The sequence below is a fragment of the Caminibacter profundus genome, from assembly GCF_054657155.1.
Genome location: NZ_BAAHXC010000003.1, coordinates 115,343 through 172,512 on the forward strand (window position 1 = coordinate 115,343; position 57,170 = coordinate 172,512).

Genomic DNA, 57,170 nt, shown 5'->3' on the forward strand with positions numbered 1-57,170 from the left:
TAGGTAAAAACTTTTGGAATTTTATAACAAAAAGAAATAATGGATATGATATTGTGTTAGATGAATATGCTAATAATTCTAAAATAATAAAATCGGCTTTAGAAAATATAAAAAGGACTTATTTAAAATGAAAGAACATTATAAACTTTATTTAGGTGATGCATTGGAAAAAATAAAAGAAATTCCTGATAATAGTGTAGATTTAATTTTAACTGACCCTCCATATAATTTAAGTGAGTATTCGACTGGAAATATGAAATTTTCTTGGAGAAGTGAGATAAATAATGATGTTGCTGAGTGGGATAAAGGATTTGACCCGGCTATTTATAAAGATGAATTTTTAAGAGTTCTTAAACCTAAGGGTAATATTTTTGCATTTTGTTCTTATAATTTAATAGGTAGATGGCATGAAATATTTGATCCTATTTTTGATACTTTTCAATTTTTTGTATGGCACAAAACAAATCCAACTCCTAAATTTAGAAAAGCAGGGTTTTTAAATAGTTGTGAGTTAATAGTATGTATGTGGAATAAAGGACATACTTGGAACTTTTTATCTCAAAAAGAGATGCATAATTTTTTTGAAAGTCCAATTTGTATGGGAAAAGAGAGAGTAAAAAATCCAAAACATCCAACTCAAAAACCCCTTAAATTATTAAAGCATATTATAAAAATAGCAAGTAATGAAGGAGATGTTGTTTTTGACCCTTTTATGGGAGTTGGTTCAACTGGAGTTGCAGCACTTGAAATGAATCGAAAGTTTATAGGTATAGAAATTAATGAAGAGTATTTTGAAGCTGCTAAAAAAAGAATAGAAAAATTTCAACCAGTATTATTATAAGGAATATAATGAAACTAGATTTAAGTGTAGAAAATATAAAAATATTGAATGATAAATGCCAGGCTCAAGATAAACATCTATATGAATTTTTAAAAGAGGAGTATCCCAAGCTTTCTACAGAAGATAGATTGAAGTATTTAGCAACTGTTTTAAATGATTATTTTGAAGATTATTATTTTGATGAAAAAGCTGAGAGGTATAGAGAAGATGGATATTCAATTGTAAAATTTTGGCCAAAAGGAAAAAAATGAGAAAATTATTATTAAGTGCTGTTTTTGCAGTTTCTTTAATGGCAGGAGAGTTTGATTTTGGAAATGGAACTTTGAAGATAAAAGGTGGTTTTTTAGGTCTTGATAGTGAAAAAAGTGCAAATGTTGTTTCTTATTCTTTAAGTGAACAACACAAAAATTTTTTTTCTACAAATTGGTTTTATAAATATAATATTACATGGTTTCAATCAAAAGATGTCGTAAATGCTCAACAAAGTGTTAATGTAAATTTAAATGGTTCACAAACTAATTTAATTTTACCTATGACTGATTATAAATATGAAGGACTTGATGCTAATTTTGTTTTAGGAAAAGATATATATAAACAAAAAGATTCTCATTTAGGTATTGGTTTGTTGCTAGGAATATCACTACCATGGATAGAAAGTAAAAAAGATAGTGATAATAATGATGATACAAGTTCATATATATTAAATTCAATGAAAAAGAGTAAAACAGAAATAAAAACTTTTAAAATAGGACTTAATGTTAATGTAAATAAGGATTTTAATAGATTTTTTGCATTATATGCTAGTGGAAGTTATGCATATCAGACAGGAAATGTAAAAAATGATTATGCAAATGTTGATTCAAATTCAGAAGGTAACTTTAAAGCATTTGAAGCAGGTTTGAGATTTACTCCATTTTCATATAAGAAAAAAATAGGAATGATTACACTTACACCAAAATTATATTTTACATTAGGTTATAGATACTCTTATTGGAAACTAAAAGATATTGCTATTGATATTACAGGTAATAATATTTTATTTGGTAAGAATAGTTTAGAAATTAAAACATCTATTGGATATGTAGGAGTAGGATATAGTTTTTAGGATATACGACTTAATTGTCGTATACTCCTTTTTTTGCAAGCCATCCTAGATAAACTAAGACAATTCCATCCATTAAAAAACTAACACCTACTATAATACCAACAGTAAATGGCGCACTAAATGGCCAATTCATTAGCATAATAATTCCAAGAATAAAACTAAAAACGCCATTTATAATGGGCATCCACCATCCCTTAAGAGGTTTTAAGTCAAATGCCATTTGAAATGAAGCAAATGCATCAATAAAAAAGTACGCTGCAAAAATAATTGCAACTGCAGCAATCCCACTTGCAGGCCAAATTAAGAGTAAAATACCTGTAATTAAAAGCATTAATACTTTAAACCATGCACCTGCACTTTTATTGTGAGCTTTAAAAGTAATATAAGCTTGTACTATACTACTACTAATAAACAATGCACCTAGAAAAATGATAAAAGCTATACTACCAGCTACTGGATTAATAATAGCGAGCATTCCAGCAATTGCAGTGATAATACCAGCAATAATTGATGGAGTACTAAACTCTTTTAATTTTTCTTTGTCAATATTGTTTGTGATAAACATTTCACCCCTCCTTAAAAATTTAATACCATTCATAAAATTAAATATTGCACCGTTTATCCAATTTATCCTATCTATTAAAGTGATAAAAGGATATATGATAAATGTAACTTTGTTTATGGTAATAGGTATTATAACTCTTTTTATATGAGTGTGTCAAGTAGATTGAGTGGATGGGGCAAAAGAAAAGTGAAGGTCTTATATTAGTCGTCTATTGGAAGACCAACTGTAGGAAGTTCTTCAATAAACCATGGAAGACCGTGTTTATTGAGTGCATACATAAATGGACGAGCTGGAAATTCTTCCATATTTTTAACTCCACTCTCAAACCAAGTTTTAGTAGCTATCATTTTAGCACCAATCATAGCCGGAACTCCTGTTGTATAGCTTACACATTGAGCTCCAACTTCTTTGTATGCACATTGATGGTCACAAATATTGTAAATGTAATATCTTTTTTTCTTTCCGTTTTTATATCCTGTTACTACTACACCTATATGTGTTTGCCCTTTTGTTCTTGGACCTAAGCTTGCTGGGTCAGGTAATACTTTTTTTAAGAATTCCATAGGAGAAATTTTGCAACCTTCACAAATTTCAATTGGTTCAATACTAGTCATTCCTACATTCTGTAAAGCACGTAAGTGCCACAAGTATTTATCAGAAAATGTCATAAAAAATCTAGCTCTTTTGATTGAAGGGAAATTTTTAGTGAGGCTCTCAAGTTCTTCATGATAAAGCAAGTAGCTAGGATATTTTCCAACTTTTGGATATTCCCAATCAAACTTAATACTCATTGGTTCAATTTCTTTCCATTCACCATTTTCCCAGTATTTACCTTTTTGAGTAATTTCACGAATATTTATTTCTGGATTAAAGTTTGTAGCAAATGGATATCCATGATCACCTGCATTACAGTCTAAAATATCTAAATACTCTATTTCATCTAAGAGTTCTTGTGCTGCAAAAGCAGTAAATACATTTGTAACTCCTGGGTCAAATCCACTACCAAGCAAAGCCATAAGTCCTTTTTCTTTGAATGCTTCATCTTTTTCCCATTGAAGTTTATACTCAAACTTTGCCTCATCTGGATGTTCATAATTTGCTGTATCTACATAATGAGCTCCAGCTTCAAGACATGCATCCATAATAGCTAAATCTTGATAGGGAAGTGCAACATTTAAAACAATTTCACTTTTTGTATCATTGATAAGCTTAGCAGTTGCATCTACATCCATTGCGTCAATTTCAGCTGTTTTAATAACAACTCCAAGCTTTTCTTTAATATCTTTTGCTATATCGTCACATTTACTTTTTGTTCTACTTGCAAGTACAATATTTTCAAAAATATCGTTATTCATAGCTGCTTTAAATGTAGCAACTCTTCCAACCCCTCCTGCACCTATTATTAATAAATTGCTCATAATAACTCCTTATTTGCTAATTTTTGCCCTTCATCATCCCAAAAAAACACTATCCATTCTTTTGCTTCTTTTATAGTGAAGTTTGGCATAATTTTAGTATGTTTTTTATAAAAAATTGTAGCAGTTTTTATTTCTAATTTAGGATACTTTTCTTCTAAAACTTTTATAACTTCTTCTAAAGTTTCACCACTATCACTAATATCATCAATAAGCAAAACTCTTTTTTTGTTACTAAGATCTGGAATATTAAAAATTTTTGGTTTTCCTATTTTTTTATCATTTTCATACGAGATTGCATTTAGAGTATAAATTTCTCTTGTATTAAGCCTTTCAGCTAAAAAATGTCCTATCGTCATACCTCCTCTTGCTATAGCTAGTAGGCAATCAGGGGCAAAAGAAGAAATGTCTTTAGTTAGTTTATCTAAATCTTTTATGAATTCTTCGAAAGAGTAAAATTTTTTCATTTTTTTTCTACCACTTTTATAGGAAGCCCCTGTTTTTCCATCTCTTCAAAAAACGGCTTTGCGTCGAATTCTTCTACATTTTTAACACCTATATCCCACCAAATTTTTTTAGCCATTAATTTACATCCAATAATTGCTGGTACTCCTGTTGTGTAGCTTACACAATGTGCCCCGCTCTCTAATATAGCCTTTTCGTGATTACAAATATTGTAAATATAAAACTCTTTATTAGTTCCGTCTTTTTTACCTCTAACGATTACACCGATATTTGTTTTTCCTTTATAGTTTTTAACTAAATCTTGTGGGTCTGGTAAAACTTTTGCAAGGAATTGAAGAGGAGATATTTTGCATCCATCACAAATTTCAATAGGCTCAATACTGAACATTCCTACATTTTTTAATGCATTGAAATGATATAAGTATTGGTCGCTAAAGCACATATAAAATTTTGCACTTTTTAAACTTGGGAAGTGCTTTACAATACTTTCAAGTTCTTCATGCCAAATTAAAATGCTTGTAGCTTCTCCACACTCTGGATAAGGATGTTTTACTTGAATTTCAAAAGGCTTTGTAGTTTTCCATTCACCATTCTCCCAATATTTACCAGGTAAGTTAAGTTCTCTTAGATTAATTTCGGGGTCAAAATTTGTAGCAAATGCACGTCCATGATTTCCAAAATTACAATCATAAATTTCAACTTCTTCTATTTTCTCTAATAGATAATCAGCTGCATATTTAACCATTATAGATGTAACTCCTGGGTCAAATCCACACCCAAGAAGTGCCACTGTATTTGCTTTTTTAAAATCGCTATCAAGTGCCCATTGTAAGTCATAATAAGTATCTGGGTTGTCTTCGGTTTCAGCTAGAGCTGTATCTAAATAAGCTGTGCTAGTTTCAATACAAGCATGCATTATTGGTAAGTTTTGATAAGGGAGTGCTACATTACATACAATATCTATATTTTCTTTTTTAATTAAATCTACTACATTTTCTTTTTTATTTGCATCAATTGCATATGTTTTAATATCAACGCCTAATTTTTCTTTAATATCTTTAGCAATGTCGTCGCATTTACTTTTTGTGCGGCTAGCGAGTACTATTTTATCAAAAGTATCTAGATTTTTTGCTGCTTTAAAAGCACTAACTCTTCCAACGCCACCAGCACCAATTATTAATAAGTTTGCCATATCACTCCTTTTTAGAAAATTATAACATTTTTTGTGATATAATCACTAAAAAAAGGTTGTTTATGAAAGTTTCTTTAATTCAGCAAGAGTTCAAAGGCAGTAAAGAAAAAACAGTGGCTCATACTCTTGAGATGATAAAAAAGTCTAGTGGAGAGCTTGTGATTTTAGAGGAACTTCATCAAAGTGAGTATTTTTGTAAATGTGAAGATACAAAATTTTTTGATTATGCAGAGAGCTTTGAAAAAGATGTAGAGTTTTGGAAGAATGTAAGTAAAGAACAAGATATAGTACTTGTTACATCTCTTTTTGAAAAAGTAATGGATGGAATTTATTATAATACCGCAGTTGTTTTTGATAGAGGCAAACTAGTTGGAACTTATAGAAAAACCCATATTCCTGATGATCCTGGATTTTATGAAAAATTTTATTTTACTCCCGGCGATAAAATAGAACCTATTTATACTAGTGTAGGAAAACTTGGGGTCCTTGTGTGTTGGGATCAGTGGTATCCTGAACCAGCTCGTATTATGGCTTTAAAAGGAGCTGAGGTTTTAATTTATCCAACTGCTATTGGATGGCTTATGTGTCCTGAAGATAGAAGGGATGAGTTGTGTGAAAAAGAAAATACATTAGAAGAAAAAGAAAAAATGCTAAATGCTTGGACTTCTGTACAAAGGGGTCATGCAGTAGCAAATGGAGTATATGTAATTGCTGTTAATAGAGTAGGAAAAGAGAAGGATCCTTCAAATGTGCTTGGGGGAATAGAATTTTGGGGGAGAAGTTTTATATATGGGCCTCAGGGTGAGATTATAAAAATGGCAGGCGATAAAGAAGAGATTATTGAAGCTGATATAGATTTAAAAAAAGCTAGCGAAGTTAGGAAAATTTGGCCATTTTTTAGAGATAGAAGGATAGAACTTTATGAATGTATTAATAGGCGTTATTGTTAGTTTTGTTTTTTTAGATGCTTTTAATTTATATGTGCCAAAAGAATTTAGAGATATAAATATATCAAATGCAAATATTAGACTTTTAAAAAATGTAAATAAAATTAATTTTAATAATTCATTAGCATTGCTAAGTTATAAATATTTACCATTTATTTTGGAAAAAAATTTAACAATGATTACTCAAATTGGTGAAATTGATAAATATATTTTAACTCATAAAAAGTCATTAAGTGAGCTAAAAACAGTAGCAAATTTAGATTATGCTAGTAAAATTTTGCTTGATAGTGTAAATGATAATTACAAAAGTGTAAAAGGAAATTTAAAAGATTTTTTAAATAATAAATTTGATGCGATTGTTTTTAATAAAAATATAGAAAAAGAAGGTATTTTTAATTTTAGATTAAAAGATTATGATATTGAAATGAATAAATATTTTTTAGTTGGTTCAAGAGATTTTATACAAAAAATAGAAAAATAATAAAAAAAATTAATATTTATTTTGAAACTAATTTTAATGTTAGAAAAGACTTAGTTTATAAATCATTGATTATAAGTAGTTTATATTAAATAAAAAAATTAACTTTAATAAAATATTATTTGAAAATTTTCATTTAAAAAGAGAGATGAAAGAAGATCCTTTAATTGTAGAGGTTACTTCAAACTTGCCCCCTTTTGCGATATATGAATAATGGTTATTTATATGGAATAGGTGTTGATTTTTGGAAGTTAATAGCAAAAAAGGCAAAATTAAAGTATAAGTTAAAATTAGTTTCTTCTTGGTCAAAAGTTTTGGAAGATATAAAAGAAAAAAAGGCGGATTTAGCTATTAATACTACTTCTATGTTTGATAAAGAAAAATATATTCTGTTTTCTAAGCCATATGTGTCTTTTCCTCTGGCAATAATTTGTAAAGATAATGAAAATTTTAATTCTATTGAAGATATAAAATCAATTTCAGTTGTTAAAAATTTAACAGTTGACAAAGTTATGAAAGAACATTACCCAAATATAAATTATATAGAAACAAAAACAACTTTTGATGCTTTAAAATTAGTAGAAAACAAAAAAGCTCAATGTGCTGTTGATATATTGCCTAGTATTTTATGGGTTATAGACAAAAATCATTTAATGAATTTACAAATTGCATTTAAAACACATTTTAAGTTACATCTCCAAATTATGATAAGAAATGATAGACCTGATATTCTTCATCGAATTAATTCAGCAATTTCCCAAATATCACCAAGTGAAAAGCAAAAAATTGTAGATAAATATATTGGCTCAATTGTAGTTGAGAAAAAAAATTTTGATATAAAATATCTAATTATTATATTAGCTATACTTATAATAATATTTTATATTTTTATAAGTAAATACAAAAAAATAAAAAAGGAATTAGAAGTTGATAAACTTATTAAATAGAAAAGGAGTTAAGAATAAATTAAAAGAAATAAAAAAAGGAAGTATATTATTTTTTGATGTTGATTTTTTTAAAAAAGTAAATGATAATTATGGTCACGAATTTGGGGATTTTGTTTTGAGTGAAATAGGAAAGACTTTAAAAAATATATTTAGAAAAAGTGATATTGTAGGAAGATGGGGAGGGGAAGAGTTTATTGTAGTGTTACCTGAAACTAGCTTTGAAGATGCAAAAAAAGTTGCTAAAAAATTAAGAAAAACTATTGAAAATTATGATTTTAAAGGCAAAAAATTTACTATTTCAGTTGGTGTTAGTGAATATAATGGAAATTTAGAAGAATCGTTAAAAAAAGCAGATATTGCATTATATCAAGCAAAAAAATCTGGAAGAAATCAAGTGAAAGGAAGAAAATGAAAATAGCTCCAAGTATTTTAAGTGCAGATTTCGGTAATTTAGCAGAAGATGTTAAAAATGTATGTATTGCAGGTGCGGATTTTATTCATGTTGATGTAATGGATGGCCATTTTGTACCAAATATGACAATGGGACCTATGATAGTAGAAGCAGTAAGTAAAGCTAGCACGGCCCCTCTTGATATTCATTTTATGGTTGAAAATATTCCATTTTTTATAGATATGTATAAGCATTTAAAACCTGAGTTTATAAGCTTTCATATTGAAGAAGAAAAACATATAAATCGTGTAATTCAAAAAATAAGAAATGAAAATATACGCCCAGCAGTTGTTTTAAATCCAGCAACACCTGTAAGTTTACTTGAATATATCGTAGCTGATGTTGATATGGTTTTATTAATGAGTGTAAACCCAGGGTTTGGTGGGCAAAAATTTATTCCAAGTGTTATTGATAAAATAAAAGAGTTAAGGGAACTCTCTGATAGGAAAAATCCAAGTCTTTTGATAGAAGTTGATGGAGGAGTAAATGATAAAAATACCCCTTTACTTAAAGAGGCTGGAGCTGATATATTGGTTGCTGGTAGTTTTATATTTAAAAGTAATGATTATAAAAAAGCGATTGAAAGTTTAAGATGCGAGTAAAAATCTGCGGTATTACAAATTATGAAGACGCAAAAATTTCTTGCGATGCTGGTGCGGATGCTTTAGGGTTTGTTACATATGAAAAATCTCCACGGTTTATTAAAGTTGATGAGATAAAAAAAATAATAGAGAAACTTCCTCCTTTTGTAGTGAAAGCAGTACTATTTGTAAACTCAAGTGCTGAATATGTAAATGAGGTAATGAAATATACAAAAGCTGATGTTGCTCAAATTCATTTTGAAGTTGATGATGATTTTTATGAGAAGTTAACTTGCAAATATATAAAAGTTATTAGAGCAAAAGAAAAAGAAGATATTAAAAAGTTAGAGAGTGAATATAAAATAGTTGATGCATATGTACCTGAGTATGGTGGAAGTGGGAAGAGAGTTGCACTTGAATGGTTTGAAAATCGTGATAACTCAAAAATTATTCTAGCAGGTGGTCTTACACCTGAAAATGTATTTGAAATAGGAAGATTTGGGTTTTATGGAGTTGATGTAAGCAGTGGAGTAGAAAAAGCTCCAGGAATTAAAGATAAAAGAAAAGTGAGACGTTTTGTAGAAATGGCAAAATATGGACTTAGATGTGGGTAAATTAAGTAGTTAAGTTCCAAGTGCCAGGTTCTGAGTTTATAAATTAAGGAAGTAAATGAAAGCGTTTGTTTTAAAGAAAATAGCTGAAAAACTAAAAAATTATAAGTTTATAAGAAAAGCATTTAGAGTTGATGAAAATTTAGTTTTTATGCAGTTTGATAAGGATAAATATTATTTTGATTTAACCAAAGGCAAAGGGGATATTTATATTAATATTGATTATCCACTTGTAAAAAAATTTAGAGCCCCTTTTGATATAGCAATAGAGAGAAAATTTACAAAATCACAAATTATTGATGTTAAAGTGAAAGAAAGAATTCTTACAATACTAGTTAAAAATCATAACAAGTTCAAAGAAGAAGTAGTAAAAATTAGATTTGAGTTTACAGGACGTTATACAAATGCAATAATTTTAGACGAAGAAGATATTATAATTGAATCATTAAGACATATAAGTGAGAATGTCTCAAGCCGTGTTGTAAAACCTGGAATTAAATTAAAAGAGCTTCCTTCTATTGATATTAAAGAAAAAGTATTTGAAATCCAAGATTTAGAGGAGTATACAAAAGAAGTTTTTAATAAAAAATATCAAGAAAGATTACATCAAAAAAAAGAGACAATTTTAAACAGGATTAATAAAAAAATAAAAGAAATTGAAAATAAAATAAAAAAACTTCAAAATAAAGATGAACTTTTAAAACAGGCTGAAATTTACAAAAAATATGCCGATATTGCCATGGTGAATTTATATCATATAAAGCCTTATCAAAAAGAATTTAAAACAGTTGATTTTGAAGGAAATGAAATAACTATACCTTTACCTGAACTAAAAAATATAAATGAAATTGGAAACTATTATTATAAACTATCAAAGAAAGCTAAAAAAAAGGCAGAAAATCTACATATAGAAAAAGAACATTTAAAAACTCAGATTGAGTTTTTAAAAAATTATAAAAAATTAGTTGAAAATGCTAAAAATTTAAGTGATCTTAAAACTTATGAAACGCCTAGGAAAGAAAAAAAAGAAGATGAAAATATTGCTAAGTTTTATTTTGATGATTATTTAATAATGGTCGGAAAAAATGAAAAAGGAAATATAAAATTATTAAAACAAGCAAATGCAAATGATTTATGGCTTCATATAAAAAATCATCCAGGTGCTCATGTAATTGTAAAAAATAATAAACTTTCACTAAATGATGATATAATTAAAAAAGCAGCTGAGTTTGCAGTAGCATTTAGTGGAAAAAGTGAAGGAGAAGTTGATTATACAAAGAGAAAGTTTGTAAAAATTAAAGATGGTGCAAATGTTGAATATGGAAAATATAGTACCACAAAGGTGAAATTATGATGATTCATAATATAACTTTTATAAATCAAAACTCTCATGTGCCTTCAGTGGTAATGTCAGACTATGTTGCAAGAGAAGTAGTTAGTAAAGAAGTTCAAAAGGTAATTGAAGAGGATAAAGAATTAAAAGTAAAAGAGATAAGGCCAATAGAAAAGATTGAAAAGATTTTACCGGAAGACTCTTCAAAAGAAGATATTAAAAGAGAAGCAAAACACATTAATTTAAAGGCATAAAATGAAAGAAAGAGTTATTACAGGAGTTATTTTAGTAGGGCTTTTATTAGTAGTTGGATTAATTAATAATCCTTATTTAGTCAAGTTTGTAATTGTTTTAATTGCTATAGCTTCAATGTATGAAGCAAGAAAACTTTTTGGAATAGAAAAAGATGTTTTTTACTTTTTAGGAGTTTTAAGTTTTTTTAGTATATTTATTAATCCTTTGTTTATTGGTATTGTAGGTGTTTTAAGTATTGCAGGGTTTATTGCTTTTTATCAAAAAGATATAACTTTAATAAGTCTTGCATTTTATCCATTTTTACCTTTAATGATTTTGAGTGAGCTTTATGTTAAAACAGGGGTAGGAGTGATAGGTTGGCTTATTTTGATAATTGCTTTGACTGATTCATTTGCTTATTTTATAGGTAAAAATTTTGCTAAAAAATTTATTCCGCAAGGTTTTTCTATTACTTCTCCAAATAAGTCATGGGAAGGTGTGATTGGAGGAGTAGTTATAGCAACTATTTTTGGAAGTATCGTAGGACTTGTATTTTTTAACTTTTTAAATAGTTTTTTAATTGTATTTGGAGTAAGTATATCTAGTGTTTTTGGAGATTTGTTTGAGAGTTTTTTAAAAAGGAGAGCTGGAGTTAAAGATAGTGGAAATATACTGCCGGGTCATGGAGGAGTTTTAGATAGAATTGATGGATATCTATTCGCAGCGCCTTTAATGTGGGCTATAATTCAAGCGATAGGTTAGAGATGGTAGTTCTTGGTTCAACTGGTAGTATTGGTGTAAATACACTTGAAATTGCAAAAAAGTATAATTTAGATATTGAAGTATTAGTAGCTGGGAATAATTATAAGTTATTAAACAAGCAAATTAAAGAGTTTAAACCAAAATATGTAGTAGTAAAAGATAAAGAAACTGCCAAGAAAATTGATTTTAAGAATGTAAATTGGGGTGAAGAAGCTATTTTAGAAGTTTTAGAACAAAGTGAAAGTAATTTAGTAGTAAATGCATTAGTTGGTGAAGCAGGGTTAAAACCAACTCTAAAAGCTCAAAGTCTTAATAAAAAAATAGCCTTAGCAAATAAAGAATCACTCGTTATTGCTGGAAAATTTATAGATACTTCTAAAATTACTCCAATTGATAGTGAGCATTTTGGATTATGGTATCTTTTAAGTTCCAAGTTCCAAGTTCCAAGTTCCAAGTTTAAAAAACTTTATATTACAGCAAGCGGTGGAGCTCTTAGGGATTGGCCTATCGAAAAATTAAATGAAGCTACTTTAGAAGATGTGTTAAATCATCCAAATTGGTCTATGGGCAAAAAAATTACTATTGACTCAGCTACAATGGTAAATAAACTGTTTGAATTACTTGAAGCTAGGTGGTTATTTAAAACTACAGAAATTGATGCTTTTATAGAAACAAAGTCTATAATTCATGCTCTTATAGAGTGGATTGATGGAAGCACAACTGCTCATATATCTAAAACAGATATGAAATTACCAATAGCCTTTGCAATTTTAGAGAAAATCAATGATGAAATTTTAGTTCCTGTTAATTTGCTTAAAGTCGGTAGTTTGGAATTTAGAGAGATTGAGCCATTACATTATCCTGTATGGAATGTTAAAGATTTACTTCTTCATAATCCAGATTTAGGAGTAGTTGTAAATACAGCAAATGAGTTTGCAATTGAAATGTTTTTAGTCAAAAGGATAGGGTTTTTAGATATAAGTACAATAATTTTAAAAAGTATAGAAAAATTTGAAAATATAAGAATAAATAGTATTGATGAGATATTTGAAATCAAAAATGAAGTAAGGAAATGGTGTGAGAGTAATTTTATTTGACCTTGATGGGACTCTTATAGATTCAACAGAAGCTATTTTAGAAAGTTTTGATGTAGCATTTACAACACTTAATAAAAAAACTCCAAGTGAAAGTGAAATTAAAAAGTTAATAGGACTGCCTCTTGATGTAATGTTTAGGAATTTAGGTATTGAAGAGGGAGTATGGGACTATGTAAAAGCTTATAAAAAACATTATAGAGAAATTTCAACTAAAAAAACTAGATTATTACCTCTTGCAAAAGAAGCTATAGATGAAGCTATTAAATTTGCAAGACTTGGAATTGTAACTACAAAAACGGCACTTTATTCAAAAGAGCTTTTAGAACATTTTGGAATAATTAAGTATTTTGAGGTATTAATTGGAAGAGAAAATGTAGAAAAGCCAAAACCTCATCCAGAACCTGTATTAAAAGCTTTGCATCAAATGAATGCACAAAAGGAAGCTACTTGGATGATAGGAGATACGTGTCTTGATATGGTGAGTGCAAAAGAGGCTGGAGTTAAGTATATTGGTGTAAGATGGGAGTATGAAAATGAACAAAATTTGAGAAAATGTACTAAGATTATAAAACCAAACGTATTTGAGGCAGTGCAATATATTAGAGAAAATTTAAGATGAAAAAATTAAAATTTTTTCCAAAAATCTTTGCTTAGAAGTATTAATACAGTATAAAACTCAAGTCTTCCGATAATCATACCAACAGCTAAAATAAATTTTTGAAAATCACTAAAAAACTCAAAATTATCAACAGGTCCCACATGACCAAATCCAAGTCCAATATTTCCTACACATGCAATTGATGCACTAAGGGCGGTTAAAGTATCATATCCACTTGCAAATAAATATAAAGCAATAGCAGTTACTGTTAGTAAGTAAAGAAAAATTAAGGCACTTACATTATTAATGATACTATGAGAAACTATTTTATTATCAATTTTTACTGAAAGTATGATATGAGGTGATAATATTTTTTTTATTTGATATTTTAGGTTTTTAAACATAACCACAAACCTAATAATTTTAATACCACCAGCTGTACTTCCTGCATTTCCACCTATTAACATTGCAATAAATATAAAAGCAATAGCATTATATCCCCATTGAGAGTAATCAACTGTAGCAAATCCTGTAGTTGTAAGTATTGAACTTATTGTAAAAAAACCATTTGTTAAGGTAAAAAATAGAGAATCATTTGAATTTAAATAATGAACTAGCGATACGCCAATAGAAAGGACTATAAAAACTATAAAATACCATTTTATTTCTTCACTTTTATATCCACTGAAATCTCCTTTTAGGAGTTTTATATGAGCTATAAAGTTTATACCTGAAATTAACATAAAAATGGTTGTAGTCCATAAAATCCAAGGATTATTAACCCAATATCCAAGAGACTCACTTTTTGTTGAAAAACCACCAGTGGAAACAGTAGCAAAAGCATGATTTATTGCATCGAAAAAATTCATCCCTTCAATATTTAAAAGAATTAAATCAAGTATAGTTAAAAATATATAAATTCCCCAAAGTTTAAGGGCAGTATGTTTTAGTTTTGGAGTTACTTTATCTGGTGTTATTCCTGTTGATTCAGATTTAAAAAGTGTCATACTACCAGTTGGATTAATAAAACTTAAAAGACCAACACCTAAAACTATAATACCCATACCGCCTACCCAGTGCATTAAACTTCTAAGAATTAATGCACTTTTTGGAAGATTAGATATATCTGAGTAAATAGTAGCTCCTGTGGTAGTAAAACCACTAATGCTTTCAAAAAAGCTATCTATAAAGTTTATATGAGTTAATATCATTAAAGGAATTGCACCTAAAATTCCCATCATAAACCAGACTAAATTTACACTTAAAATAGCATTTTTTATATTCATTTCAATTTTGTGATTACGAAGTATAAATAAAATTGTTGAAAATATAAAAGCTGTACTAATTTCAAAAATTAAAAATTTTTTTATATTTTCATTGTAGATTATTCCTGTAATTAAAGAAATAGAAAAAAATATAATAATTATAAGGCCAATGATACTTAAAAGCTTTAATATGTTTTTTATAGTTTTTCGATCCATGTTTTATTTCCTGAAAAATTAAATTCTATCACTATATCTTCTGGAAGAACTTTAAATGTATTTGTTATTTCAATGATTTTTTCATCTCTTATAATAAGTATTTTTGCATATTCTTTAGGGGGAGTTATTTCTTTTTTGTTAAATATTTTTTTTATAAAAATTTTACCTTTTGACCCTAAAAAAAATCTTTCATAAATTAATGATTGAGAATCAATATCTTCAAGTATTTCATAATATGCGGCAATTTTCGGGCCTCTTATGATTGATAGATTTAAAGAATGCATTATTGAATAATAACTTAAATTGTTATTTACTGTTATTATTTTTTTTACACCTAGTTTTTGAGCTTGTATGGATTTTATGATGTTATCTTCATCCTGTAAAGATGCTGTAATTATTACATCAGAATATTTGATTTCTTCATTATAGAAAATTTCGTCATCATCATATGAAGTATTAATAATTTCAATATTATCACTTAGTATATTTGCTGCTTTGGATGCTTTATCTGAATCTTTTTCTATTATTTTTATATTTAAATTCATCTCTTTTAATGTATTTGCTATTGTAACTCCAAGAGGAGTTGCTCCAAAAATTGTTACATTTGAAATATTATTGGGTGAAATCGTATCTATTTTTGAGGATATACTTTTTATTTCTTTTATATCTCCAAAAATATAAACTAAATCTTTGTCTTGTATTGTTGCATTTCCATTAGTAAAAGTAAAATCTTCTTTTCTTTTTATTCCAACTACTATTATATTATCTTTGTTTATTTCTTCTATAGAAATTATTTGCGGACTTTTTGCTGTAATTGATACTAATAAATAATTTATAAAAGGAAATGATTTAATATTATTTGCTTTTGGGAAATACATAAGTTTTGCAATAGATGAGGCAGTTAGAACAAAAGGAAAAATTAATCTGGAATTTAGTATTTTATAAAAAGGAGAAGAAATATAATCAATATTAGATAATCTTATAATTGAATGTTTTATTTTTATTTTATTATTCAATATAATATTTGCTACAATATTTATTTCATCAATATTAGTTACGCATATTAAATAATCATAATAATTATCTAGATATTCTGATATTAAAGGATTTCTAATATCTGAATGAATAGTCAATACATCTATATTGTTATAAATTTTTTCTAGTGCTTTTTCATTTTTATCTACTATTGTAACATTATGGATTTTGCTTAAAGACTTAGCTAAAAAGTATCCAACTTTTCCAGCACCTACTATTAATATATCCATAAAGGACCTTTAATTTTGATAGTATATTATACATTAAAAAAATATTTTTCATACAAATTCATTACAAAAAGTTACATTAAATAAATAATTTTTTACCCTTATTTATAAATGAGAGAAAAATTATGCTATATTAATAATACTTTAAGTCATTTTTAGATAAAATATGCAAAAAAAAGGATAAATATGCTACAAATAAGATGGCACTCTCGTGCAGGACAAGGTGCAGTAACTGGAGCAAAAGCACTTGCTGATGTAATGGCAAGAACAGGAAAATATGTTCAAGCTTATTCTGTTTATGGTGCGGAAAAAAGAGGTGCACCTATGACTGCTTATGATAAGATTGATGATAATCCAATTTTAGACCATTCAAAATGGATGGCACCTGATTATGTACTTGTAATTGACCCATCACTTGTATTTCAAGAAGAAATAGTTGATAATACAAATGATGATACTATTTTTATTGTTACATCTCATATGGATAAAGATGATTTAGTAAAAGTTGCTAAACATCTTGAAGGAAAAAAACTTTATGTAGTTGATGCTATTAAAATTTCACAAGAAGAAATAGGCAGAGCTATACCAAATACACCAATGCTTGGAGCATTTATAAAAATAAGCAATATTATTCCTTTTGAAGACTTTTTAGTATCAATTGAAGATATTCTTTCAAAATTCCCTCAAAAAATTATTGAAGGTAACTTAAGAGCTATTAAAAGAGCTTATGAAGAAGTAAAATAAGGAGAAATTATGGCAACACCTAAAGAAATGTTAACTACTTGGGATAATGTTCAATTTGGAGCAGTGCTTCCATCGTTTGAAGACCCAGATAAAAAAGTAAGAAGTAAATTTCATTCATATAATTATACAGTAGCTGACTGGAGAGTAGAGAAACCTGTATTTAATAGAGAATTATGTATTGATTGTGATTTTTGCTGGGTAAGCTGCCCTGATAGTTGTTTTATTGTAGAAGAAGTTGAAAATAAAAGAGGTAAAAAACAAGCAAAAATAGTTGGAATTAACTATAACCTATGTAAGGGTTGTGCGGTTTGTGTGGAAGTATGTCCTACACCTATTAAATCGCTTTTAATGTTCCCTGAATATGTAGACAATGAAGAGGCATTAAAACAATGGCCTAAAAAAGATTAAAGGAAAGAGTATGGCTGAAAGATATGAACTAAAACAAAAGGAAGTTTGGGACGGAAATATGGCGGCGGCTCACGCCCTAAGACAAGCACAAGTTGATGTAGTTGCAGCATATCCAATTACACCTTCTACTCCAATTGTTCAAAACTATTCACAGTTTCTTGCAGATGGATATGTTGATGGTGAATTTATTATGGTTGAATCAGAACATTCTGCAATGAGTGCGTGTGTTGGTGCAGCTGCTGCTGGAGGTAGAGTGGCTACTGCTACTTCATCTCAGGGTTATGCGTTAATGGTAGAGGTTTTATATCAAGCAAGTGGTATGAGACTTCCTATTGTTATGACGGTTGTAAATAGAGCACTTGCATCTCCACTTAATATTCATGGAGACCATAGTGATTTATATCTAGGACGTGATGCTGGATGGATTCATTTAATTGCAAATAATCCTCAAGAAGCTTATGATTTAACTTTATGCGCATTTAGAATTGGAGAAGATGAGAGAGTTAGACTTCCAGTTACAACTAACCAAGATGGATTTTTAGTATCACATACAGCTCAAGTGGTAGAACCACTTCAAGATGAAGATGCTTATAAATTTGTAGGTGATTATAAAGCTAAAAATCCTATGCTTGATACTAAAAATCCTGTAACATATGGTGCTCAAACAGAAGAAGAATGGCATTTTGAGCATAAAGCTAATCAACATAAAGCTTTAATGGATAGTTTTCCTGTAATTGAAGAAGTACTTAGTGATTTTGAAAAAGTTAGTGGTAGAAAATACAATATTGTAGAAACTTATAAACTTGAAGATGCTGATATAGCACTAGTTTTAATGGGAAGTGCTTATGAGACTGCAATGTTAGCAATAGATAGAGCAAGAGAAGAAGGAATTAAAGTAGGACTTTTAATGCCTAGGGTATTTAGACCATTCCCTTACAATGAAATAGCAGAAAAACTTAAAAATGTAAAAGCAATAGCAGCTCTTGATAGAAGTGCTCCAATGGGAACAACTGGTGCACTGTATAATGAAGTAGCAGGAGCTCTTGCAGCAAATGGACAAAGTGCTATTATGACAAATTATATTTATGGTCTTGGTGGAAGAGATACAACTGTAGAGCATATGCTAGAAGTGATTAAAGAAACTAATGAAAATGCAAAAGCTGGAAAAAGAGTTACTCCTCTACAAGGTTTTATTAACCTAAGAGGACCAAAACTTTCATTTAATTAAGGAGTTTTTTATGAAAAAGATAGGTAATTTAAAAGAATTTGCATGTACTCCTGATAGGTTCCAAGGTGGGCACAGGTTATGTCCCGGTTGTGCTCATTCTATGATAGTTAGAGAAGTAGTAAATGCTACTGATGATGATTTAGTTATATCTACTGCTACTGGATGTTTAGAAGTTTGTAGTGCTATTTATCCATATACTTCATGGGATGTATCTTGGATTCATATCGGATTTGAAAATGCAGCAGCTGCTATTGCTGGTGCAGAAGCTATGCATAAAGCTCTTAGCAGAAAAGGTAAACTTTATAATCCAGACAAAAGAGTAAAATTTGTAGCATTTGGTGGTGACGGTGGTACTTATGATATTGGTTTTCAGTCTCTAAGTGGTGCAGTAGAAAGAGGACATGACTTTTTATATGTATGTTTAGATAATGAGAACTATGCAAATACTGGAGGTCAAAGAAGTAGTGCAACTCCAATTGGGGCTCATACTACAACAAGTCCAAGAGGAAGAGTTTCATATGGTGAAAAGCAAAAGAAAAAAGATTTAACTATGATTATGGCAGCTCATGGTTGTCCATATGTTGCAACAGCAATTCCTAGTACAAAACATTGGAAAGATTTAGCTCAAAAAGCTGCTAAAGCAATTGAAACAGTAGGACCAACATTTATAAATGCATTAAGTCCATGTACAACTGAATGGAAATTCAAACCAGAAGAAACTACTGAAATTTCTGATTTAGCAGTTGAAACTTGTGCGTTTCCTTTATTTGAAATAGTGGATGGTTGCAAATTAACTATTACTTATAGACCAAAACAAAAGCTTCCTATTGAAGAGTATCTTGGAAGACAAGGAAGATTTTCTCATTTATTCAAACCTGAAAATAGATGGATTATTGAAGAGTGGCAAAAACAAGTTGATGAATATTGGGATTATTTGCAAAGAAGAGAAGAAGCTGGAGTTTAAGCTTCTTTTTTTGTTTTTTTGTATAAATCAATAGTAACTGATACTATTTTGATTGTAAAAGCTTCTAAATTAAAGTTTTATTACAATCTTTATTTAATCACTTGCTTAATTTTCCTCTCTATTTCAATAATTTCAATTTTTTCGTTTTATTTAGTCAGTATCTAAAATATGACAGTACACGGATTAGTGTTTTAACTGTGAGGGAGGCTATCTTATTTAGCAAAATCTGATACTTTAGCGAAAGTTAGCAATAAGCTTTATATTTGGTTTTTGAAATGAAGTTTTTAAAAGGTATGTAAAGTTATTTTTTTGTATTTTGTATAACTTTATTTTTTATTCTAGGTTTATTAAATCCACTTTTTCTTTTTAAGCCAGATAAATATACCTCCGGCTATAGAAATATTTATAACCCAAGCCATTAAATATCCATATTTCCAATCAAGTTCTGGCATATATTTAAAATTCATTCCGTAATTTCCAACAACGAATGTTAGTGGCAAAAATATAAGTGAAATAGCTGCTAAGCGTTGCATAGCTTTATTCATTTTAGTAGATAATATACCCATATGTAAGTTTAATAAATATCCAGTTCTATCAAGTAGTGTTCTTGATTCATTTACTAAATATTTTAAATGTTCATTTAAGTCAATAAATTCATATTTTAATTTTTTTCTAATAGTTGGAGAAAACTTATTATATGCTCTATTGATAACATCTTTTTCTTGGATTGTTACTTTTGAAATTCTATTTAGAGTTCTTCTTGCATAGTAGATATCTTTTTGTAACTCATCTTCTTCTATGTTCTCATGAAAAATACTGTCTTCTAAATCTTCTAATGTTTCGTCTATAACATCAACTATTAGAATAGTATTATCTATTAAGATATCGGCTATCAAATATGTCACGTATTCAAACTCTTGATTTTTATATCTTTTTTCAAACTTTTTTGCAAGTTCTGTAATGATTTCTTTTTCTTCTGCTAAAACAAAAAATTTACTTCTTGTAATAATTATAACAACATTGCTATCATCATAAAGTAAATTTTCATCTTCATCAAATCTTATATATTTTAGAATTAAGAGTTTGAAGTTTTCAGTTTCTTCATAAGTAATAGATTGGTCTTCACTTTGTATATCTTCTATAAAACTTTCATGAAATCCATTACTTTTAAGCCAGTTTATAATAATTTCATTTTTAACAGTAGAGAATATAATTTGTTTTTGATTTTCTTTAATGTTTATGTTTTGTTTTTTTTCAAGTTTATCAGTAAAGATAAACATAAAACCTCCTTTTGGAGGTTGCAGGGGCTAAAAATTTGGACAAATTTATAGCCTCTACAACCTTTTTGATAATTATAACAAAAAGAAATTGAAAATAGAGAAAAATGAAGAATTAAAAAATTTTTTAAGTTTGTTTATCCTAAAACTATAATTTCTTTGCTATCAACATCACATATATTTTTTATATTTTTAGGATCAATTGCTAAATTTTCATTTTCCATAACAACTATTTTCTGTTCAAGTATATGATTTGCTACTTTTTTAGCAGATTCAAGCGAGTGTAAGTAACAACTTCCACATTGATAAATATTTGCTTCTGGGATTTTCTCAGTATTTAAAATATTTTCCATTGACTTTTTAAAAGCTTCAATTATTTCTTTATCTTCAGGTTCGCCAATTACACTCATATAAAACCCTGTTCTACAACCCATTGGTGAAATATCTATAATTTCATAATTTAGCAGATTATCTCTCATATATCCAGCAAATAAGTGCTCAAGAGTATGCATTGCTTTTTCACTAATTATCTCTTTATTTGGTTTTGCAAACCTTAAATCATATACAGTAATGATATCGCCTTTTGGAGTTTTTACTTTTTTTGCAATTCTAATAGCAGGAGAAGGCATTTTTACATGATCTACTAAAAAACTATCAAGCATTGGCATAATAAATCCTTTATTTTTAATAGTAGGCACTGACTAAATAGACTCAACAAGAATGTAAATTTTTTAACACTACGAAAAAGCTAAAAAGTGCAAACCGCTTCTCTTTGAGTGCACTTTTTTTAACGCTTTTTCTTCGTTAAAATTTACAATTGTTTCGCTATATTTAGTCAGTGCTTTTTACTTTACATTTTTTATTGTAATTATATCTTAATTTTGATAAAATTATATTTCATTCCTCACCTCTCAATCCTTGGACGGGTTGCAGTTAAACTGTTAATGGGGAGGGAGGCTAAACCCAATCCAAGAAAAATATAATTCAAGGAGCAAAAATGGCGTGTAATGTAACAATGAAAGATTTATTAGAGTGTGGTGTACATTTTGGTCATCAAAGAAGAAGATGGAATCCAAAAATGAAAAAATACATTTTTGGTGTTAGAAAAAATATTTATATTATAGACCTTCAAAAAACATTAAGACATCTAAAATATGCATGTAATATAGTAAGAGATGCAGCAGCAGAGGGTAAAACTATTCTTTTTGTAGGTACAAAAAAACAAGCAGTAGAAGCTATTAAAGAACATGCTGAGAGAGCTGGTATGCCATATGTAAATCACAGATGGCTAGGTGGTATGCTTACAAACTTTAAAACTATTCAAAAGTCAATTAGAAAACTTGAAATTATTGAAAAAATGCAAGAAAGTGGTCAAGTAAATCTTTTAACTAAAAAAGAAAGATTAATACTTGAAAGAAGAAGAGCAAAACTTGAAAAAGTTCTTGGTGGTATTAGATATATGAAAAAACTTCCTGATATGCTTTTTATTGTTGATACTGTAAAAGAAAAAATTGCAGTTCAAGAAGCAAATAAACTTGGTATTCCAATTGTAGCACCTGTTGATACAAACTGTGATCCTGATTTAATCGATTATCCAATCCCAGGAAATGATGATGCAATTAGAAGTGTTAACCTTTTCTGTAAAACAATGGCTGATGCAATCATTGAAGGTAAAGAAATGGCAGAAAGCGTAGCTGAAGAACCAGTTAGTGAAGAAGAAATTCAAGAAGAAATTAAAGAAGTAAAAGAAGAAGCTAAAAATGAGAGCAAAAGTGAAGAAGAAATTGCAAAAGAAGTTGAAGAAATAAAAGCTAAGGAGTAAAAATGGCAAATATTACAGCAGCAATGGTAAAAGCGCTTAGAGAAAAAACTGGTGCGGGTATGATGGATTGTAAAAAGGCTCTTGTTGAAGCTGAAGGTAATGAAGAAAAAGCAATTGAAATATTAAGAAAAAAAGGTCTTGCAAAAGCTGCTAAAAAAGCAGACAGAAATGCAGCTGAGGGAAGAGTTGAAATTTATATTACTCCAGATTACAAAAAAGGAAGTATTGTAGAAGTTAACTGTGAGACAGACTTTGTGGCAAAAACTGATGAGTTTGTAGAGTTTACTGAAGAAATTGTAAAAACTGTAAACGTAAGTGATATTGCTGATGTTGACAGTCTATTAAAAGCTTCTTTTGGTGAGGGAACTTTTGAAGAAGAATTAAAAGTTAAAATTGCAAAAATTGGAGAAAATATTGTTGTTAGAAGAATTGCTACTATTAAAGCACCTGATAATGGTATAGTAAATGGATATATTCATGCAGGTGGGAAAGTTGGTGTACTTGTAGCAGCGGCTTGTGACAAACCTGAAACTTGCGAAGCAATTAAAGATACACTTAAAGATATTGCTATGCATATTGCAGCAATGAAACCTCTTTATCTAAATCCAGAAAGTGTACCAGCTGATGTGATTGAAAAAGAAAAAGAGATAGCAAAAGAACAGTTATTAAAAGAAGGTAAACCTGAAAATGTAATTGATAAGATTATTCCAGGTAAAATTAATAAATATTTTTCTGAAGTTTGCTTAACAGAACAAGAGTATGTAAAAGCTGAGAAAAAAGAAAGCGTAGCAGAAGCTTTAAGTAAAGCTGCAAAAGCTGCTGGTGGAGAAGCAAAATTAGTTGATTTTATTAGATTTGAAGTTGGTGAAGGACTAGTAAAAACTGGTTGTAATTTAGCAGATGAGGTTGCAGCAGCTTTAAAATAAGCTGCTAAATCTCTTTTTTTAATTCTTTTAAACTTTTTTCAATTACTTTTATAGAATCTTCATAATTAGTGTCTTCTTTATTTAATGCTTTTTTCATTAGTTTTGTTGAAACTTCGTAAATATCATTTATTTCTAATGCTCCAGATGAACTTTTTAAATTATGAAAAATTTCATACAGTTTTTTATAATTTTTATTTTCAATTGCAACTTTTAGTTCTTCTAAAGTATTTTGAGTATTGATTATAAAGGTATTTAGAATGTCTTTTGTTTGGTCTATTGAAAAATTAAATTTTTTAGAAATTTTAGTTTTAATTGAAGTCGATGATTTCATATATTTGTTTAGTATGTTTATTAAATTTTCCATATCTATTGGTTTTGATAAATAGTCATCAGTGTATTTTAAGAATTTTTTGACATCTTCTTCAAAAGTGTGAGCAGTAACTGCTATGATTGGGACTGATTTTTTTTCTTTGATAATCTTTGAAGCTTCAATACCATCTATTTTTGGCATTGTTACATCCATCAGAATTAAATTATAATAATTTTCTAATGCTTTTTTTATAGCTTCTTCACCATTTATAGCAATATCAATTTCAAGTCCAAGTTTTTCAAGTATTTCTTTTAAAAATAACCTATTAAACTCATAATCCTCAGCAATTAATATTTTACCTTTAAATTGAACTGATGTTGTTTCTTTTTTTTCATAGTGATATAGAAGATAATAAGCAGTATATAAATAGTTTTCATTATCATCGATTAAAATTGCATTTAATTCTTTTGCAGTATTTTCATTAGTAGTTAAGATAATAGAAGTATTTTTGTTTATTTTTATATTAAATATAGATAGAAACTCTTTTAATTCTTTTTCATAAATATTATTTATTAAAGCAACTTCTTTTATTTTGTCTTTTAGTTTTAACTGATTACAAATTGTAGGTGTTATTTTAAAATAAAACTCACTTCCTTTGTTTACTTCACTTTTTACTTTTAATTTTCCTCCCATAAGTTCAACAAGTTTTGAGCTTATTGTAAGTCCAAGACCAGTACCACCAAATTTTCTTGTAATTGTATTATCAGCTTGAAGATATGCTTCAAAAATTTTTGGCAGTTTTTCCTTTGGTATACCTATACCGGTATCAATTATTCTAAAAGTAAAATCTTTTTCTAATATTAGTGTAACTGAGCCACTTTTAGTAAATTTAATAGCATTATTTAAAAGATTTATTAATATTTGTCTAAGTCTAATTGGGTCAGTTAGTATACATTCTTCAGATGTATTTATAATTAACTTATATTTTAAGTTTTTTTTCTTAGCTAAAGGTTTTAAAGTATTAAAAGTTGAAATAACTATATCATAAATATTTGTAGGAATAAATTCAAGAGTCATTTTCCCACTCTCTATTTTAGAAAAATCAAGTATCGTATTTACTATATTTAAAAGAGTGTCAGCTGAAGTTTGAATATTCATTAAATATTCTTTTTGTTTTGAATTTAAATTTGTATCTTGCATTAAAGTTGAATATCCTATTATTGAGCTTAGAGGTGTTCTTATTTCATGAGAGATATTTGCAAGAAATAGACTTTTTAACTTATGTATCTCTTCTGCTTTTTTTCTGGCATTTTCAATTTCTGTGATATCAGTTAGTGTTATTATTGAATAAATATCATTTTTTAGTTTAAAATGTTTTACATAAAGTAAATATGTTTTGCCTTTTATTAATACTTTTAAAGTCTTATCAGAAAATTTAATATCCCAATCTTTATCATTTGTATAAAAATGTCCTTCTTTTTTTTCAAAAAGACAATGTAAGGCTTTATATTTTTTTTCAAATTCTTTTAAATTTTTTACATTGAAGGTTTGCAAAAATCTTTTATTTGTTTTAAAAGGTTTTAAGTTTTTTCTTATTAAGATAAGATTATTTGTATTGTTAATTATATTTGTAAGCAGGGTCTTTTCAAGAGCGAGTTTATTTTTTATATTCATAAGTTCAGTTATATCTTGCCGAAAAGAAACATAATATAAGTTTTTTCCTTTTTCATCTTTAATAGGAGCAATAATTGTTTTTACATAGTAAGTAGAACCATCTTTTGTTTTATTTTTTAATTTTCCTTCCCAAATTTCACCACGTTTTATAGTATCCCATAACTCTTTAAATACTTTTTTAGGAACACTTGGGTCTCTTACTATACTATGGGGTTTTCCTATTATTTCTTTAGATTTAAATTTGCTTATTTTGCAAAAATTTTCATTTGCATAAGTAATTATGCCTTTTAAATCAGTCTCAGTTACTATAAAAGTTTTATCTAAAATATCTAGATATTGTTTTGATATAGAATATTTTTTCAAAAAAAGTCCTTTTTTATTATAATTATAATAAAAATTAAAAAAGGCCGTTATGTTAAAAGCTTGTAATCTAAAACACTCTTTTGATTATTTACTTTTTGAGAATGTAAATTTAGAAGTAAAACCTAAAGAAAAAATAGCAATAGTTGGCAGTAGTGGTAGTGGAAAATCTACTCTTCTTCATATTCTTTCAACTTTTTTAAAGCCAAATGAAGGAGAAGTTTTTATTGAAAATCAGAATATTTATAAATTAAAAGAAAAAGACTTGATTGAGATTAGAAAGAAAAAAATAGGGATTATTTTTCAATTTCATTATCTTTTTAATACATTTAGTGCACTTGAGAATATAGAAGCTGCTGCAATTTTAACAGGAGAGAAAATAGATTTTGAATTGCTTGAAAGACTTAAAATAAAAGATGTTTTGCATCAAAATATCCAAACTCTTTCAGGTGGTCAGCAACAAAGGGTGAGCATTGCAAGAGTTTTGACTAAAAAACCAAAAATTATTTTTGCAGATGAACCAACTGGGAATCTTGATAAAGAAAATGCCGAGGAGGTTATTAGTGCGCTTTTTGAATATTGTGATGAGAATAATGCAAGTTTGATAACAGTAACTCATGATATGGATATTGCTAAAAAATTTGATAAAGTTTATACGTTAAAAAACAGAAAGCTAATATTAATTGAGAATTAGTTATTGGTATATTAGTATATTTGTTATTCCAATCAACAAATATACCAGTAACCAATACACTAATAACCATATAGAAAGGTTAAGGTGGATATAGTAAAATTACTTGATCCTATAAATACTGTAACTTTTTTACTTTTGTTTATTAGAATTTCATCTTTTATGAGTTTTTTACCTTTTTTTAATTATATGAATATTCCAATAACAGCAAAAGCTACATTTAGTTTATGGCTTGCTATTCTTTTTTTTCCAATAGTGCCTAAAGTTACATTTGAAATAAATTTATTAAACTTAATATTAGCTATTCTTAATGAAGTTGCTTTTGCTTTTTTTGTCTCAATGGCTCTTCAGATTGTATTTGATGTTTTAAAATATGCAGCTGAACAAGTAAGTTTTGTTATGGGATTTACAATGGCAAATGTAGTTGACCCTAACTTTGGGACTCAATCTACAATTTTATCACAGTTTTTTATATGGATTGCAATTTTAGTTTTTTTAAGTTTTGGAGGTGATCATTTAGAAATTTTGATGTTAAGTCGTTTTATGCAAGATTTGCCTTTTGGAGCGTTTTTTAATTATCATAATGTTTATGAATATTTTGTGAGTTTTATGTATAAGTACTTTTTAGTGGGAATTGCTTTAGCTTTTCCAATTTTAGCTATTTCTCTTATGAGTGATATTATTTTTGGAATGATTATGAAAACTATGCCTCAGTTTAATCTTTTGGTAATAGGGTTTCCTATTAAAATTTTTGTATCTTTTTTAGTTCTAATAGCTATTATTTCAAGTATGATGGTGGTATTTGAAAGAGAAATAAAAGAGGCTTTTAAAATGATTTTGCATTTTGTGTTATAGTGTATAAGGTTGTAGAGGTTAGTAGAGGTTAGTAGAGGTTAGTAGAGGTTAGTAGAGGTTAGTAGAGGTTAGTAGAGGTACTGACACTAATTTAATATCCATATTACCTCTATTACCTCTATTACCTCTATTACCTTTTTCAATTGGTATAACCAGTTACCCTATATGAAGTTGAAATATGTTTTAATTTTTCAAAAAAAGTATTAAAAGCTTCTATTAACTCTTTATCTTTTTCTATTATAATATATTCGTAGTTTTTATAAAAAGCACTATATGAGTAGTTTGCACTTCCAATTATTAAATATTTGTTATCTATTATAGTTAATTTAACATGCATTTTTGCTTTATCCCCATTTTTATAACTTTTCCCACTAAGAAGTTTTATTTTTATGTTTTTTATAGTAGCTAGGTTTGGGATTACACTATATTTATATTTTGCTTCTTTTTTATCTGCTATTATTGTGACTTGTACTTCTTTGTTAGCAGCAATTTTTAGAGCACGTGCTAGTTTTTTGTCTGTAAATGTATATATTGTCATTTTGATATTTTTATGAGCATGTGATAGTAAATAAAATAATCTTTTATGTGCTATTTCCCCATCCATTGGCATAAAATAAACTTCTTTTGCAAAAGCTATAAGAATAAAAGCAAAAAAGAAAATTACTTTTTTCAAAATTCGTCCTTTTTTAATATAATTATAATAAAAAACAAGGCCTGCTATGAAAATTTTACTTATAAGTGAAAATCCTACTATTCAAAAACTTTTTAAACTTAGTGCCGAAAAAAGAGGTGATGAGATAGACGTTGGCGGCAATGACTATATTCCTGAAGCAGATTTTGATTTAGTTTTTATTGATAAAGAATTATATAATGATGAATTACTTAAAAATTTAAAAAATTTGTATTTAGATGCAAAATTTATTTTAATTCATAGTAAAAATGAAGAAAAGTTGCCAGGATTTGATGAGTTTTTGACCAAGCCATTTTTACCTACTGATTTGATAGAGATTATTGAAAAGATATCTTCAAATGACATTGAAGAATTTAATGATGAATTAGATGATATTGGTGATTTAGATATAGAAAATTTAGACGATTTAACTGATTTAGATGATGAGGAAGGAAGTATTGATGATGTTTTTGTTGATGATGAGGAGCTTAGTGTTGAAAGTTTAGATGAAGAGCTTGAGGATGATTTTGAAATAAATGCAGATGAATTATTAAAAGAAGATGTTAATAGTGAGAGTATAGACATTGAAGATATAGTTGAAGAAAAGGGGCTTGAAGAAGAAATGGAAACAAAAGAAAATATAGATGAGAACTTTTCTATAGACGAATTGGATGAAGAAGTTTTTGAAAATATAGATGATTTAGATGAAAAAAAAGAAGATAAAGATTTAGAAGAAGATAGCATAACAGATAATAAAGAGTCTATTGACGAGATATTAGATGAAGATATTAGTTTAGATGAAATTCAAGATTTAGATAGTGAAAATAGTGAAGAATTAGTTTCATCTGATTTTGAAGAAAAAAGCGAAGAAAATATATCTTTGGAAACAGAAGATGAAAATATAGAACTTGAGAGTGAACAAGCACAAGAAGAGGAAATTGCTGATAAAATTGATGAAGATATTAATTTAGATGAAATTCAAGATTTAGATAATGAAGGAGAGTTAGCTACATCTGATATTGATGAAGATTTAGAAGACAGTGTTACACAAGATGTTAGTGATGAATTAGATGAATTGAGTGAAATTGAAAAACTTGATAAAAAGGCAGTTGCTGAAGCTTTAGGAGAAGAAATATCAGAAGAAGAAAATAAAAAATTTCCAGAGGAAATTGGGAGTGGTGAATTAAGAATGGATAATAATGAAATAGAAAACGAAGAAGTTCCAAGTTCTAAGTTCCAAGATCAAAGTGATCCCGAAGAAAATATTAGTTTACAAGAAAAAACTCTTGGAAACATTTTAAATATTAATTGGGAAGAACTTAAAAAATCAAAAGCGAAAGTTACAATTACTATTGATTTTGGAGGATAATATGGAATATTTGAAAGTAAGTGGAAGTATTTTTGTAGTTTCAGGGCCAAGTGGAAGTGGAAAAACTACTTTAGCGAGAAAAGTTTGTGAAGAATTAGGTAATAAGGCATACTTTAGTATTTCAACAACAACAAGAGCAAAAAGAGATGGTGAAAAAGATGGAGTGGATTATTTTTTTGTAAGCAAAGAAGAATTTTTAAAAGATATTAAAGAAGGATATTTTCTTGAATGGGCTGAAGTTCATGGGAATTTTTATGGAACTAGCAAAAGACAAATTAATAAGGCTTTAAGTGAAGGAAAAATAGTATTTTTAGATATTGATGTTCAAGGACATGAAGCAGTAAGAAAAGCATATCCTGATATAGTAACAAGTGTATTTGTAACCACTAAAGATAATCAAACTCTTATTGAAAGACTGAAAAATAGAGGAACAGAAACTGAAGAGTCGCTTAAGGTTAGAATGATAAATGCATTAAACGAAATGAATAAAATACGTGAATATGATTATCTTTTGATAAATGATGACTTCAACGTAGCAAAAGAGTATCTAAGAAGTTGTGCTTTAGCTTCTTTAATTAAAACTAGTAAGTATGATTTAGATAAATTTATTAATTATTGGAAAGGAAAGTGATGAAACAAAGAGTTGCAGAGATTTTTAAAGAGCATTTAGGAGAGAATCCTCCTATTAATAAACCTAAACAAAAAGAGTTTGGTCATTTTGCAGTACCAATTTTTAAATATGCTAAAGCTAATAAACAAAATCCAGTAGAATTTGCAAAAAATTTATGTGAAAAGCTAGCAAATTTAGAAGAGTTTGAAAGTATTGAACCATTAAGCGGGTTTGTTAATATTAAACTTAGTGATAAATTTTTAGATGAGTTTGCAAATAAAGTATTAAATGAAAAAGAAAATTTTGCTAAAAATGAAAGAGATGAAAAGATACTTCTTGAATACATTTCAGCCAATCCAACAGGGCCTCTTCATATAGGGCACGCTAGAGGAGCAATTTTTGGTGATTCAATAGCTAGAATAGGTAGACATATTGGATATAAAATCACTACTGAATATTATGTAAATGATGCAGGGCGACAGATAAATTTACTTGGTCTTTCAATTTATCTAACTGCTAGAGAAATTTTAGGACTTGAAGTAATTTGGCCAGATGAATATTATAGAGGCGAATATATAAAAGATTTGGCTCAAATTGCTGTTGATGAGTTTGGAGAAGATTATTTTAAAACACCAGTTGAGATTGTTGAAGTTGACGGAAAAAAAGAAGCAAAATTTAATGATGAGGTTCTTAGCCTTTGGGGTAAAGATAAAATGCTAGAAGAGATAAAAAAAGATATTGAAGCTCTTAATGTAGTGCCATTTGATAATTGGGTAAGTGAAAGAAGTTTATATAAATACTGGGATGAAGTAAAAGAAATTTTAGAAAAAAATAATGCACTTTATGAAAAAGATGGAAAAATATGGCTAAAATCATCTGAATATAAAGACGAAAAAGATAGAGTTGTAGTAAGAGAGGACGGTAGACCTACATATCTTGCAGGAGATATCATATATCACTGGGACAAATTTAAAAGAGAATACGATAAGTACATAAATATTTGGGGTGCTGATCATCACGGATATATTGCAAGGGTTAAAGCTGCTATTAAATTTTTAGGTTTTGATCCAGAAAAACTTGAAATTCTTCTCTCTCAAATGGTAAAACTTCTAAAAGGCGGAGAGCCTTATAAAATGAGTAAAAGGGCAGGGAATTTTATATTAGTTAGAGATGTAGTTGAAGATGTAGGGGCTGATGCTCTTAGATTTGTGTTTTTAACAAAAAAAGCTGATACTCATCTTGAATTTGATGTAGATGATTTAAAAAAAGAAGATAGTTCAAATCCAAGTTATTATGTAAATTATGCACATGCAAGAATTCGCTCAATTTTTAGAAATAAAGGAATAGAGTATGAAGATGTGGCAGGGGTTGAATTAAAAGATTTAACACAAGATGAAAAAGATTTATTGTTTTTAGCATTGCAACTACCTTATATTTTAGAAGATGCATTTAATTCAAGAGAACCTCATAGATTAACTAACTTTTTGATAGATTTAGCTAGTGAATTTCATAAGTTTTATAATAAAAATAAAGTAATAGGAAGTGATAGAGAAAGCAAAAGATTAAAAATATTAGCAGTTGTTGGAAGTATTATTAAACTTGGATTATCTCTTCTAGGAATTAATGCAAAAGAGAGAATGTGATACAAATTGAAAATGCTCAATGGAAAATGGAAAATTAAGGATTGTAATTGAAAAAAAAGCAATGATAAGTAAGTGTATGCTTGGAGAGGCTTGTAGGTATGATGGAAAATCTAAGCCTCTGCCAAAAGAGATTTTAGAAAAGCTAGAAGAAAAATATGAACTCTTTCCTTTTTGTCCAGAGGAAGTAGCACTTCCAACTCCTCGCCCTCCTGCAAGATTTGTTGGCGATAAAATTATTGATATAAATGGAGTTGATAAAACAGAGGCTTTTTTAAAAGGAGCTAGAGTTGCTCTTAGAATATGCAAAGAAAATGATATAAAATTTTTTATAGGAAAAGAGAAGTCTCCAAGCTGTGGGGTTAGGAAAACTAGTGCTTATGTGAATGGGTGTGAGTGCAAATGCGATGCCCCCGGACTTACGAGTAAAATATTAAAAGAAGAGGGGATAGAGCTTATAAGTGAGTGGGATTTAACCTCTTAATTTCTCTTTTATTTCTTTTAAGAAACTATCCATTTGATATTTTGCTCTATATTCTTCACTCATGAGATGAATTAAAACATCACCTAAATCAATAACAGTCCAATCATCACTCTCATCAACTCCTAAAAAGGTTTCTCCTAAAGGTTTTAGAGTTTTTTTAAGGTGATCTAATAGGGCTTTTGAGTGTTTATCTGCCATTGTCGTAGCAACTACTACATAATCTACAAAATAATCTGTATTTCTTAAATCATAATCAATTATATCTAGAGCTTTTTTCTCATCAAGTAGCTCTTTTATTTTTGCAATTCTATCCATAAAACTCCTTTATCTCATTTTCTATTTTTTTTGGTAGATATTGAAATTTTCCATTTCTAATTTCTGTTGAGCTAATTGGGATATTTACTTTTATTATTTTATTTATGTTGTGCTTCTTTAGAAGATTTTCATCAATATTACCCCTAGTAGCTACTACGAATTCTACCATATTTTTTAATTCATCTATGTTTTTCCACTTATGAAGTGTATTTAGATTATCACTTCCTATTATAAAGTAGTTAGGATTAAATATTTTTACTGTTTCAATTGTAAAAACTGGTCTATTTTGCCTAATTTCAAAATCACTAACTTCAACTTTATCAAAGTCTTTAAAAACTTCTTTTAACCATTTTAGCCTAGTTTCAGAAGGTGCTAAAAATTTATGCTTTAGTGGATTTAAGTAATTTGGCATAATTATTAGCTTATTAATGTCTAAAAAATCAAGTGCTTTTTTAACAACTTCAATGTGTCCCATATGTACTGGGTCAAAACTTCCTCCAAAAATTGCTATTTTCATACTGAAATTTTACTATAATTTCATCAAAAAGGCTTTAAATGAAAATAGCCATTAATGGATTTGGAAGAATTGGAAGAAATGTAGTAAGAGCACTTTTAAATAGAAGTGATATAGAACTTGTTGCAATAAATGATATTATGCCAATTGAAATAGCTGCATATTTAATAAAGTATGATACTATTAGAGGAGATATAGAGGCTGAAATTTTAGATGAGAATACTTTAAAAATAGGACCTCATTTTGTAAGCTATTCAAGTAAAGAAACACCGTTTAAATGTGATTTTAGTGAAGCTGATGTAGTTATTGAAGCTACAGGGAAATTCTTAAGTAGTGATTTAGCTAAAGGACACTTAAAAGGAAATGTAAAAAAAGTTATCATTTCAGCCCCAGCAAATGATGATACTCCAACATATGTTTTAGGAGTTAATCATAATGAATATAAGGGTGAGAGCATAATCTCAAATGCATCTTGTACTACAAACTGTTTAGCTCCAATTGCAAAGATTCTTGATGAGAATTTTGGAATTGAAAAGGGATTTATTACCACAATTCATAGCTATACGATGGATCAAAAATTACTTGATGCACCAAATTTAAGAGATATTAGAAGAAGTAGAGCTGCTGCTAGTAATATTATTCCAACTTTTACAGGTGCTGCAAAGGCAATTTATAAAGTATTACCAAGCTTAAAAGGTAAACTTGATGGAAGAAGTGTAAGAGTACCTGTAGCTAACGTTTCGCTTATGGATTTAGTAGTGGAATTAAAAAAAGATGTCACTTCAAAAGAGATAAACGAACTAATTGAATTTCATTCAAAAACTGATTTAAAAGGAATTCTAGGAATTGATAATGAATATTTAGTTAGTAGTGATATAAATGGTAGAAGTGAAAGTAGTATAGTTGCTCTTGATTTAACACAAGTTAATGGAGATTTAGTTAAAATTTTCTCTTGGTATGATAATGAGTGGGGATACTCAAATAGATTGCTTGATATGGCTAAGTATATAATGAAGAGTTGAGGATTTAGGTTTTAGGAAAAACTACAATATTAGCTATAATTTTAAATAAAAAAGGAGAAATATGAAACTTAATTCGCCAAAAGATTTACCTTTAAAGAATGGAGATAGAGTATTTGTAAGATGTGATTTTAATGTTCCACTTGATGAGTTTGGAAATATTACAGATGATAGAAGAATAATAATGGCTCTTCCTACTATTAAATATCTTCTTGATAATGAGTGTAAAATAGTAATAGCATCCCACCTTGGGCGTCCAAAAGGCGAGTTTAATGAAAAATATTCTCTAAAACCTGTAGCAAAAAGATTATCTCACTTATTAAAGCAAGAGGTAATAATGGCAAACGATGTAGTAGGACCTGATGCAAAAGAAAAGGCATCTAATCTTAAAAATGGAGAGATTTTACTTCTTGAAAATGTAAGATTTGATAGTCGTGAGACAAAAAATGATGAAGGTTTTGCAAAAGAATTATCTGAATTTGGGGATTTTTATATAAATGATGCATTTGGAGTAAGTCATAGAGCTCATGCTAGTGTGGAAGCTATTACAAGATTTTATGATAATAGTAAAAAGGCAGCTGGATTTTTACTTCTTAAAGAGATAAATTTCTTTCATAAACTTCTTGAAAATCCTATAAGACCATTTGTAGCAGTGGTTGGAGGTAGTAAAGTTAGTGGTAAATTACAAGCACTTATAAATCTACTTCCAAAAGTGGATAAAATGATTATTGGTGGTGGAATGGCTTTTACTTTTCTAAAAGCTTTAGGATATAATGTAGGAAACTCTTTAGTTGAAGATGATTTAATTGATGAAGCACTTAAAATTATGGCAGAAGCAAAAAGACTTGGAGTTAAGTTTTATTTACCAGTGGATATTGTAATAGCAGATAAGTTTGCAGAAGATGCAATGGTTAAGTATGTAACTTCTCAAGAAATTCCAGATGGATGGATGGGGCTTGATATAGGACCTGCGAGTGTAAGGCTCTTTGGAGAAGTTTTATGGGATGCACAGACAATTCTATGGAACGGTCCTATGGGTGTGTATGAAATGGATAAATTTAGTAGAGGAACATTTAAAATATCTCATGAAATTGCAAGAAGTCATGGTATAAAAGTTGTAGGTGGAGGAGATACAGCAGATGCAGTTCAAAGGGCTGGTGATGATGAAGAGATGACGTTTATTTCAACTGGTGGAGGCGCTAGTTTAGAACTACTTGAAGGTAAAAAACTTCCTGGAGTTGCTGCACTTGAAGTTTCTGATAAAGTGAGTTGTCTATGATAGTAGCAGCAAATTTTAAAATGAATAAAACAAAAAAAGATACTATTTCTTATTTAAAAGATTTAAAAACAATAGATTTTGGAAATGTAAAAGTTGCTGTCTTTCCACCATTTACGGCGTTGTTAGAAGATGAGCTAATTGGAGCTCAAAATGCTTATCCTGAAGTAAATGGTGCATATACAGGTGAAATTGGGCTTGAGCAATTAAATGAATTTAATATAAAAAGAGTTCTTATAGGTCATAGTGAAAGAAGGTATGTACTTAAAGAATCTCAAGAGTTTATTGCTAAAAAATTTGAATTTTTTAAAAAACATAATTTTGAAATATTTTACTGTATTGGTGAACCAATTGAAATTAGAAAAAAAGGTACAGAAGCAGTAATAAATTATTTAAAAGAACAAATAGTTGGTATTGATTTAAAGTATGAAAAGTTAATCATTGCATATGAACCAGTATGGGCAATAGGAACAGGAATTAGCGCTAAGTTAGAAGAAATTCAAGAAGTACATGCTGAAATTAGAAAATTAACAAATAGACCTATTCTTTATGGAGGTAGTGTTAATCTTAATAACATAAAAAGTATTTTAGAAACTCCTAATGTTGATGGAGTATTGGTTGGTAGTGCTAGTTTAGATGTAGAAACTTTTAAAGAAATGATAGAAATTGTAAAGGAGATAAAATGATAATGCAAGGTAAAAGAGGTCTTATTATAGGAGTTGCCAATAATCGTTCAATTGCATATGGAATTGCAAAAGCGTGTAAAGCGCAAGGTGCTGAAATAATACTTACTTATCAAAACGATAAGTTAAAGCAAAGAGTTGAAAAGGTAGCAAACGAACTTGATGTTAAAAATATCTATCCACTTGATGTAAGTAAACCTGAAGAAATTGAAGCGTTAAAAGAAAGTATTCAAAGAGTTGGTAAACTAGATTTTTTAGTTCATTCAGTGGCTTTTGCTCCAAGAGAGGCTCTTGATGGTAAATTTATAAATACTAGCAAAGAAGCCTTTAGAATTGCAATGGATATTAGTGTTTATTCATTAATTGAGGTTGTGCAAAAGCTAGAACCGATATTAAATGATGGTGCAAGTATCTTAACACTAACTTATCTTGGAAGTGAGAGATATGTGCCTCATTATAATGTAATGGGAGTGGCAAAGGCAGCATTAGAGGCTAGTGTTAGATATTTAGCAGTGGATTTAGGTGAGAGAAATATTAGAATAAATGCCTTAAGTGCTGGTCCTATTAAAACACTTGCAGCAAGTGGAATAGGGGACTTTAGTGAAATTTTAAAATATAATGAAAAAAATTCGCCTCTTAGAAAAAATGTCACAATTGATGAGGTTGGAAATTCAGCAATGTATCTATTAAGTGATCTCTCAAGTGGGGTAACTGCAGAAGTTCATTATGTAGATAGTGGGTATAATATCATGGGAATGCCTTTGTATGAAAAATAGTTACAAATACTTAAAAATATATTAAAAAAGACACAAAAATAACACAAAACTATTTGATTTTTCAAAAATTTGTCGATATAATTGTATGACAAATAAAAAACTTAAAGGAGAGAGAATGCTAAAAAAATTATCTTTAGCAGCTTTAATAGCAATGGGAGGAGTTAGTTTTGCAACTGCAACTCCATTAACTGACGCGATTAAAAATGTTGATTTTGGTGGATATTTAAGATTAAGAGTATACAATGAAAGTGATAAAACATATACTCAAAGATACAGAACTACTGCACTATTTAAATTTAGTGTACCTGTAAGCGAAGAGTTAAAGTTCAATACAGCTTATGCTTTTGATTGGAATATTTATAGTGATGGTACTACAGATGGAAGCAATCTTCCTGCTAACGCAAAATTCTTTTTACAATATAGTGCAAATGGATTAAATGCTATTGTTGGTAAAATTCCTGTAGCAACACCTATTACTGCAACAGGTGTAGGTGAAGCAACAGCAGCAGGTGCAATTGCAACTTATAAAGTAAATGATAATATTACAGTAGCGGCAGCTGGTCTTGATGCGATGGTTGGACTTGACCAAGTAGGGACAGGTGGAAACAATGTATATGCAGCAGCGGTTATTTTTGCTCAAGACAATATTAAAGCTCAAGCTTGGTATTTTAATGTAGATAATATGATTGATTCAGATGTTGTTCTAAGAGCTGATTATAAAATGGACAATATAGCTTTACATGCTGATTATGCTCAAGCAGATTTAACTAAATCAGCAGCAACTACATTAGGTGTAAATGATAAAACTCAAACATATTTCAATGTTTCAGCAAAATATAATCAAGATGCACTATGTGCACAAGTTGGTTATGCTCAAACTGGAAAAGATGGTGGTGTTGTAACACTTGATTCTGATTCACCACTTGCAGCAGTGCTTCCGACAGCACAAAAATATTATATTACTAACACAACTGACACAAACGCTGTATATGGTAAAGTAGGTTATTCTGTGGATAAGAAAACTAAAGTTTATGCTGCAGCAGCTGTGATTAATGATGATACAGCAGCTAATAAAGATTATCAAGAATATCAAGTTGGTGTTAAATATGCATATACTAAAAAAATGAATATTCACGCATACTATTCAATTCTTGATGGAAGCAATGGTGTGAAAAACGATGACAATAACGAAGCAAGGGTAGAGTTTAAATATAGCTTCTAATTCTTTTCCCTCCTTTTTTCTTTTTTTAAAGTGGTTAATTTGTGTGTTAGTTATTGGTATATTGACAATTAGTTATTAGTAATTTGTAATTGATTATATGTTCTTAGGGGTCAGGACTTTACTTTTAACTTTTCTAAATCTAAGTTTAGCCCCGCATAAAATAGTGAGCAGTGAGTGGTGATTAGTGTGTAGTGATTTTTTTGGAATCGCACCTTTGCGCGCCTATTTTACTACTTACTACTCGCTACACACTATTCACTACTATTGTAGTTTTTCTTTTAACTTTTCACAATCAAGAACTTTTATAGATTTTTCACAGTAGCAAATAATTTCTTCTTGTTTTAGTCTGCTTAAAATTCTGCTAAGAGTTTCAGGTGACATATTTAGCTCTTTTGCCAAAAGATATTTTTTCTTTTTTACAAATTTTTTAGGGAAATTAAGGAGTGTATATATGACTCTTTGGGTAGTGTCATATTTTTGAAGTTTATTGAATTCAATTTCTTGTACTATTTGATTACTAAGCATTTTTATTATTTTATCACTAAAGGGAGAAGTTGAAATATATTTTTTAAATTTTTCGTAATCTATTATTATTATTTCAGTTTCACTTTCGTTTTTTGAATTTAGGCAATATGGTTTATTTTGTATTTGAGAAATTAGGCCAAAAATATCTCCACAGCCAAATTGATTTTTTGGGATTATATTACCTTTTAAATCAACATCATACATTAAAACATTACCTTTAACTATGCCATAAAAATATCTTTTTTTTTCTCCTTCATAAAATATTATTTCATCTTTCTTATAACTTTTAATAAAAGAAAAAGATGCAATTTCTTTTAGAGTGTTTTCGTCTATATTAAAAAAAAGAGAAATTTTTTTTAACTTATCTATCATTAACACTTAACTCTCCACTTTCAATTATACTAATTTGCTAATAAAAATACACAAATTAACTTTTTTTAATCTTCTATTCTTATATAATTTATTTGTTTTATAACAAAATTTAGTTTTTGAATTTGGTTTATTGCTTTTTTTATTTCTTTTTCTTTACATTTATGAGTTGCAAAAAGAAGTTTTACAAAACCGTTTCTCGGTTTTTGAAGGAAACTTTCTATTGATATATTATTTTTTGCAAGTATTGAAGCTATTTTTTCAAGTACTCCTATTTCATCGTTTACTGCAATTCTAAGGTAATATTTACTTTCAATTTCATCAATTGGTTTAAGAGTTAGTTTTTCAATTTCTAGAGGTATTTTATATCCTAACATTGGATTTATATTACCTCTTGCGATTTCTATTATATCGCTAATAACAGCGCTTGCCGTTGCATCTCCTCCAGCACCTGGACCATAATACATCGTCTCTTTTGCAACATCACCAATTACACTAATTGCATTCATAACGCCTTCCACTTTTGCTATCATCTGAGAAGATTTAATTAAAGTAGGATGAACTCTTAGTTCTACCTGAGAGGCTATTTTTTTAGCAATTCCTAAAAGCTTGATTTCATATCCAAATTCTTTTGCAAATTCTATGTCAGTGAGATTAATGTTTTCTATCCCTTCAATCAAAATATCTTCTGGCTTTGCATCAATGTTATAAGCAATACTTGCTAAGATAAGAAGTTTATGAGCTGCATCAAATCCTCCTACATCAAAAGTAGGATCAGCTTCAGCATAGCCTAGCTGTTGAGCTTCTTTTAAAACATCTTCGTAGTTTCTTCCTTTTTTCATTTCAGTAAGGATATAATTACAAGTACCGTTAATTATTCCTTTAATTTCTTTTATTTGATTTGCACTAAGTCCATCTCTTAATGCTTTTATTATAGGAATTCCGCCAGCAACACTTGCTTCATATTCAAATGGAGCTTTTGCTAGTTCCTCTAGCTCAAATCTATGATAAGCTAGAAGTGCTTTATTTGCAGTTACTACTGCTTTATTGTGATTTAGTGCATCTTTTACAACCTCAAAAGCTTCTTCAACTCCTCCCATAAGTTCTACTACTATATCAATTTCAGGGTCGCGAGTAACATCTTTGTAATCAGTTGTTAGTGGAATATTTACAAGTCTTTTTTTATTTAAATTTCTAACTACACCTTTTATAACTTTTATCTCTTTTCCAGCTCTAGCTTTAATTAATTCTTTATTTTTTTCTAAGTTTTTTATAACTGCTTCGCCTACTGTTCCAACTCCTACAATTCCTATCTTAACCATTGTTTTCCTTTAAATTTTTAAGAAAATATTTTACATTTTTTGCAGCTTGACGTATTCTTTTTTCATTTTCAATTAAAGCGATTCTTACATATTCATCTCCATATGCCCCAAAGCCTATTCCAGGACTAACGGCAATATGAGCTTCTGTAAGCAGTCTTTTTGAAAACTTAAGACTTCCAAGATGTCTAGCAATTTTAGGAATTTTTGCCCAAATAAACATTGTGGCTTTTGGTTTTTCAATTTCCCAGCCCGCATTAGCAAAACTTTCAATTAATACATCTCTTCTTTTTTCATATGTGTTTACTATGTCTTTCACTAAATATTGATAATCTCTAAGGGCTACTGTTGCCGCAACTTGAATAGGTGTAAACATTCCATAATCAATCCAAGATTTATATTTTTGAAGAGCACCTATTAATACAGGATTTCCAACCATAAAACCAACTCTCCATCCAGCCATATTATAGCTTTTAGATAATGTAAAACTTTCAATTGCTACTTCTTTAGCACCTTTTGCTTCAAAAATAGATGGAGTTTTGTATCCATCAAATGTAATATCTGCATATGCAATATCGCTAATAATGTAAAGGTTTTCTTCTTTAGCAAAATCTACTGCTTTTTGATAAAAATCTTTACTAACTGTTACAGTTGTAGGGTTGTGAGGAAAGTTAAGTACTAAAAATTTTGGTTTAGGTACAGCTTCGATCATTGCTTGTTTTAGACTATCAAAAAACTCATCTTCATTTAGTTCATATTTTTCATTATATGTAAGTTTAACTTTTCTAACACTAGCACCTGCTAGCATAAAAGCATATGAATGAATAGGGTAAGTAGGATCAGGAACAATAGCAACATCTCCTACATTTGTAATAGCTTGAGTAAGGTGTACATATCCTTCTTTGCTTCCCATAGTTACAACTGCTTCTGTTTCTGGATCAAATGTAACTGAGTATCTTCTTGCATACCAATTACATATAGCTTCTCTTAATTTATAAATTCCTTTGCTAACTGAATATCTGTGGTTTTTAGGTTTTGTGCTAGCTTCAATTAATTTATCAACAATTGGTTTTGGAGTAGGGCCATCTGGGTTTCCCATAGAAAAATCAATAATATCCTCACCAGCTCTACGTGCTTGAAGTTTTAGATCATTAATTACTGCAAATATATAATTAGGAAGTCTCTCTATTCTTTCAAAATGATTCATTTTATTCCTTTTATAAATATTCCTCTTTTTATATTTTCTTTTGCGTAATTATCTCTTATTTTTATGTATTTGCAAATACTAGGAATAGTAATTTTTATCTTTTTTTGAATATTATTTTTTGTAATAATATTTATTATATTTAAATTTTTATCATAAAATACTATATATGGATGCCATAAATCATATTTAGATGAGCTAATTAAAGCCTCTCTAAAACCATTAGTATTAAACCAATATTCTCCTTGAACGTTTAAGTATGCTTTTGTTTTATCTGAAATTTTAGGAGCATTTATTATTTCATTTTGACAGTCAATAAAATATTCAAAATTATTATTTATTTTTTTTATTTCAGTTACCATGCAACCATAATTTTGAATTTCATTTATAAAGTTTACAGGATCGATATGATGAGTTGATTGCATTTCTATAGTAATTTTATAAACACCGTTTTTTTCTATATTAATTGGGAAAAAATAGTAATATCCTAAATTTTTAAGACTTTTGTATAAAGTTAAGGTATTAAATATAGGATTATTGTTTTCAAATATAAAGCTAGGATGAATTATTTGTGGTTTTTTAAAGAAAAGTTCAATTAAACCATTTTCTTTTAGAATAGTTACTACTTCTTGAATTGTTGAAACATTTTGGTCGTTTATTACTGTTTGAATTAGACCATGATATTCGTTAAACTTTTCTTTTCCTATTAAATTTATAATTAAATTATCAAATTTTGCAAAAGATAAAGTTACTATTAAAAAAAAAATTATTTTTTTCATGGTTTATAGCCTTTTTTTACATATGAAAAATTGCCTTCTTTGAATAGGATTCTTATTATTTTTTTTGTATTAGGTTCTATTATTTTATTTCCGTATTCAATTGTTAAATTTCCATGACCAAATTTTATAAAATAGTTGCTACCAGTTAAGGTTTTTGGTTTTGAAGTAAGAAACTCAAATGTTTTATTTGTATCAAGATTAATTGCTCTATACCATAATTTTTCTTTTGGTATTATAGTTATAGTTTTAGGAATTAGGAGTTTTTTTTCTGTAGAAGAATTACTTTTGTTTTTTGAAGATAAGTTACTTTCATTTTTAGAAGAATTATTTTCATTTTTTAAAGATGAGTTGTCTTCATTTATAACTGAAGAATTAATTTCTAAAGTATTTTTATTGTATATTTTTTCAAAGTTTGTAGTTGAGCTGTTTTGAGATGTAGTATTTATTTCTAATAGGGAGTTTTTAGATGAAGTTGTATATTTATAGATTATTGTTCCTGTGACTATAAGAAGAATAATTGCAAGTATAAATATTAAATTATTTTTTTCATTTTTTTCAGTATGAGTTTTTTCTTCTTTATAGGAAGTATTATAAACTTGATCATATTCTTCTATTAATTCACTTAAATCTATATTAAATTCTCTTTGAATAAGATTAATAAATCCAATAAATTTTACTCTTTGGACTTTATCATATTCTTTGTTTTTTATAAATCTAAGTGTTATTGGTGATATTTTTGTGCGTTTTGATATCTCTTCTAATGAATACTTTTCAAAAAATTTTTCAGCATTCATTTGTAATCCTATCTATCAAAATTCCAGTAGCAACTGATACATTTAATGAATCAAACTCTTTTTTCATTTCAATTGTAAGAATTTCATCTAATTTTGCTTTGACCTTTTTACTAAGTCCTTCTCCTTCATTTCCCATTATAAGAGCTATTTTTTCTTTTTTTGTAATTTTACATTTTCCTCCTAAATCTGCACCAATTAATAGATAATTTTTTGTTTTTAAGATGTTTATAAGTTCTAAAATATTATGAAAAACAACTATTTTCATATCAAGTGCTGCACCAGCACTTGTTCTTATCACTCTATCCCATTTTAATTCTTTTATTCCAGTAATTATCAGTAGATCAATGCCAAGTGCATAAGAAGTTCTAACTATTGCTCCTATATTTCCCATATCTGTTACATTATCAAGAATTAAAATTCTTCTGCCTTCAATATCCCATTTTGGAGGAATAAAATCTATTTTTGCAAAAAAGCCTTGATGGTTTTGATTTTTACTTAATTTTTGTGCTAGCCTATTTTCTATAAATTTTATTTTAAAATTTCTAAATTTTTTTAATTCGTTTTTACTTAGCTTTTTTGCAATTAGTATTTCTTTAACAATATTAGGATGTTTTTGAATAATATATTCTACGACTCTTTTTCCATAAACTATCATAAATGTATTTTATCAAAAAAAGTGAGAATATACTAATTAGTACTGACTAAATAAGTTCAACAAAAGAGCAAATTTTTTAACGCTCAATAAAAGTTAAAAAGCATTAACTCGCTACGCTCAAACAGAATGCTTTTTTTAACGCCTTTATTTCGCTAAAATTTGCAATTGTTTCACTTATTTAGTCAGTGTTTACTAATTAACCAATAACCAATCAACCCAATAATTCTTGGTAGATTTCTTTTGCGCTTTTTTTGCTGATTTTTGAGAGGAGTTTAGATTTTTCTTTTAAAGGGAGATTTAGTTCTAAAATATCTTCAAAAGTCAGTTCTAATTTTTGAGGCTTCTTAGTTTTATCTATTACTACTACCCATTCACCTTTTGTATTAGATAATTTAATATCTTTAGCTTTGCCTTTTATAAATGTTTCGTGCATCTTACTTATTTCTTTTGCTAAAAATATAACTCTATTAGGAGCTAATTCTTTTAATTCTTTTAGAAGTTTTTCAATTCTATGAGGAGATTCATAAAGTATGGAAATTTTATCGTTTTGTAAAATTTTTTTTAATTTTTCTAATCTTTCTTTTCCTTTGTGAGGTAAAAAACCAAAAAAACAAAATTCTCCCTCAAAGCCACTAGCTACATATGCACATAATGCCGCATTAGCTCCAGGTAAAACACTATATGGAATGTTGTGCTCTTGAGCAAATTGAATGAGTTTGCTTCCAGGGTCACTAATTCCTGGCATTCCAGCATCACTTACATAAATACAGTTTTTTGATTTTAAAATTTCTGGGTCAATGCTTTTTAATACTTTATTTTCATTATGTGAGTGCATTGAAATGAATTGTTTACTAAGTTGTATATCTAAAAGGTTTAGTAGCTTTTTTGTAACTCTTGTGTCTTCGCAAAAGATAATTTCTGCATTTTTAAGGGCTAAAAAAGCCCTTTTTGAAATATCGTCTAAGTTTCCTATTGGAGTAGGGACGAGTGTTAGCAATTAAGCAAGACCGTATTTTTTCTTAAATTTATCTACTTTTCCACCTCTGTCTATATTTCTTTCTTTACCAGTATAGAATGGATGGCACTCATTACAAACTTCAATTCTTAAAGTAGGTTTAGTTGATAAAATTTTAAAAGTATGCCCACAAGTACAACTTACAGTACATTCTACATATTCAGGATGAATACCTTTTTTCATTTTAATCCTTTAAGGTAAATTAATTAGTTTGAAATTTTACTTTTTTAATCTTAAAGTATGCTTAAATTAAGAAAAATATAAGGTAACACCAATGTAAAATAGACAATGCGAACGAAGTGAGTAGAGGTTGTATAGGTTAGTAGGGGTTGTAGTGGTTATAAAGGTTATAGCACTTTTACAACCTCTAAAACCTAAATTTCTCTGACACTTTATTTTTGTATTAAAAAAACCAAAAGATTAAGCTCTCGCTTCTCTTGGTCTAGCAACGTTTACTCTAAGTCTTCTACCTTGGAATTCTTTTCCATCAAGTTCTTCTATTGCAGTCTCTGCTCCACTTTCCATTTCGATAAAACCGAAACCTTTACTTCTTCCTGTTTCTCTATCATTGATTATTTTTGATGATAGTACTTCGCCGTATTGTGAGAATAATTCTTTAAGTTCATCGGCGCTTGCGTTATAGTTAATGTTTCCTACGTAAATTGTTTCCATGTAATTTCCTAAAATTTAAATTTGCACTGACATTATAGCGCTAAATTAAGAAAAAAGCAAATAAAATGTTAAAATTAAACAAAAAAAGGAAATTTATGGAAGATTTACAAATTAAAAAAAATTATTTTGAATTTAGAAATGCCCTAACTAAAGGGAATACTCAAGAAGCAGAAGAATCTTTCAAAAAAGCTTTTGAAGATGCATTTGCTTTGTATCAATTAAAATTATCAAATAATGAAAAGTTTGATTTAGAAAATGAAGAAGAACTTTTCGCAGTAGTTACATTATTTGACAATATGATAGGTTTTTGGAAAGAGGGTATGATTGATGAGGGAATAGCTTTTGCTGAATCAATGGTTGATTTGGTTACATCTGCTAAACTAAAAGAGATGTTTAAAGGATACTCTCTTGGGATGCAATCAGGTATCTCTTTAGATGAATTTATGAAAGAATATGTAGACTTAAGCAAAGTTGATGAAGAGTATCCTCAGTTTTTATGCAATTTTAAAGAAAAGATAAAAGAATTGGTTAATAGAGGTGAGTAGAGGTTAGTATAGGTTATGACTATACAACCTCTAAAACTTATAATACTCCTACTAACCCCTAATACCCCTAATACTTTCTAAATGTTGCATCTTAAATTAGTTTCAACTTTTAAAGAAAATCCAAAAGGCGTTTTTAAAAATAAAACTGCCCTTTTACTTCCCGGGTTTTTGGTAATATAATTATAAAGCTCAAGTAACTCTTCTTCATAATTTTCAGATAGTTCTTTTTCTATTAATACTGTTTCTTCTTTAATAGCAGCTTTTTCATTTTTTGCTTCAACTAAACTCATAAGTTTTCTACAAGTAATTCTTAAAAATTCTCCTACTTTATCTACTTGAGCTTTTATAGCAATTGGTTCATCAAGATTAAACTCATTAAGTTTTTCAAGATCTCTTTCAAATATCATAATATCAATTTTACCATGATAATCCATTAAGTTTGCTATAGCAAATTTATTACCTTTTTTTGATATCCTTACTTTCATTCCTTCAATTTTTCCTATAAAGAGAGCAACTTGGCCTATAATTTCTTCAATTTCGCTTGAGAGATTATATTTTATATCTTTTATAGCATCTTTATATGGATCAAGGGGATGGGCTGAGACATAAAATCCAAGTGTTTCATACTCTCCCTGGAGTTTGGTTTTCATATCAAATTCATTTGTTTCATTAATTTCTAAATGTTCACTTTTTTCTTCTACTTCCATATCAGCAAAAAGAGAATTAGCATGATTTATTGCATTTTTTCTATCTTCTATTCTTTTTTTAAATTCAAGAATTTTTTCAAGATTTTGAAGAAGAGTTTTTCTTGTATATCCAAATGAGTCCATTGCACCTGAACGGATTAATTGCTCAAAAACTTTTTTATTTACTTTAGAGGTATCAACTTTGAGTATAAAATCTTCTAAATCTTTAAATGGTCTATTATTAACAATACTTTCAATTGCTTTGCTTCCAACTCCTTTTATTGCACTAAGGCCAAATAGTATTTTATCGTTAGCAGGTGTAAATTCAGCATTTGATTTTTGAACATTTGGCGGCATTATTTCAATACCAAGAGATTTTGCTTCGTCTATATATTTTGCAATTTTGTCAGTATTGTCTGCCTCATATGTAAGCAGACTTGCAAAAAATTCGGTAGGATAATATGTTTTAAGCCAAGCAGTTTGATAAGTAATCATTGCATAAGCAGCTGAGTGGGATTTATTAAATCCATACCCTGCAAATTTTTCTATTAAATTAAATAATGCTTTTGCATTTTCATAAGAAAAGCCTTTTTCTTTTGCACGGGTTGCAAATTCTTCAGCATATTTTGCCATTAAATCAGCTTTTTTCTTCCCCATAGCTCTACGGATAATATCTGCTTCACCTAAGCTAAATCCACCAATTGCCTGAACTATTTGCATTACTTGTTCTTGGTATACAATAACTCCATAAGTTGGTTCAAGTATTGGTTTTAAGACCTCTTCAAATTCATCATAAAAATAGCTAATAGGTTTTCTTCCATGTTTCCTTTCGATATAATCATCAAGCATTCCTGCATCCATTGGACCTGGACGATATAGAGCTAGCATAGCAATTACATCTTCGAAATTACTTGGTTTAAGTCTTTTAGCTAAGTCTTGCATTCCATCTGATTCTATTTGGAATAATCCAAGTGTTTTTCCTGATTGAATAAGTTCGAATACTTTAGGGTCGTCAAGTGTCAAGTCATCTATGTTTATTTCAATATTGCGATTAATTTTTATATTTTTGATAGCTTTATCAATTACAGTGAGGGTTTTTAGTCCCAAAAAGTCAAATTTAATTAGATCAACTGGTTCTAAATAATTTAGAGAATATTGAGTAGTGTGAAATTCGTCATGTTCATCTTGTTTGTATAGAGGGGATTTATTCCAGAGTTTAGTATCACTTATAACTACACCTGCAGCATGTTTTCCTGTATTTCTTTTAAGACCTTCAAGAGATTCTCCAAATGAATAAAGTCTTTCATAAAGTGGATCTTCATTTATAATCTGAGCAATCTTACTTTCAAGATCTTTTGCCTTTTCAAGTGTAATGCCAAGTTGGTCTGGTATTAGTTTTACGAATTTATCAGCAGTTGAATAATCTATTCCAAAAATTCTTGCTACATCTCTAAGTACACCCTTAGCAAGTAAAGAACCAAATGTTATAACTTGTGCGACGTTTTCATTTCCATATTTTTTTTGTACGTATTCTATAACCTCATCTCTTCTTTCCTGACAAAAGTCAACATCAATATCGGGCATTGAAACTCTCTCAGGATTTAGAAATCTCTCAAAAAGCAAACCGTATTTTATAGGGTCAATATTTGTAATTTCAAGTACGTATGCAACTAAACTCCCAGCAGCACTACCACGTCCTGGACCTACTGGAATTTTGTTTCCATCACCTCTTAGATGACGGCTTGGGTCTTTTGCGTAGTTAATAAAGTCCCAAACAATTAGCATATATCCTGGAAATTTCATTTGCTTTATAATATTTATCTCATATTCAAGGCGTTTTTTATAAACTTCATGTAAATTTTCTGGAATTTTTTTTAGTCTCTTCTCAAGTCCTTGCCAGCATTTATACTCGAAATATTCTACATCGCTTTCAATATCAAGCCCTTCTTTTTTTGCATACTCTTTTGTAAATTTAAAGGTAGGAGGAGTTGGATTTCCAAGCGGGATTTGAATATCTATATCAGAGAAAAGTTTTTTATTGTTTTCAATTGCATTAGGTAAATTTTTAAAAATTTTCTCATACTCCTCTTTTGATTTTAAATAGTATTCTCCTATATCAAATTCTCTATGAATGTCATCAAATTGTTTGTTACTTTCAATACATTCAAGAGCATCTTTATAAATATAATCAAGTTTATCAAGATAATAAATATTTGATGAAGCTATTAAGGGAATATTTAACTCATTTGAGATATGAATCAAATCTTTTTCTATTAAAGACTCTTTAAAACTGTCTCTTCTAATTTCTAAATAAAGCTCATTTATATCTTGTTTTAGAAGTTTAGCAATTTCTTTTGCTTTTTCTATTCCTTTAGCACCATTTAAAACATTTTGTTCATCTAAGATATTTAAATGAAATCCTATTTCACTTTCCATCATAGGTAAAATTACGACTATATTATTTTGATTTTTTATAAGTTCTTCATAAGGCAAAATAGCAAGAGAACCTTTCATATGATATAAATAACTAATAGAGCTTAAATACATTAAGTTTTTATACCCTTCATAATTTTTTGCAATTAATACCATTCTAAATAGGTTATTATTTCTATTTATAAGAGCATCAATCCCGATAATAGGGTTTATTTCTTCTTTTTTACAGTTTTCATAAAACTCAATTGCGCTAAACATATTATCAAGTTCTGTAATTCCAAGTGATTTGTATCCATACTCTTTAGCTTTTTTTACTAAGTCTTTGATTTTTATTGATGAATGAAGAAGTGAATAGTCGCTATGGATATGAAAAGGTATCACTATTAGCCTTTTTGGTAGAATTATAACAATTTAAATGGTATATTGGTAATTGGTATATTGGTAATTGGTATATTGGTGAGTTGACATAATATTTTACAAATTAACCAATTAACCAATAACTAATATACTAATATACCAATTTGATATAATTTCAATAAAAAAGGCTTATAATGAAGTTTATAGGGACTCGTGGGACTATTGAAAAGAAAAGTTTTAGCGAAGTTATCTTAAATCCGGCAGCTCTAAATGGTGGTCTATATGTACCAGAAAAACTTCCTAAAATTGATGAAAGATTTTTAATTAAACATTATGATGACAGAGATGAAAAAACGTATAAAAATCTTGCAGCAGGAATTTTATCTTTATTTAAGATTGATATTGGTAAAGATCTTTTAAATAAGGCTCTTTATACATATCTTAGAAATTTTGATGATCCTGATGTAGTGCCAGTTGTAAAAGTTAAGGAGGATTTGAGTATAGCTGAGCTTTGGCATGGACCTACTCGTGCTTTTAAAGATATGGCACTTCAACCATTTGGTGTGATTTTATCAAATCTTGCAAAAGAGAGAAATGAAAATTATCTAATAATGGCAGCAACTTCTGGTGATACAGGACCTGCAACACTCAAAACTTTTGAAAATAAAGAAAATATAAAAGTAGTATGCTTGTATCCTCATAAAGGAACAAGTGAAGTTCAAAAACTTCAAATGGTAACAACTAATGCTTCAAATGAAAAAGTTTTTGGAATTTTAGGTGATTTTGATGATGCTCAGAGTGCTCTTAAAAATTTACTTAAAAATGAAGATTTTAGAAAAACTTTAGAGGAAGAGGGAATTAAACTCTCAGCTGCAAACAGTGTAAATTTTGGAAGAATTATTTTTCAAATTATTTATCATTTTTGGGCATATTTAAAATTAGTAGAAAATGGCGAAATTTTACTAATGGATAAAATAGATGTCATTATTCCTAGTGGAAACTTTGGAAATGCACTTGGAGCTTATTATGCTAAAAAAATGGGTCTACCTATCGAAAAGATTATAATTGCTTCAAACAAAAACAATGTGCTTTATGAGCTAATAAAATATGGAAGATACGATCTTAGAGATAAAAAACTTATAAAAACAATATCTCCTGCTATGGATATTTTAAAGTCTAGTAATGTTGAAAGAGTGCTTTTTGATAAATTTGGTGAAAATAGAACAAAAGAGCTTTTAGAGTCTTTAGAAGAGAATGGTTATTTTGAATTAACTCAGGAAGAACTAAATGTAATTCAAGAAGATTTTGATGCTGATTTTGCAACTGATGGTGAATGTGAAGAGATAATTAAAAGATATGCAAATAATGAAAATTATCTAATGGACCCTCATACTGCAACAGCAGTTAAAGCTTATGAGTATTTAAAAGAGAAAGGAGAAATAAAAAATTATGTAGTAGCTTATTCTACAGCTGAATGGACAAAATTTGCTCCAAGTATTTATAAGGCTTTAACTAATGAAGATATTGATAGAGAAATAGCTGAAGTTGAAGAAAATACTATATCAGATAAAGATGCCATTGTTTATATTGAGACGCACTATGATGTAAAAGCACCAGAAATTATTAGAGAACTGTTTGACAAAGAGATAACAAATGAGAATATAATTGATAAGTCTCAAATTAAAGATGAGATTGTAAAATTTATAAAGAAGTGATATAATTAAATAAAAAAGGAGGGGAAATGCAAGTAAACAACATACAAACTTCAATAGTAAATGATCCTAGTGCGATGGATGGACTCAGAAGACAACAAATGGAGCAAAATAATCAGTTACAACAAACTCAACAAGATAATCAAATTCAACAAAAACAGCTTGAAGAAGCTAAAAATATACAACATCAACAGCAACAAAAACAATACATTGCTCAGCAAGTTGCAATGGCTACTGGTGCTGGGGTAAATCTTAATTTAATGGCGTAATGCTTATAGTTTTTGGAATTTATCTTTTTATTATAATTGGCTTTTGGGCTAAAAAAATATTTAAAGAAGTAGAAGGTAAAACACTTGTAATTCTTTCTACTTACTTTCTTCAACCTTTCTTAACGTTGTGGGTGATTATGCTAATTCCTCTTAATTATGATTTAATAATTTCACCTATATCATATTTAATAGCAGTGTTTTTTGCATTTATTTTTACATTTTTATTTTCATTAATATTAAAAGATAAAAAAGAGAGAATAATAGTTTCTCTTACACCTCTTATAGGAAATACAGGTAATCTTGGAATTCCTTTAAGTTATGCTCTTTTTGGCGAAATAGGAGCTAGTATTGCTACAATAATAAATCTTGCAAATATTTTTTTTATTTATTCATTTGGAATTTTTTTCTTTGCAAAAGGCGAGTATTCTTTTAAAGGTGCTTTTAAAAAGATAATTAAAATTCCAGTAATATGGTTTGGGATATTGGCTTTAACTTTAAATATATTAGGGGTTAAGTTTAGTGCAGAAGTGATGAAAATTCTTCAAATGGGAGCATTTGCTTCAATTGTAGTACAGCTTCTTATTTTTGGAGTTTATTTAGCTGATGTTAAGTTTAAAGAAGTTAATTTTAAATTAAACTTAATTGTTTTAATAAATAAGTTCTTAATATTTCCTGTAATAGCTTATTTTGTTTTACATTTTTTTAATCTAAAACCGCTATATTTTAAAGCAGTTTTACTTGAAGTATTAACTCCTCTTGCAGTTACAAATGTAAATTTGGCAGCTTTATTGAACTTATATCCACATAAAGTTGCATATTTAGTAGTTTTAACTTCTGTTTTGTTTATAGGTATTGCTTTTGTGTTTTTATATTTTATAAAAGGATAAGAATGAATATAAAGATTAAACTATTAAGATCTTAATAAAAAAGACTTTAAAAATTATGTATATAAAAATTTAAATTCCTCTTAGTTTCAAACTCAAAAGTCCAAAATATTCATGTATGGCTTTGTAACTTTTATGGAAGTTCCCTTCATTTGGGAAAATATCCCAAATGGTGTAATCTGGGTCATAAAAGAATCCAACAGGCTTTGGAATGATTTTAAAACCAAAGTGTTTAAATAAAGCAATGCTTCTTTTCATATGATATGCACTGGTAACTAGATATATTTTTAAAGGCATATTAAGTTTTTTAAAAAGTAAGACAGTATATTTTGCATTTTGATAGGTATTTAGTGATAGGTTTTCATAATATGCTTTTATGTTGCAATTGCATGTTTTAGATAAAAGAGTGATGTCTTTTTTTATATTTTCAGCTTCTTTTGTTTTTCCAAGCCCTCCACCTGTAAAAATAAAAGGAAGATTTTCTTTTTTTGCAATTAATAGCCCATAAACTTCTCTTTTGAATGCATCTGGGTATGCTTTTAGTGTGTCTTTAGAATTAGTACCACCACCTAAGACAACTACGGCAACAGGTTTGATATTATCTTTATATGTAATATTTTCAAGAGGTGAAATTAGTATATTAGCAACTGGCTTTATCGAAATTAGATATAAAAAAAATGCACTAACGAAAAAAAGCCATTTGAATTTTTTAGCAAAAAAACCAGCAATAGTTAGTATAATAATAAAAATTCCAGGAGGCAAAAAAAGATAAGTAAAAAGTTTTGAAACGATATATAACATTTGTTACCTTTTAAATATTAGTATATTTGTTTATTGGTTATTTGTTATTAGTAAATTTAGAAATGTGACTAGTCGATACAGCAAACTAAATTTTAATTTATGTAATTTATGAAATATACCAAAACTTTTCAATGCCAATATTTAGTCAGTACCAATAACAAATATACAAATACACCAATAACCAATTAACAATTATACCAAATATACAATAATAAAATTAGAGGTAATAGAGGTATAGGGGTTGTAGAGGTAATAGAGGTATTAGAGGTTTTTTAAGGGTTTTTAGGGGTAATATAGGTTATTTCTTATACTAACCTCTACTAATCTATACAACCTATACTCACCTCTAATACTTCTACTAACCTTTTATTACCTTTATACAAGGAGAAACTGATGAATATTGTTATAACTGGAGCAAGTAGAGGCATTGGTAGAGAATTAGTATTAAAATATCTAAATAAGGCAGACAAAATATATGCTATTGCAAGAGATGAAGAAAAATTAAAAGATCTTGCTAAAATTTCTAATAAAATAGAACCAGTTGTTTTGGATTTGGCTGATTTAGAGAAAGTTAGAGAGTTCTCTAAAAGCATTAAAGATATAGATATTGTAATAGCAAATGCTGCAATTTCTCTGCCGCACTCTGCTTATTTTACTCCATTTAATGAATTTAAAAAGACAATGGAGATAAATTTTTTAAGTATTCATGCACTTCTTGAAGGAATTGTGCCTGATATGCAAAAGAGAAAAAAGGGAAAAATTGTATTAATTTCATCTCTTGCTTCACTTGTAGCCGCACCAACTTCACTCGCCTATAGTGCTAGTAAAAGAGCATTAAATTCTTATGCTCAGTCTCTTAGAAATTTACTGGCAAATGATAATATAAAAGTTATAAATATACTTCCTGGATTTATTAAAACTGATATGACAGATAAAAATGATTTTTATATGCCTTTTTTAATGGAGTTAAATGAAGGAGTTGAAGAAATAGTTTACGCAATAGAAAAAGAAAAAAAAGAGTATGCTTTTCCAAAACTTTTTTTTTATTTGATTAAACTTTTTACACACTTGCCAATTAATATTCAGGATAAACTATTGCAAAAAATAATAAAATAAGATATATTTAGTCAAAAAAGGGTATAAATGATTTCTGTTTGCACCTATTGCGGAGTGGGTTGTGAGATAGAAGCTGAGGTTAAAGATAAAAAAATTATAAAAATAAAGCCTGTAAAAAATGGTATATCAAGCGGAGGGGAATTGTGTATAAAAGGTAAATATGGGTTTGATTATTTAGAAAATAGACTCCAAAAACATTTAATAAGTTTTAATTTTATAAAAAAGAATGCTAGTATTATGCCTTTTGAGCTGCAGGTTAGACTTGCTAATTTATTTGAATATGATGAAAGATTTTATGAAGCGCCTCTTAGCTTAGCACTTGATATTGCAGCATGGAAAATTAAGGATATTGTTAAAAAATATACAAGTCGTTCAATTGCTTGCATTGGTGGAGCTAGGACTAATATTGAGAGTACTTGGCTTTTTCAGCATTTTGCAAGAAAAGTTTTAAAAACTCCACATGTTGATAACTGTGCGAGAGTTTGTCATTCACCAAGTCTATCTGGACTTAAAATGAGTATAGGTGAAGGGGCAAGTAGTGTAAATTTTGACTCTATTTTTGAAGCTGAAACTATATTTGTTATAGGTAGCAATACAACAGAAGCCCACCCAATGGTAGCAAGCAGAATAATAAAAGCTAAAAAAAGAGGAGCAAAACTTATTGTAGCTGATGTTAGAGAAATTCCATTAATGAAATTTGCTGATGTGAAAGTGATACTTCCATTTGAATCAAATCTTTTATTTTTAAATGCTATTGCAAAAGAACTTATTGAAAAAGACTTAATTGATAAAGAGTTTATAAGAAAAAGATGTGTTAAGTTTGATGAATATAAGCAGTTTCTTCTTAAAGATAAGTATTCTAAAGAGTTTTTTGAAAAATTAAAAGGTTTTGAGAAAATAAAAACTCAAATTGAAGAGATTGCAAAGTTAATAACAAGAAAAACGATTTTTACTTGGGGACTTGGAATTACTGAGCATATTGATGGGACGGAGAGTGTAAATGCAATAAGTAATTTAGTAATGCTTACTGGAAATTTCAAAAAAGGTGCTGGCGTTTTACCTCTTCGTGGACAAAATAATGTTCAAGGTGCTTGTGATGTAGGCTGTTTGCCTTACTATTTACCTGATTATATCCGTCCGAGAGAAGAAGATATTGGACTTATGACACCTGATGTTATAGATGCTATACTTGAAGGTAAAATAAAAGCAATTTTAAATATGGGAGAAGATATACTTCATATTCATCCTAATCAGAATAAAATACATAAAGCTTTTGAAAACTTGGAATTTTTGATGGTAATGGAAGTTATGGATAATGAAATAACAAAAAAAGCTGATATAGTTTTTGCAGTAAAAAGTGCTTATGAAAAAAGTGGAGTTTATGTAAATGCAGAAAGAAGACTTCATTTAGGTAAACCTCTGATTGAAAGTCATTTACCTGATGATTGGGAGGTTATAAAAGAAATTTCAAACAGAATTGGTGTGGAAATGAAATATAAAACTAGTGAGGAAGTTTTTGAGGAATGCAAAAAAGAAGTTAGTAGATTTAAAGGTGCTACATATGAGAGATTAGAGAAAAAACCTCTTCAATGGCCAATTAGTGAAGATGGAAGCGATTCACCAGTACTTCATTTAGAAAAGTTTAGTACTCCTGATGGGAAAGGTCACTTTCATTATCATAAATATCACATTAGAGGAGAAGTTAAGGATTTAGTTGAAGGTAAAAGAAGATGGTATCTCAATACTGGAAGAGCACTAGCACAGTACAATAATGCTGCTCAAACAAAACAAAGTGAGAAACTTACAAGTAAATATTCAGATGATATTTTATTAGTAAACGAATGTCATAAAGGCGAAATAGGGGAGCTGGTAAAACTAAAGTCAGTTTATGGGGAGAGCAGACCTTTAAAGGTTAAATTTACAAACAAAGTACGTCCATTTACACTTTTTACTACATTTCATTTTGCAAAAAACCATATAAATTACTTATTTGGTGATGTTGCTGATCATAAAGTAAAAACTGCAAGATTTAAAGCAGTTGAAGTGGAAATAATACCAGTTAAAAGTAGTTGAGAATGAACAATGGAAAATGGAGTTTATATAAAAATGGCCAAGTTCCAAGTTCCGAGTAGAGTTTGTAGAGGTTAGTATATTATAAAACCTCTATTACATCTATTACCTTTACAACCTATAATACTCCTCTGTTTAGTGGTCGGGAAAAATGATAAAAAGTATTGAAATAATGGGAGTTTTAAACATTTTTAAAGTAACCAACTAATTGAGAACTGGTATTATTTATCAAGGATAAAACCTAAATTCGTTCAACAAAACTAAGAATTTTTTAACGCTTCATAAAGACTAAAAAGCATTAACTCGCTTTCGCTCAAACAGAATGCTTTTTTTAACGTCTTTATTACGCTAAAATTCTTAATTGTTTCACTCATTTAGGTTTTATACTATTAAAAATTTTTACTGCGTAACATCAGTAACTAATTGAGAATTGGTATAAGTTTTAACAATATTTGACTTGGAACTAAAACTGGAATTTGCTACTTAGAGTTATTTTACTCCATGAGAGTGTAAAAACTCTTTTCTAGATACTAAATTTTCCAAAATCGCAAATAAAATCATAAAATTTATAAAACTAGTTCCTCCATGGCTAATTAGAGGTAAAGGTACTCCTACAACTGGTGCTAAATTCATAGTCATTGCAATATTTACAAATGCATATATAAAAATCATTAAAGCTACACCTGCATACATTACTTTTGCAAAATAGTCATCTTTTAACTTTTCAGCTCGTTTTAAAAGATAAAAAATTAATATAAAATAT

At 28.5% G+C, this 57,170-nt stretch carries 62 protein-coding genes (2 of these 62 running past the window's edge); 38 read left to right on the forward strand and 24 right to left on the reverse strand.

Annotated elements, in window-relative coordinates; genetic code table 11:
• The 4 genes in view from ACYQ1U_RS08480 to ACYQ1U_RS08495 are tightly spaced (at most 8 nt apart) and all read left to right on the forward strand, a layout consistent with a single transcriptional unit that may run on beyond the window.
• On the forward strand, positions 1-131 hold the 3' portion of the coding sequence (locus ACYQ1U_RS08480) for a TdeIII family type II restriction endonuclease (RefSeq protein WP_488193088.1). It extends 115 nt beyond the left edge of the window; 131 of the gene's 246 nt are visible here — the last part of the coding sequence; its start codon lies off the left edge, out of view; its stop codon occupies positions 129-131.
• Positions 128-841, forward strand: a complete 714-nt coding sequence (locus tag ACYQ1U_RS08485) for a DNA-methyltransferase (RefSeq protein WP_459886793.1) — start codon at positions 128-130, stop codon at positions 839-841. Before ACYQ1U_RS08480 ends, ACYQ1U_RS08485 begins: the two co-directional genes overlap by 4 nt.
• Positions 842-849: 8 nt before the next feature.
• Positions 850-1,092, forward strand: a complete 243-nt coding sequence (locus ACYQ1U_RS08490; RefSeq protein ID WP_459886796.1) for a hypothetical protein — start codon at positions 850-852, stop codon at positions 1,090-1,092.
• Entirely contained in the window at positions 1,089-1,946 is an 858-nt protein-coding gene (locus ACYQ1U_RS08495; protein ID WP_459886798.1) for a hypothetical protein, read from the forward strand. Before ACYQ1U_RS08490 ends, ACYQ1U_RS08495 begins: the two co-directional genes overlap by 4 nt.
• Before the next feature lie 10 nt (positions 1,947-1,956).
• Here ACYQ1U_RS08495 and ACYQ1U_RS08500 read toward each other — a convergent pair whose 3' ends face one another.
• The 4 genes from ACYQ1U_RS08500 to ACYQ1U_RS08515 form a co-directional block, all read right to left on the reverse strand.
• On the reverse strand, positions 1,957-2,511 hold the full coding sequence (locus ACYQ1U_RS08500) for an HdeD family acid-resistance protein (protein ID WP_459886801.1): 555 nt from the start codon (positions 2,509-2,511) through the stop codon (positions 1,957-1,959).
• A 200-nt stretch (positions 2,512-2,711) separates the two neighbouring features.
• A complete protein-coding gene (locus tag ACYQ1U_RS08505; RefSeq protein ID WP_459886804.1) occupies positions 2,712-3,929 on the reverse strand; it encodes a saccharopine dehydrogenase family protein in 1,218 nt (405 codons plus the stop codon).
• On the reverse strand, positions 3,926-4,393 hold the full coding sequence (locus ACYQ1U_RS08510; protein ID WP_459886806.1) for a phosphoribosyltransferase: 468 nt from the start codon (positions 4,391-4,393) through the stop codon (positions 3,926-3,928). Before ACYQ1U_RS08510 ends, ACYQ1U_RS08505 begins: the two co-directional genes overlap by 4 nt.
• Positions 4,390-5,583: a saccharopine dehydrogenase family protein gene (locus ACYQ1U_RS08515; protein ID WP_459886809.1), complete on the reverse strand. Its 1,194-nt coding sequence runs from the start codon at positions 5,581-5,583 to the stop codon at positions 4,390-4,392. The genes ACYQ1U_RS08510 and ACYQ1U_RS08515 overlap by 4 nt, the downstream gene beginning before the upstream one ends.
• A 62-nt stretch (positions 5,584-5,645) precedes the next feature.
• Here ACYQ1U_RS08515 and ACYQ1U_RS08520 point away from each other — a divergent pair, with 62 nt between their 5' ends.
• The 11 genes from ACYQ1U_RS08520 (at position 5,646) to ACYQ1U_RS08570 (ending at position 13,643) form a co-directional block, all read left to right on the forward strand.
• Entirely contained in the window at positions 5,646-6,533 is an 888-nt protein-coding gene (locus ACYQ1U_RS08520; protein WP_459886812.1) for a carbon-nitrogen hydrolase, read from the forward strand.
• Positions 6,505-7,011, forward strand: coding sequence for a hypothetical protein (locus ACYQ1U_RS08525; protein WP_459886815.1), 507 nt, complete (start codon positions 6,505-6,507; stop codon positions 7,009-7,011). The genes ACYQ1U_RS08520 and ACYQ1U_RS08525 overlap by 29 nt, the downstream gene beginning before the upstream one ends.
• A 194-nt stretch (positions 7,012-7,205) precedes the next feature.
• Positions 7,206-7,955, forward strand: a complete 750-nt coding sequence (locus ACYQ1U_RS08530) for a transporter substrate-binding domain-containing protein (RefSeq protein WP_459886817.1) — start codon at positions 7,206-7,208, stop codon at positions 7,953-7,955.
• The gene (locus ACYQ1U_RS08535) at positions 7,936-8,367 is read left to right on the forward strand and encodes a GGDEF domain-containing protein (protein WP_459886820.1); all 432 of its coding nucleotides are present in this window, start codon (positions 7,936-7,938) and stop codon (positions 8,365-8,367) included. Before ACYQ1U_RS08530 ends, ACYQ1U_RS08535 begins: the two co-directional genes overlap by 20 nt.
• A complete protein-coding gene (gene rpe, locus ACYQ1U_RS08540) occupies positions 8,364-9,008 on the forward strand; it encodes a ribulose-phosphate 3-epimerase (RefSeq protein WP_459886823.1) in 645 nt (214 codons plus the stop codon). The genes ACYQ1U_RS08535 and rpe overlap by 4 nt, the downstream gene beginning before the upstream one ends.
• A complete protein-coding gene (locus ACYQ1U_RS08545) occupies positions 8,999-9,601 on the forward strand; it encodes a phosphoribosylanthranilate isomerase (RefSeq protein ID WP_459886825.1) in 603 nt (200 codons plus the stop codon). Before rpe ends, ACYQ1U_RS08545 begins: the two co-directional genes overlap by 10 nt.
• A 55-nt stretch (positions 9,602-9,656) precedes the next feature.
• The gene (locus ACYQ1U_RS08550; RefSeq protein ID WP_459886827.1) at positions 9,657-10,952 is read left to right on the forward strand and encodes an NFACT RNA binding domain-containing protein; all 1,296 of its coding nucleotides are present in this window, start codon (positions 9,657-9,659) and stop codon (positions 10,950-10,952) included.
• On the forward strand, positions 10,949-11,185 hold the full coding sequence (locus tag ACYQ1U_RS08555) for a hypothetical protein (RefSeq protein WP_459886830.1): 237 nt from the start codon (positions 10,949-10,951) through the stop codon (positions 11,183-11,185). The genes ACYQ1U_RS08550 and ACYQ1U_RS08555 overlap by 4 nt, the downstream gene beginning before the upstream one ends.
• A 1-nt stretch (position 11,186) precedes the next feature.
• A complete protein-coding gene (locus ACYQ1U_RS08560; protein ID WP_459886833.1) occupies positions 11,187-11,927 on the forward strand; it encodes a phosphatidate cytidylyltransferase in 741 nt (246 codons plus the stop codon).
• A 2-nt stretch (positions 11,928-11,929) separates the two neighbouring features.
• Positions 11,930-13,024 carry a 1-deoxy-D-xylulose-5-phosphate reductoisomerase gene (gene dxr / locus ACYQ1U_RS08565; protein WP_459886835.1) on the forward strand — a complete coding sequence of 365 codons (1,095 nt, stop codon included), beginning with the start codon at positions 11,930-11,932 and terminating at the stop codon, positions 13,022-13,024.
• Positions 13,005-13,643, forward strand: coding sequence for an HAD family hydrolase (locus ACYQ1U_RS08570; protein ID WP_459886838.1), 639 nt, complete (start codon positions 13,005-13,007; stop codon positions 13,641-13,643). Before dxr ends, ACYQ1U_RS08570 begins: the two co-directional genes overlap by 20 nt.
• 5 nt (positions 13,644-13,648) lie before the next feature.
• Here the strand turns inward: ACYQ1U_RS08570 and ACYQ1U_RS08575 are convergent, their stop codons facing one another.
• A complete protein-coding gene (locus ACYQ1U_RS08575; protein ID WP_459886840.1) occupies positions 13,649-15,103 on the reverse strand; it encodes a TrkH family potassium uptake protein in 1,455 nt (484 codons plus the stop codon).
• On the reverse strand, positions 15,085-16,368 hold the full coding sequence (locus ACYQ1U_RS08580; RefSeq protein ID WP_459886843.1) for an NAD-binding protein: 1,284 nt from the start codon (positions 16,366-16,368) through the stop codon (positions 15,085-15,087). The genes ACYQ1U_RS08575 and ACYQ1U_RS08580 overlap by 19 nt, the downstream gene beginning before the upstream one ends.
• A gap of 183 nt (positions 16,369-16,551) precedes the next feature.
• Between ACYQ1U_RS08580 and ACYQ1U_RS08585 the strand changes: the two genes are divergently transcribed.
• From ACYQ1U_RS08585 to ACYQ1U_RS08600, 4 genes are read left to right on the forward strand one after another with little or no spacing between them, the layout of a single operon-like run.
• Positions 16,552-17,109, forward strand: coding sequence for a pyruvate flavodoxin oxidoreductase subunit gamma (locus ACYQ1U_RS08585; protein ID WP_459886846.1), 558 nt, complete (start codon positions 16,552-16,554; stop codon positions 17,107-17,109).
• Positions 17,110-17,118: 9 nt separating this feature from the next.
• Positions 17,119-17,517, forward strand: coding sequence for a 4Fe-4S dicluster domain-containing protein (locus ACYQ1U_RS08590; RefSeq protein WP_459886849.1), 399 nt, complete (start codon positions 17,119-17,121; stop codon positions 17,515-17,517).
• Positions 17,518-17,527: 10 nt separating this feature from the next.
• Positions 17,528-18,745 (forward strand): 2-oxoacid:ferredoxin oxidoreductase subunit alpha, encoded by a 1,218-nt coding sequence (locus tag ACYQ1U_RS08595; protein ID WP_459886852.1) that lies wholly within the window; start codon positions 17,528-17,530, stop codon positions 18,743-18,745.
• 10 nt (positions 18,746-18,755) lie between these two features.
• Entirely contained in the window at positions 18,756-19,709 is a 954-nt protein-coding gene (locus ACYQ1U_RS08600; RefSeq protein WP_459886854.1) for a thiamine pyrophosphate-dependent enzyme, read from the forward strand.
• Positions 19,710-20,056: 347 nt separating this feature from the next.
• Here the strand turns inward: ACYQ1U_RS08600 and ACYQ1U_RS08605 are convergent, their stop codons facing one another.
• Entirely contained in the window at positions 20,057-20,989 is a 933-nt protein-coding gene (locus tag ACYQ1U_RS08605) for a magnesium transporter CorA family protein (protein WP_459886857.1), read from the reverse strand.
• A 134-nt stretch (positions 20,990-21,123) separates the two neighbouring features.
• A complete protein-coding gene (gene luxS / locus ACYQ1U_RS08610) occupies positions 21,124-21,654 on the reverse strand; it encodes an S-ribosylhomocysteine lyase (RefSeq protein ID WP_459886860.1) in 531 nt (176 codons plus the stop codon).
• A gap of 329 nt (positions 21,655-21,983) precedes the next feature.
• Here luxS and rpsB point away from each other — a divergent pair, with 329 nt between their 5' ends.
• Both rpsB and tsf read left to right on the forward strand, forming a co-directional pair.
• A complete protein-coding gene (gene rpsB, locus ACYQ1U_RS08615) occupies positions 21,984-22,808 on the forward strand; it encodes a 30S ribosomal protein S2 (protein ID WP_459886863.1) in 825 nt (274 codons plus the stop codon).
• A gap of 2 nt (positions 22,809-22,810) precedes the next feature.
• The gene (gene tsf / locus ACYQ1U_RS08620; RefSeq protein ID WP_459886866.1) at positions 22,811-23,734 is read left to right on the forward strand and encodes a translation elongation factor Ts; all 924 of its coding nucleotides are present in this window, start codon (positions 22,811-22,813) and stop codon (positions 23,732-23,734) included.
• Positions 23,735-23,738: 4 nt separating this feature from the next.
• On the opposite strand, the gene ACYQ1U_RS08625 is transcribed toward tsf, so the two are convergent.
• Positions 23,739-26,081 carry a PAS domain-containing hybrid sensor histidine kinase/response regulator gene (locus tag ACYQ1U_RS08625; RefSeq protein ID WP_459886868.1) on the reverse strand — a complete coding sequence of 781 codons (2,343 nt, stop codon included), beginning with the start codon at positions 26,079-26,081 and terminating at the stop codon, positions 23,739-23,741.
• A 49-nt stretch (positions 26,082-26,130) separates the two neighbouring features.
• On the opposite strand from ACYQ1U_RS08625, the gene ACYQ1U_RS08630 reads away from it, so the two are divergent.
• Positions 26,131-26,772: an ABC transporter ATP-binding protein gene (locus ACYQ1U_RS08630; protein WP_459886871.1), complete on the forward strand. Its 642-nt coding sequence runs from the start codon at positions 26,131-26,133 to the stop codon at positions 26,770-26,772.
• Positions 26,773-26,856: 84 nt separating this feature from the next.
• Complete coding sequence (gene fliR, locus ACYQ1U_RS08635; RefSeq protein WP_459886874.1) at positions 26,857-27,624, forward strand: flagellar biosynthetic protein FliR; 768 nt, start codon at positions 26,857-26,859, stop codon at positions 27,622-27,624.
• Positions 27,625-27,763: 139 nt separating this feature from the next.
• Here the strand turns inward: fliR and ACYQ1U_RS08640 are convergent, their stop codons facing one another.
• Positions 27,764-28,297 (reverse strand): phospholipase D-like domain-containing protein, encoded by a 534-nt coding sequence (locus ACYQ1U_RS08640; protein WP_459886876.1) that lies wholly within the window; start codon positions 28,295-28,297, stop codon positions 27,764-27,766.
• Between the two features lie 46 nt (positions 28,298-28,343).
• On the opposite strand from ACYQ1U_RS08640, the gene ACYQ1U_RS08645 reads away from it, so the two are divergent.
• From ACYQ1U_RS08645 to ACYQ1U_RS08660, 4 genes are read left to right on the forward strand one after another with little or no spacing between them, the layout of a single operon-like run.
• Positions 28,344-29,663, forward strand: a complete 1,320-nt coding sequence (locus tag ACYQ1U_RS08645; protein ID WP_459886879.1) for a hypothetical protein — start codon at positions 28,344-28,346, stop codon at positions 29,661-29,663.
• A 1-nt stretch (position 29,664) separates the two neighbouring features.
• The gene (gene gmk / locus ACYQ1U_RS08650) at positions 29,665-30,294 is read left to right on the forward strand and encodes a guanylate kinase (RefSeq protein ID WP_459886882.1); all 630 of its coding nucleotides are present in this window, start codon (positions 29,665-29,667) and stop codon (positions 30,292-30,294) included.
• Positions 30,294-31,916 carry an arginine--tRNA ligase gene (argS, locus tag ACYQ1U_RS08655; protein WP_459886884.1) on the forward strand — a complete coding sequence of 541 codons (1,623 nt, stop codon included), beginning with the start codon at positions 30,294-30,296 and terminating at the stop codon, positions 31,914-31,916. The genes gmk and argS overlap by 1 nt, the downstream gene beginning before the upstream one ends.
• 19 nt (positions 31,917-31,935) lie before the next feature.
• Positions 31,936-32,397 carry a 2-thiouracil desulfurase family protein gene (locus ACYQ1U_RS08660; protein ID WP_459886887.1) on the forward strand — a complete coding sequence of 154 codons (462 nt, stop codon included), beginning with the start codon at positions 31,936-31,938 and terminating at the stop codon, positions 32,395-32,397.
• On the opposite strand, the gene rsfS is transcribed toward ACYQ1U_RS08660, so the two are convergent.
• Together rsfS and nadD are read right to left on the reverse strand one after the other, a co-directional pair.
• Entirely contained in the window at positions 32,386-32,712 is a 327-nt protein-coding gene (rsfS, locus tag ACYQ1U_RS08665; RefSeq protein WP_459886889.1) for a ribosome silencing factor, read from the reverse strand. The two genes, ACYQ1U_RS08660 and rsfS, sit on opposite strands and share 12 nt — an antisense overlap.
• The gene (gene nadD, locus ACYQ1U_RS08670; protein WP_459886892.1) at positions 32,705-33,229 is read right to left on the reverse strand and encodes a nicotinate (nicotinamide) nucleotide adenylyltransferase; all 525 of its coding nucleotides are present in this window, start codon (positions 33,227-33,229) and stop codon (positions 32,705-32,707) included. The genes rsfS and nadD overlap by 8 nt, the downstream gene beginning before the upstream one ends.
• A 38-nt stretch (positions 33,230-33,267) precedes the next feature.
• On the opposite strand from nadD, the gene gap reads away from it, so the two are divergent.
• The 5 genes from gap to ACYQ1U_RS08695 all read left to right on the forward strand — a co-directional run bounded on the left by gap (position 33,268) and on the right by ACYQ1U_RS08695 (position 38,202).
• On the forward strand, positions 33,268-34,248 hold the full coding sequence (gene gap / locus ACYQ1U_RS08675; RefSeq protein WP_459886895.1) for a type I glyceraldehyde-3-phosphate dehydrogenase: 981 nt from the start codon (positions 33,268-33,270) through the stop codon (positions 34,246-34,248).
• A gap of 61 nt (positions 34,249-34,309) precedes the next feature.
• The gene (locus ACYQ1U_RS08680) at positions 34,310-35,524 is read left to right on the forward strand and encodes a phosphoglycerate kinase (protein WP_459886897.1); all 1,215 of its coding nucleotides are present in this window, start codon (positions 34,310-34,312) and stop codon (positions 35,522-35,524) included.
• A complete protein-coding gene (locus ACYQ1U_RS08685; protein WP_459886900.1) occupies positions 35,521-36,207 on the forward strand; it encodes a triose-phosphate isomerase in 687 nt (228 codons plus the stop codon). Before ACYQ1U_RS08680 ends, ACYQ1U_RS08685 begins: the two co-directional genes overlap by 4 nt.
• The gene (gene fabI / locus ACYQ1U_RS08690; protein WP_459886903.1) at positions 36,204-36,980 is read left to right on the forward strand and encodes an enoyl-ACP reductase FabI; all 777 of its coding nucleotides are present in this window, start codon (positions 36,204-36,206) and stop codon (positions 36,978-36,980) included. The genes ACYQ1U_RS08685 and fabI overlap by 4 nt, the downstream gene beginning before the upstream one ends.
• A gap of 115 nt (positions 36,981-37,095) precedes the next feature.
• Complete coding sequence (locus ACYQ1U_RS08695) at positions 37,096-38,202, forward strand: major outer membrane protein (protein WP_459886906.1); 1,107 nt, start codon at positions 37,096-37,098, stop codon at positions 38,200-38,202.
• A 261-nt stretch (positions 38,203-38,463) separates the two neighbouring features.
• On the opposite strand, the gene ACYQ1U_RS08700 is transcribed toward ACYQ1U_RS08695, so the two are convergent.
• From ACYQ1U_RS08700 to rbp, 9 genes are all read right to left on the reverse strand, one after another.
• Positions 38,464-39,099: a Crp/Fnr family transcriptional regulator gene (locus ACYQ1U_RS08700; RefSeq protein ID WP_459886909.1), complete on the reverse strand. Its 636-nt coding sequence runs from the start codon at positions 39,097-39,099 to the stop codon at positions 38,464-38,466.
• Positions 39,100-39,164: 65 nt separating this feature from the next.
• Positions 39,165-40,418, reverse strand: a complete 1,254-nt coding sequence (locus ACYQ1U_RS08705; protein WP_459886912.1) for a homoserine dehydrogenase — start codon at positions 40,416-40,418, stop codon at positions 39,165-39,167.
• A complete protein-coding gene (locus ACYQ1U_RS08710) occupies positions 40,411-41,622 on the reverse strand; it encodes an LL-diaminopimelate aminotransferase (RefSeq protein WP_459886915.1) in 1,212 nt (403 codons plus the stop codon). The genes ACYQ1U_RS08705 and ACYQ1U_RS08710 overlap by 8 nt, the downstream gene beginning before the upstream one ends.
• A complete protein-coding gene (locus tag ACYQ1U_RS08715; protein ID WP_459886918.1) occupies positions 41,619-42,398 on the reverse strand; it encodes a hypothetical protein in 780 nt (259 codons plus the stop codon). Before ACYQ1U_RS08715 ends, ACYQ1U_RS08710 begins: the two co-directional genes overlap by 4 nt.
• Positions 42,395-43,192, reverse strand: coding sequence for a helix-turn-helix domain-containing protein (locus tag ACYQ1U_RS08720; RefSeq protein WP_459886921.1), 798 nt, complete (start codon positions 43,190-43,192; stop codon positions 42,395-42,397). Before ACYQ1U_RS08720 ends, ACYQ1U_RS08715 begins: the two co-directional genes overlap by 4 nt.
• Positions 43,182-43,847 (reverse strand): TrmH family RNA methyltransferase, encoded by a 666-nt coding sequence (locus ACYQ1U_RS08725; RefSeq protein ID WP_459886925.1) that lies wholly within the window; start codon positions 43,845-43,847, stop codon positions 43,182-43,184. Before ACYQ1U_RS08725 ends, ACYQ1U_RS08720 begins: the two co-directional genes overlap by 11 nt.
• Positions 43,848-44,058: 211 nt before the next feature.
• Positions 44,059-44,844, reverse strand: a complete 786-nt coding sequence (rsmI, locus tag ACYQ1U_RS08730; RefSeq protein ID WP_459886928.1) for a 16S rRNA (cytidine(1402)-2'-O)-methyltransferase — start codon at positions 44,842-44,844, stop codon at positions 44,059-44,061.
• Positions 44,845-45,045 carry a 50S ribosomal protein L31 gene (rpmE, locus tag ACYQ1U_RS08735; RefSeq protein ID WP_459886931.1) on the reverse strand — a complete coding sequence of 67 codons (201 nt, stop codon included), beginning with the start codon at positions 45,043-45,045 and terminating at the stop codon, positions 44,845-44,847.
• Between the two features lie 237 nt (positions 45,046-45,282).
• The gene (gene rbp, locus ACYQ1U_RS08740; RefSeq protein ID WP_459886934.1) at positions 45,283-45,534 is read right to left on the reverse strand and encodes an RNA-binding regulator; all 252 of its coding nucleotides are present in this window, start codon (positions 45,532-45,534) and stop codon (positions 45,283-45,285) included.
• A 95-nt stretch (positions 45,535-45,629) separates the two neighbouring features.
• Here rbp and ACYQ1U_RS08745 point away from each other — a divergent pair, with 95 nt between their 5' ends.
• On the forward strand, positions 45,630-46,079 hold the full coding sequence (locus ACYQ1U_RS08745; RefSeq protein ID WP_459886937.1) for a DNA polymerase III subunit alpha: 450 nt from the start codon (positions 45,630-45,632) through the stop codon (positions 46,077-46,079).
• 77 nt (positions 46,080-46,156) lie between these two features.
• Here ACYQ1U_RS08745 and dnaE read toward each other — a convergent pair whose 3' ends face one another.
• Positions 46,157-49,579: a DNA polymerase III subunit alpha gene (dnaE, locus tag ACYQ1U_RS08750; protein ID WP_459886940.1), complete on the reverse strand. Its 3,423-nt coding sequence runs from the start codon at positions 49,577-49,579 to the stop codon at positions 46,157-46,159.
• A 170-nt stretch (positions 49,580-49,749) separates the two neighbouring features.
• Between dnaE and thrC the strand changes: the two genes are divergently transcribed.
• From thrC to ACYQ1U_RS08765, 3 genes are read left to right on the forward strand one after another with little or no spacing between them, the layout of a single operon-like run.
• Positions 49,750-51,270: a threonine synthase gene (thrC, locus tag ACYQ1U_RS08755; RefSeq protein ID WP_459886942.1), complete on the forward strand. Its 1,521-nt coding sequence runs from the start codon at positions 49,750-49,752 to the stop codon at positions 51,268-51,270.
• Positions 51,271-51,296: 26 nt separating this feature from the next.
• The gene (locus tag ACYQ1U_RS08760) at positions 51,297-51,536 is read left to right on the forward strand and encodes a hypothetical protein (RefSeq protein ID WP_459886945.1); all 240 of its coding nucleotides are present in this window, start codon (positions 51,297-51,299) and stop codon (positions 51,534-51,536) included.
• Positions 51,536-52,423, forward strand: a complete 888-nt coding sequence (locus ACYQ1U_RS08765; protein WP_459886948.1) for an AEC family transporter — start codon at positions 51,536-51,538, stop codon at positions 52,421-52,423. The genes ACYQ1U_RS08760 and ACYQ1U_RS08765 overlap by 1 nt, the downstream gene beginning before the upstream one ends.
• Before the next feature lie 69 nt (positions 52,424-52,492).
• On the opposite strand, the gene ACYQ1U_RS08770 is transcribed toward ACYQ1U_RS08765, so the two are convergent.
• Positions 52,493-53,221 (reverse strand): YdcF family protein, encoded by a 729-nt coding sequence (locus ACYQ1U_RS08770; protein WP_459886950.1) that lies wholly within the window; start codon positions 53,219-53,221, stop codon positions 52,493-52,495.
• Between the two features lie 393 nt (positions 53,222-53,614).
• Here ACYQ1U_RS08770 and ACYQ1U_RS08775 point away from each other — a divergent pair, with 393 nt between their 5' ends.
• Complete coding sequence (locus ACYQ1U_RS08775; RefSeq protein ID WP_459886953.1) at positions 53,615-54,337, forward strand: SDR family NAD(P)-dependent oxidoreductase; 723 nt, start codon at positions 53,615-53,617, stop codon at positions 54,335-54,337.
• A 27-nt stretch (positions 54,338-54,364) separates the two neighbouring features.
• Positions 54,365-56,410 (forward strand): molybdopterin oxidoreductase family protein, encoded by a 2,046-nt coding sequence (locus ACYQ1U_RS08780; protein WP_459886956.1) that lies wholly within the window; start codon positions 54,365-54,367, stop codon positions 56,408-56,410.
• Positions 56,411-56,896: 486 nt separating this feature from the next.
• Here ACYQ1U_RS08780 and ACYQ1U_RS08785 read toward each other — a convergent pair whose 3' ends face one another.
• Positions 56,897-57,170, reverse strand: the final stretch of a protein-coding gene (locus tag ACYQ1U_RS08785; protein ID WP_459886959.1) for an FtsW/RodA/SpoVE family cell cycle protein. The gene runs 803 nt beyond the window's last position; 274 of the gene's 1,077 nt are visible here — the last part of the coding sequence; the start codon falls outside the window, past its right edge — the gene reads right to left on this strand; the stop codon is at positions 56,897-56,899.

Bases quoted from the DNA above. Each gene is read 5' to 3' on its own strand.
- ACYQ1U_RS08485 (WP_459886793.1), top strand. From the start codon at position 128: ATGAAAGAACATTATAAACTTTATTTAGGTGATGCATTGGAAAAAATA.
- ACYQ1U_RS08490 (WP_459886796.1), top strand. From the start codon at position 850: ATGAAACTAGATTTAAGTGTAGAAAATATAAAAATATTGAATGATAAA.
- ACYQ1U_RS08495 (WP_459886798.1), top strand. From the start codon at position 1,089: ATGAGAAAATTATTATTAAGTGCTGTTTTTGCAGTTTCTTTAATGGCA.
- ACYQ1U_RS08500 (WP_459886801.1), bottom strand. From the start codon at position 2,511: ATGTTTATCACAAACAATATTGACAAAGAAAAATTAAAAGAGTTTAGT.
- ACYQ1U_RS08505 (WP_459886804.1), bottom strand. From the start codon at position 3,929: ATGAGCAATTTATTAATAATAGGTGCAGGAGGGGTTGGAAGAGTTGCT.
- ACYQ1U_RS08510 (WP_459886806.1), bottom strand. From the start codon at position 4,393: ATGAAAAAATTTTACTCTTTCGAAGAATTCATAAAAGATTTAGATAAA.
- ACYQ1U_RS08515 (WP_459886809.1), bottom strand. From the start codon at position 5,583: ATGGCAAACTTATTAATAATTGGTGCTGGTGGCGTTGGAAGAGTTAGT.
- ACYQ1U_RS08520 (WP_459886812.1), top strand. From the start codon at position 5,646: ATGAAAGTTTCTTTAATTCAGCAAGAGTTCAAAGGCAGTAAAGAAAAA.
- ACYQ1U_RS08525 (WP_459886815.1), top strand. From the start codon at position 6,505: ATGAATGTATTAATAGGCGTTATTGTTAGTTTTGTTTTTTTAGATGCT.
- rpe (WP_459886823.1), top strand. From the start codon at position 8,364: ATGAAAATAGCTCCAAGTATTTTAAGTGCAGATTTCGGTAATTTAGCA.
- ACYQ1U_RS08545 (WP_459886825.1), top strand. From the start codon at position 8,999: ATGCGAGTAAAAATCTGCGGTATTACAAATTATGAAGACGCAAAAATT.
- ACYQ1U_RS08550 (WP_459886827.1), top strand. From the start codon at position 9,657: ATGAAAGCGTTTGTTTTAAAGAAAATAGCTGAAAAACTAAAAAATTAT.
- ACYQ1U_RS08555 (WP_459886830.1), top strand. From the start codon at position 10,949: ATGATGATTCATAATATAACTTTTATAAATCAAAACTCTCATGTGCCT.
- ACYQ1U_RS08560 (WP_459886833.1), top strand. From the start codon at position 11,187: ATGAAAGAAAGAGTTATTACAGGAGTTATTTTAGTAGGGCTTTTATTA.
- dxr (WP_459886835.1), top strand. From the start codon at position 11,930: ATGGTAGTTCTTGGTTCAACTGGTAGTATTGGTGTAAATACACTTGAA.
- ACYQ1U_RS08575 (WP_459886840.1), bottom strand. From the start codon at position 15,103: ATGGATCGAAAAACTATAAAAAACATATTAAAGCTTTTAAGTATCATT.
- ACYQ1U_RS08580 (WP_459886843.1), bottom strand. From the start codon at position 16,368: ATGGATATATTAATAGTAGGTGCTGGAAAAGTTGGATACTTTTTAGCT.
- ACYQ1U_RS08585 (WP_459886846.1), top strand. From the start codon at position 16,552: ATGCTACAAATAAGATGGCACTCTCGTGCAGGACAAGGTGCAGTAACT.
- ACYQ1U_RS08590 (WP_459886849.1), top strand. From the start codon at position 17,119: ATGGCAACACCTAAAGAAATGTTAACTACTTGGGATAATGTTCAATTT.
- ACYQ1U_RS08595 (WP_459886852.1), top strand. From the start codon at position 17,528: ATGGCTGAAAGATATGAACTAAAACAAAAGGAAGTTTGGGACGGAAAT.
- ACYQ1U_RS08600 (WP_459886854.1), top strand. From the start codon at position 18,756: ATGAAAAAGATAGGTAATTTAAAAGAATTTGCATGTACTCCTGATAGG.
- ACYQ1U_RS08605 (WP_459886857.1), bottom strand. From the start codon at position 20,989: ATGTTTATCTTTACTGATAAACTTGAAAAAAAACAAAACATAAACATT.
- luxS (WP_459886860.1), bottom strand. From the start codon at position 21,654: ATGCCAATGCTTGATAGTTTTTTAGTAGATCATGTAAAAATGCCTTCT.
- rpsB (WP_459886863.1), top strand. From the start codon at position 21,984: ATGGCGTGTAATGTAACAATGAAAGATTTATTAGAGTGTGGTGTACAT.
- tsf (WP_459886866.1), top strand. From the start codon at position 22,811: ATGGCAAATATTACAGCAGCAATGGTAAAAGCGCTTAGAGAAAAAACT.
- ACYQ1U_RS08630 (WP_459886871.1), top strand. From the start codon at position 26,131: ATGTTAAAAGCTTGTAATCTAAAACACTCTTTTGATTATTTACTTTTT.
- ACYQ1U_RS08645 (WP_459886879.1), top strand. From the start codon at position 28,344: ATGAAAATTTTACTTATAAGTGAAAATCCTACTATTCAAAAACTTTTT.
- gmk (WP_459886882.1), top strand. From the start codon at position 29,665: ATGGAATATTTGAAAGTAAGTGGAAGTATTTTTGTAGTTTCAGGGCCA.
- argS (WP_459886884.1), top strand. From the start codon at position 30,294: ATGAAACAAAGAGTTGCAGAGATTTTTAAAGAGCATTTAGGAGAGAAT.
- ACYQ1U_RS08660 (WP_459886887.1), top strand. From the start codon at position 31,936: ATGGAAAATGGAAAATTAAGGATTGTAATTGAAAAAAAAGCAATGATA.
- rsfS (WP_459886889.1), bottom strand. From the start codon at position 32,712: ATGGATAGAATTGCAAAAATAAAAGAGCTACTTGATGAGAAAAAAGCT.
- nadD (WP_459886892.1), bottom strand. From the start codon at position 33,229: ATGAAAATAGCAATTTTTGGAGGAAGTTTTGACCCAGTACATATGGGA.
- gap (WP_459886895.1), top strand. From the start codon at position 33,268: ATGAAAATAGCCATTAATGGATTTGGAAGAATTGGAAGAAATGTAGTA.
- ACYQ1U_RS08680 (WP_459886897.1), top strand. From the start codon at position 34,310: ATGAAACTTAATTCGCCAAAAGATTTACCTTTAAAGAATGGAGATAGA.
- ACYQ1U_RS08685 (WP_459886900.1), top strand. From the start codon at position 35,521: ATGATAGTAGCAGCAAATTTTAAAATGAATAAAACAAAAAAAGATACT.
- fabI (WP_459886903.1), top strand. From the start codon at position 36,204: ATGATAATGCAAGGTAAAAGAGGTCTTATTATAGGAGTTGCCAATAAT.
- ACYQ1U_RS08695 (WP_459886906.1), top strand. From the start codon at position 37,096: ATGCTAAAAAAATTATCTTTAGCAGCTTTAATAGCAATGGGAGGAGTT.
- ACYQ1U_RS08700 (WP_459886909.1), bottom strand. From the start codon at position 39,099: ATGATAGATAAGTTAAAAAAAATTTCTCTTTTTTTTAATATAGACGAA.
- ACYQ1U_RS08705 (WP_459886912.1), bottom strand. From the start codon at position 40,418: ATGGTTAAGATAGGAATTGTAGGAGTTGGAACAGTAGGCGAAGCAGTT.
- ACYQ1U_RS08710 (WP_459886915.1), bottom strand. From the start codon at position 41,622: ATGAATCATTTTGAAAGAATAGAGAGACTTCCTAATTATATATTTGCA.
- ACYQ1U_RS08715 (WP_459886918.1), bottom strand. From the start codon at position 42,398: ATGAAAAAAATAATTTTTTTTTTAATAGTAACTTTATCTTTTGCAAAA.
- ACYQ1U_RS08720 (WP_459886921.1), bottom strand. From the start codon at position 43,192: ATGAATGCTGAAAAATTTTTTGAAAAGTATTCATTAGAAGAGATATCA.
- ACYQ1U_RS08725 (WP_459886925.1), bottom strand. From the start codon at position 43,847: ATGATAGTTTATGGAAAAAGAGTCGTAGAATATATTATTCAAAAACAT.
- rpmE (WP_459886931.1), bottom strand. From the start codon at position 45,045: ATGAAAAAAGGTATTCATCCTGAATATGTAGAATGTACTGTAAGTTGT.
- rbp (WP_459886934.1), bottom strand. From the start codon at position 45,534: ATGGAAACAATTTACGTAGGAAACATTAACTATAACGCAAGCGCCGAT.
- ACYQ1U_RS08745 (WP_459886937.1), top strand. From the start codon at position 45,630: ATGGAAGATTTACAAATTAAAAAAAATTATTTTGAATTTAGAAATGCC.
- thrC (WP_459886942.1), top strand. From the start codon at position 49,750: ATGAAGTTTATAGGGACTCGTGGGACTATTGAAAAGAAAAGTTTTAGC.
- ACYQ1U_RS08760 (WP_459886945.1), top strand. From the start codon at position 51,297: ATGCAAGTAAACAACATACAAACTTCAATAGTAAATGATCCTAGTGCG.
- ACYQ1U_RS08765 (WP_459886948.1), top strand. From the start codon at position 51,536: ATGCTTATAGTTTTTGGAATTTATCTTTTTATTATAATTGGCTTTTGG.
- ACYQ1U_RS08770 (WP_459886950.1), bottom strand. From the start codon at position 53,221: ATGTTATATATCGTTTCAAAACTTTTTACTTATCTTTTTTTGCCTCCT.
- ACYQ1U_RS08775 (WP_459886953.1), top strand. From the start codon at position 53,615: ATGAATATTGTTATAACTGGAGCAAGTAGAGGCATTGGTAGAGAATTA.
- ACYQ1U_RS08780 (WP_459886956.1), top strand. From the start codon at position 54,365: ATGATTTCTGTTTGCACCTATTGCGGAGTGGGTTGTGAGATAGAAGCT.